This is a genomic window from Pedobacter sp. MC2016-05 (assembly GCF_026239735.1).
Classification (GTDB): Bacteria; Bacteroidota; Bacteroidia; order Sphingobacteriales; family Sphingobacteriaceae; genus Pedobacter.
In genome coordinates this window covers 57,672-115,342 of the sequence record NZ_JAPIVT010000007.1, presented here as the reverse complement: position 1 = coordinate 115,342, position 57,671 = coordinate 57,672, and the positions used below count along the sequence as shown (strand labels likewise).

The following is a 57,671-nucleotide window of genomic DNA, read 5'->3' as shown; positions in this document are numbered from 1 at the left end:
TCATGGAAGTAATTAGGATACGATCTAGATAATTGAGGAAGGCTACTATCCATAACAGACCTACAATTAGCCATGCATAACTAGATACTTTATGTGTTGAATTATTCATGAATTTTTGGATAGCAATGATTTATAATTTAAACTATTTATTGAGGTATCGCCATTAATACATTTGGTGTTCTTGTAGCCGGTCTTACTTCTCCCCCTGGTAAAATAACCTTACCATGCCAAACCGTTAAGGTAGTGGTTACTGGGGCCCATAAACTTCCATTTGGATTTTTAGTAGCATCATCTTTAATATCTGTTTTGATCTCCCCTATTTTATTCCAACTATTTGTTTTAGGATTATAGCTTAAAACTTCTTTAGAAAAACCAGGGTGTTTATCTTTTAACTCTGCCGCTTTTGAAGCTAGTTCACCATTATCTCCTCCAAAAATGAGGAGTTGCTTTTTACTAGAAAAGGCTGGCGTTGGTGCAGCGGCTACCGAACTTGGTAAATCAGCTAGTTTTTCCCATCCTTTATTTGGCGTGTAACGGTAAGCATCGTTCAAATACTTTCGTTCGCCGTTAATTAAAGTAACCCCACTAAAAATATAGACAGAATTTCCAAGAGCTCCAGCAACACTTAACATTCTTGGCTCACCCGGCCAACTTGGTAAAAGCTTCCAAACTTTGGTATCTGCAGCGAGATCGAGTGCCCAAAAATTATTGCCTGCAGTTTTTGCATCTGGCGTTTTTATACCTCCCATTACATAAATTACGTTTCCAGCTAAAACGCCGCAGGTATTGGCAATGGGTTCTGGTAAATTTGGTAAGTGATCAAATCTGATTTGACCATTTTCGTAATGAAGCTGCAAAACATCTTGGTGATGCCCTTCTTCGTTACTTCCACCTATAATTATTAAAGTATTTTTATAGTTTACCGATACACCATAGCCCATTTTTTGAGGCAGTTTGGCAAGTGATTTCCAGCTACCATCAGGTTTATCCAATACAAAAATTTCATCTGTCCATGCCTTTTTTGATCCTGTCCATGGGGCGCCACCATCTGGAAAATTAGCCCCTCCAGCTACAATTAATGCATCTCCAGCTACACCTGCAAATGAGCCTGCAAAACCTATTTTATTAGGGATGGCTGGTAATTGCTGCCAATCAAATTTCTGAACAGACTGCGCCTGCACCACACTTTCATTTAAAGTTGTAAGCATCATAAAGAAGACAAATAAATATTTAAGGTTAATCATTATAAATTTTTAAGTGCGGTAACTTCTGCTTGAGTAAGGGCTTTTTTGTAGATAATTAAATCGTCGATTAAGCCATTATATTGATTGCTATAACCAGCTGTTCCTTCTTGCATACCAACTTTAAACGTTCCATTGTTAGATGTAGTTTTAACAGCAGTAGCGGTTGCCTCTCTTATTTTAACACCATCTATATAAAAAGTTGTTGTAACACCTTGTCGAACCGTTACAAAGTGATGCCAAACCCCATCATTTGTGGTAGAAACAGCGCCATTTGATGCGGTGGTTAAATTGATGGTAGATCCGCCTGTAGCATCTTCCGTAGAAAATGAAGTTAGATTGGTTGCTGTACCCAAAATACGCACCCAGGTTTGGTTATCTCCACTCCCTTTTGCACCACTTTCCTGCCAAATCATTCCTCGTTGTTGAGTTGAGGTTTTCATCCAAACTGACACCGAATAATCTCCAGTTCCAAAGTTCATTGCCTCATTATCAGGCACGATGAAACCACCAGTAGTATTGAAAACTCCCGTTCTACCAGCAGCTGCAGTTCTATCGGCATCAAAAGTAACTGTACCTACACTTGTTGAAACCAATTTAGATGGTCCTGCATCATTAATGCTTCCATTGAGTGGATAAAATGCTGTTAGTGAGCCTCCAGGCACAACCAATACATAAGCTGTTTTCTCTATTGTTGATGTTTTTGCAGTGTTAGAGGCAACCAGTTTTACTTTATAACGACCAGCATTTGGGTAAGTAACCGTAGGATTTTGACTTGTTGAACTGGTAACCGAAGCACCTTCAAATGTCCATGCCCAAGAAGTAGCAGTCCCAATAGATTTATCGTTAAACTTAATGCTTCCTCCGGTGTAGGTAGCGGTTTGATCACTATCAAAATTTGCTTCAACAGAGGTGATATCTATAACCGTAAGCAAATTAGGCTTTGAAACGGTTTGCGATCCCTTTGGATTGGTAGCCGTTAACGTTACGGTATAAATCCCTGGAACAGGAAAAGTCATCGCAGGATTTTGTTCTGTTGAGGTTAATACTGTTGCACCAGATTTAAATTCCCATGCCCATTTTGTTGGCATACCTAAACTTTTATCTGTAAAAGTTACGCTTTCATTCTGCTTTACTGAAGTTGCACCAACAGTAAAATCAGCCGTAATGTCTCTGTAACTTACTGTGATGTAGCCAACCTTCTTCTCAACCGCAGTAGTTTCATTATTTTTAATTGTTAAAGTTACTGCGTAGGTGCCCGGCTGATTGTAAGTTACCGTAGGTCCAGAAAGTTCAGAAGTTGTCGGAGTACCACCTTCAAATTCCCAACTCCATGAAGATGGTTGCCCTTCAGAAATATCGGTAAAAACAACATTTTCTCCAGCCAAAATCTGTGTAGAAACCACACTAAAATCTGGAGTTAACTCCTTAAAAAGTTTATCTTTTTTTGCAGCCCAAAGCAAATATAATTAGGCCGATTAATGGTAAAAATTTAAATTTCATACAATTAGTATTTTAAAGTGGATGCCTCTTTAACTACATTAAAAAAATCAATTTCTTCCAGTGATTTTTTGAAATTATCTTCATCTTCTTTACTCAAAGCCACCAGCGGCAATCTGCAATTACCTAATTCGAAACCCTCCATTTTCATGATTGCTCTCTGAGCCGGAATTGGTGGATATTTTACCAGACAACGCACCATGTTTACCGAATTAAGTTGCATAGCTGCCGCTTCATCTGCTCTGCCTTGCTCATAAAGCTCCATCACCTTTAAATAGAGTGGTGCTGCAAAAGTATAAGTACTGCCGATGGCACCTTTTGCGCCAACAGCTAAAGCTGGAAGCAACATTTCATCAAAGCCAAAAAGTATATCATACTTTCCATTTTTATAGGCTAAACAAGCCTGATATTCATGTAGGGTTGAAGCTGTATATTTAATTCCAGCAAGGTTAGGTATAGCTGTTTCTGCTTGTTCTAAAAAATCTACCATATCCATTGCCACACCAGTTAAAGTAGGGATATTATAATAGTAAAATGGCGTATTTCGCGCTGCTGATGCTATCTCTGCAATACAAGCCACCAAGTTTTTAACAGAATTTGGTTTAAAGTAAAAAGCCGCAACAGACGATATAGCATCTGCGCCAATTTGTTCGGCATGGGCCGCTAATTTTCTGCATTCTGCAATAGAGCTATGGCCAACATGTACCAAAACTAAAATACGCTTATTTGCAGCTTTAACGTAAGCTTCAGCAATTTGCATTCTTTCGTCTATTGTCAGATTTGGTCCTTCACCATTGGTTCCGCAAATGAAAACGCCAGTTAATCCATCTTCGATCATTTTATCAACTATTGCTGGAATAATCGATAAATTAATACTTCCATCTATGTTGTAAGCTGCAAAAGTTGCAGCAATTAGTCCTTTTATCTTATTCATTTTTTTGATCTAAATCTATTATAGCAAATCTTTTAATTTAACTGTTTGAAAGACAAGATCTGCCTGACTGCTTTCATACAATACGCCAATTGTTTCTTCATCCACACTAGTGATACAAGAATATCCTCTACCCTTCCATTCATCAAAAAGCATTTTTCTTTCCCATGATTTGCCATCATCATTACTCATTTTGAGCGTGATGTAATTTCGGGCCACTTTAGAATCTGGATTGCAAAAGAGAAGTATTGATTTTTTAGTTTTACCAACCGTATAATCATGACGTAAAATACTTGCCATGCAGGTTGGTTCTTGTAAAGCTTTGTGTGATGTAGGATGTATTGTCCAGTTTTTACCCAAATCTTTTGTTACCGCTATTGCCCTTCCGTTATTTTCACTTGTATCTGTGCGATTGGAGTTTGCCCTCATGTTTAACATCACCGAACCATCTGCTAATTCTACCGCCATATTTTCTGTGGTCGATTCTTCTGTAGCTGCATTGCTGGTTTGCCATGTTACACCATGATCTTTACTGTAGGTGATATTTGAAAATGGCTTACCCGTAGCATCTCTTCCCTGCGTAGGAAACACCAACGTACCATCTTTTAAAGTTATCCCCGCACCTGGCGCAGGCGCCCAAAGCCACCATTCTTCCTTTTTGCACATTTTGGTAATGTTTATAGGCTTACTCCATGTTTTTCCATTGTCAGAACTTTTGGTAATCATAAACTGTGAGGTCTGTTTTACATCAAAACCTGGTTGCGATCCCCTATCTCGCCACTGATGGTTCCAATCTGTACTTTGCTCATTTAATCCTTCAACCCATTTACCATCTTTATTGATGACACCATACATCCAAAGTCCGGCAACGAAAATGTCACCCGTATTTTTATCTACCAGAATACAAGCATCAGAAACGCCATTAAATTTTTCTGGAAGACCACCCCATGCACCCATATCTAAAACAACTTGCATTGGAAGCCAAGTTTTGCCTTTGTCTACACTTCTTGATAAACCGATATCAATATCACCTTGCAAATCGCCGCCTTTTGTTCTTCGTGCATCGTAAACGGCTAACAAACTACCATCTTTTGCTGTCGCGATGCCCGGAATGCGATGAGTGTGAATGTTTTCTTGATTATGCTGACGTAAAGCGACAGCAACATATTGGCTAATCGTTTTACCTAATGGAGTAACCTTTACTTTTTTACCATCTAAAACTACCGCACCTATTGTTAAATTGATTTTATGCTGAAGATCTGCATTGCTTTTTAGCTTTAAAGTAAGCCAGAAAAAATGCTGCCCTGATTTTAAAGCTTTATTTAACTCAAGCGAAAGCACTTTTGAGCTATTCCCATTAACTGTAGCAATAGGTGATAATTTTTCTAGCTTGGCTGAAGTAATAAAAGTAGTATCCTGATCTAATGCAAAAAGCTGGACCTGATCTATATCTGCACCATTGGTAGGAACATTAATTTCAAGTTCATTTAGTGTTTTATCCTTGGAGATGTTAACGGCTAAACGTAATACCGGATTAAAATCTTTTCCAATTAAAAGAGGTAACTGATATTTCTGTTGCGTAATATTTTCTTGAGCATCTACTGATGTAAAAGCTAGCATCAAGCAGAATAATAGCGATATCTTAAGTTGATTGATCATATTATTTAATTTCTGATACATTTACATTTCTAAAGGCAATTCCATCTGAGAACCTAGCTGTTCCTGCCTCATACAATATTCCAACTTCATTGTTTTCGATCATCACAAGATCTGAATAAGCCGACATCCCCGTAAATACAGAATAAGCTTTGGGCCAAGTAACACCATTATCTGTACTCATTTTAATGGTCATATTTGTTCTGGTAATGCTTGATGGATTAGAAAACAGAAGCGTATGTTGCGTACCAACTGTGGTAGAAATTATGCTACCTTGGCAAACTGGATCTACCAATCCGAGGGCATCAACAGGTACCGACCAAGTTATTCCTCCGTCTGTACTTATACTTTTCATTCTTAAATTATTATTACCTGAAACCCTCATGTTTAGCATCAAACTTCCATCAGCAAGTTCGGCTACTGTGCTTTCGTTAGGATTTACAGCAATTGGTGGCGTTACACCTCCAAGTTTCCAAGTTTCGCCATTGTTATCTGAGTAGATTACATGTGAATAACCTTTTCTACCAGCACCTTTTTCTATGTTATCGCAAGGGATTACAAGCCTGCCTTTAAAAGTGCCTTTGTTAATTTGAATACCATGACAAGGACCAGTTGCATACCAACCCCATGCGGCCAATTTAACATCAGTAGTAATTTCCTGCGGTGAAGCCCAACTTACACCATCATCAACAGATGAGGTTTTATAAACTCTTCTGGTATCTTTACTGGTGCCATTATTTATGGTAGAAATATCATCAGTACCTAAATTCCAGGTCATTAGTAAATGTATCTTTCCAGTTACTTCATCTACTACAGGAGCTGGGTTACCACAAGTGTTTTCTCCATCAGTCCATACTACACTTAATGCGCTCCAAGTTTTACCTTTATCAGTAGAGCGTTTTACCACCATATCGATATCTCCTTCATCACCACAATTATTTTTGCGGGCTTCAGCAAATGCTAATAAAGTACCTTGTTTAGTTTTGATTATGGCTGGAATTCGGAAACAGTAATAACCACCTTCGTTTGATTTGTAGATATGGTTATAGCTGGTATTGCCTGTAGTTGGTGCAGGCGCTGGTTTAGGCTCCGCAATTGGCCCGGTTTCTTTACCACAGCTTTCCAGAATAGCTATCACAGCAAACAAGCAAATGATCAACTGATATTTATATTTTTGTTTAGTTAACATAACCTTCTGTTTGTTTTAAGTTCGGGTTTAAGAATATTTGTGTATTTGGAATTGGAGAAAACAACGGTATAGATTTCCCTAAAAGATTTGGCACTTCGTTATAAATATTAATGGTGCCACCAAAGTGAAATCTAACCAAATCTGGCCATCTTTTAAGTTCCATCCAAAACTCCCTTCCACGTTCGTTCAGTAATTCTTTTTCGAATGACAACTTATCCATCGCACCTGTATAAACTCCTATTCCTGCTCTCAAACGTACTTTATCTAACTCTGTTTTAGCCTCTGGAATTCTATTTAATGCTGCTAAAGCTTCTGCCTTAAATAAGATCATTTCTGCTGCTCTGTATAGTACAATCTCATTTTCATAATAACGGTCATCTGGATAAGCTGTACCTCTAAACTTATTATCGAAAACGCCAATCACATTATTTGCTGCATCAACCGCTGTTATAAAAGAATTTGCCTTTCTAACATCATTTGCCGCAAAAAGAATTTGAATTTTCGCACTTGGTGCATATACACTACGAGCACCGTTTTTTGAAAAAGGCAATTGCGCAACATTTGTAGCTGCAGCAACAAAAATATCTCGTGGTTTTAACCTGCTGCCATATTGGTCAGATTTTTCATCACGTAAGAAATAGAATGAAAATATGATTTCTGCATTTTTTCTCTTATCAGTTGCATGAATTTCACTAAAATTACTTAATAGCGAAGCGCCAGAAGCCAAAGCTAAATCAGCTGCTGTAATGGCTGCCTCGAGGTCGCTTGTGGTACCCGCCAACACTTTATTTTTCCATAGTAAAGCATCTGCTTTTAGCGCATAAACTGCAGGTTTAGAAACCCTATTTTTATTCACAAATCCATTTTCTGGGAAATTCTTAAGTGCCTCTTCGATATCAGAAAGAATTAAGGCCATTACTTCGTTTGCAGGTGCACGAGCCGGCAAATCTCTTTCTGCACTTTCTGTTGGCTGCAATACAATTGGAACATTACCCCAAGTTCTAATTAAAGAGAAATAGGTATGAGCCCTGATAAAATAAGCTTGCGCAAGCGCTCTATTGATATTTGCAGCTGTACCTGTTGTAATGGTTGGTGCATATTTGATCACCAAATTACAATGATGGATTAGGTTATAAAAGTTAATCCAATTTGGTGCATTTAGTGGCGTTAAATTTTGCGCCCAAGCCGTAGTTGTTGCGCCTTCTAATCCTAAAACAAATACATCACTTCGGTCTTCAAAGTATAGGGTTGTATTCATTAAGTTCCTAAAATCAGCATTGATACCTGTCATGTATCCGGTTACATCTCCCTCAGCTTTCCAATAAGATTCATTGGTTATGCTCGATACTGGAGGTGCATCTAGTATTTTTTTACAACTTGCAAAACTTACTAAACAGCAAATAGCGGTGTATATGTATAATTGCTTTCTCATTGTATATTTCTTTAACATCATGATTTAAAATGTAACTGTTGCACCAAAGTTGTACTGTCTTGGTCGTGGGTATGAACCCTCATCGTTACCAGTAAATATTTCTGGCATTAAACCATCGTATTTGGTGATGTAACCGATATTGTAAACGCCTGCGAATAGATTTATGCCAGCAATATGTGCTTTTCTTAAAAAATCTGCTTTTAACCTATAGCTTAATGAAACTTCTCTGAAGGCAAGAAAATCTCCTTTAGAATGGTAAGCTGAATTTGCAGTAATATAGCCTGATGAAGATGCCAATCCGTTACCACTTCTTAAATGGTTTCTGTAGTTATAATCGGCATCACTCTGTACAGTATATTTGGGTATGCTTGCATTGTCTCCTGGGTTTTTCCAAATTTTATCGCTCATTACATCACTCAAAGTCATGTTGTTATTCCTGGCACTACCAAGCGATCTTCCTCTAAAAGAATTATCAATTACATGACCCACTGCAAAATCGGCTACAACACGCATCGAAAGTCCTTTATAATTAAAAGTATTTACAATACCGCCCGTTCTATCAGGTCTGATATAACCCATAAAAACCATGTCTCTGCTGTCTATAATTCCATTTCCATCAACATCTTCCCAAATGGCATCACCCCCTTTTTTAACGCGGTTATTTGTTTCGCTATCTTTTGGTGCATTAGCTGCATCGGCATCAGTTGCGTAAACACCAATCATATGGTATGCCCATCTACCACCATATCTTTCCCCTTCGGCAGTTCCTCCTACTTTAACATAATCATTTAAGGTTTTGTCAAAGACGATGTTACCGCCAATTCTATTTTTTAGTTCTCCATTATTTGGTAGATCGATAATAATCGATTTATTAAAGGATAGGGTTAAGTTTACATCCCAAGAAAAGTTTTTGGTTTTTATGGCTTTTCCGGCAATTTCAAAATCAAAACCGGCAGATTGGATGGTGCCAAAATTACTTTTGATTGAAGAAAAACCCGACGTCGCATCCAAAGGTTTATCAAAAAGTCTATCGCTTGTTCTTTTGTTGTAATAATCAACCAATACTGTTACTCTATCTTTAAACAAACCAATATCTGCACCAACATCAAATGATGTTGTCGTTTCCCAAATCAAGTCTTTGTTGGCTAACTTGGTATTTAAAATACCTACTTCTCCTAAATAAGTATTTCCGATACTATATTGGCCTTGAGTGTCGAAAATTGACAACTCATTTTGCCCTGCTTGCCCCCAACTTGTACGCAATTTAAAAGTTGAAACATATTTTTTTATGGGATCAAAGAACTTTTCACTATGCACGTTCCACCCTGCAGATACACCTGGGAATATACCCCATTTATTAGATTCTGCAAATTTAGATGAACCATCGCCCCTTAAACTTGCTGAGAATAAATATTTGCGGTCATAATCATAATTTACACGACCGAAATAACTCATTATAATATCAGAGCTAATATCCGAACTACTTCTTTGTGTTAACAGCGCTGTTGCATTCACTGTTCTGATGTTATCTGTTGGCGCACCATAACCCGATGCATTTACACCATAATTATAATTGTTGATGTAACTGGTACCGAGCACAGAACTGGTGTGGTGTTTCGAACCAAAATCCTTTACATAATTGAATACTCCGTCAACCTGTGCCTGTCTGATAAAGGTATGCTCAGCTGCAGCATTCCTGTTGATATTTACTTCATTATATGCTTCGAAAGAGTTGGTTAAACCTTCTGTAGTAAACCAATACACTGCAGGTTTAAAGCTTAGCCCGGGTAAAATATCCCAGGTAGCACCTAAATTAAAAGTAGAACGATAAACCTTATTGTCGCTATACTGATCACGATAGTAAATTTCATGCTGTCTATTTCTAAATGAGGCAACACCTTCTCCGGGTGCAGGCAAACCATTCTCGTAAACATCCCGATAGGTAAAAGGCATTGTTACCGATCTTGAGAGCACATTTTGAATGTTGCCAATGCCATTACTTTGACGGAGCAGGTAATTTATATTCGTATTTAATGCCCATTTATCGCTTAATTTATAAGTAGCATTAATCAAGAAATTATAGTTTTTATAATCTGTTCCAGAAACGATACCTGTTTGATTAAGGTGACCTAAACTTACATAATAGGTAGATTTTTCTGTACCGCCGCTAACGTTGAAATCATATTCATTTCTTCTAGCGTTTTGAAAAGTTTCATTTTGATAATTGGTTTCCTTGAAGATTAACTTTTTGCCTGTAACCGGATCTGTCATGGTAGTCCAGCCTTGGTTATCAATTAAATTACTTACATAATCTTTACCATAATTTGCAATGTAAGTATCTAAAAATTCTAAGGTATTTTTACTATTTCTAGGATTTCCTGTAGACATGCCATAGGTACCATTAGCAAGGAATTGATTTGGATTACTAGTATTAAATTTTTGTGTATTTAACCTGCTCACATATATATAATCGGCAGCGCTGGTAAAATCATACTCATTGCCCTGCTGTTCAAAGCCACTGGTATATCTGAAATTAATACTTGGTTTGGTGTTGAGCTTTCCTGATTTGGTTTTGATGATAATTACACCATTTGCAGCTCTGGCTCCATAAATTGCAGTAGAAGCTGCATCTTTTAAAACTTGCATAGACTCGATATCGTCTGCATTAATATCGCTGATGTTTCTCATGCTTCCAACAATACCATCCACAATAAACAAGGGAGAATCGCCTTCTGGAGATGTAGATGCACCTCCTCTAATGAAAATCTGTGGATTTGCACCTGGTTGTCCACTTGAAACTTGCAACGAAAGGCCAGCAACTTTACCTTGCAATTGATTTAGCGGATTAGCAGCGGGAGCGTTTTCAAATTCTTTAGCGCTTACTCTAGTGATCGAATTGGTAACCGTAGCTCTAGATTGTTCTCCATATCCAACAACCACAACTTCGGTAAGGCTATTCACGTTATCCTCTAAAGTGACGTCGAGCACCGTCTTCCCATTAATAAACACTTCTTTGCTTTGACTACCAACATAAGAAAATGCGAGTGTGCCCTTGCCCTCTGGCACATTGATAGAGAATTTGCCATCCAAGTCAGTGGTTACAACCACATTTGTACCTTTTAGTTTAACACTTACCCCTGGCAGAGTTTCCTTTTGCATGCCCGATCTTACCACCCCAGAAACTAAAACAGATTTTTGCGCCCAGGTTTCAAGTGCAAAAAGACATAATATAGCCAGCAGCCAAATCGTAATTTTTTTGTTCATAACATTTTTTATATTTGGTAATTAGTCTTTATGTAGGACATATCAAATGTGAGAAGTATTCTTTATAATTCCAAATTGAATTAGTGTAACAAATTAATGATCAACCTGAATTAGCAAAAAAAAGCCCGTAAGTTAGGCTTACGGGCAATAAATTAATGCAATGATTAAACTAATTTTACTTGAGTCTATTAAAGTGGGGTTGCAAATGAGCTTGCATACCTTTTTTAAAATCATCAACTGAACCAGATTTTAAAATTTCTACAAGATCTAAATGGCTTACTAAGCCACGGGTTGGTTTCTGTTCAAGCGTTACTACATAATCAAAAATTGGCATCAGCATAATCTGAAATCTCTTCAGAGTATCGTTTCCCGACATCTCGTAAAGCTTTCCATGAAAAGCAATCTCATTTTTTATGCGAAATGAATGGTCGTGGTTGATCTCTTTTTTGGCAATAGTCTCTAGCTCCAATATATCCTTTGGCGTTTTTCGGATATATAAGAGGTCTGCTATTCCCATTTCCAATACCAAACGAAGTTCAAATATGTCCTGCAGGGTGCTGTTGTCGATAATTAGCGGGTCTAATACACGTTCAAAAGTCCCGAGTATGTCAGGTCTTGCCAGAACCATTCCCCGCTTCTTACGTGTTTCAATCATACCAAGCATTCTCAAACGGCTTAACGCTTCCCTGAGCACATTCCTGCTCACGCCTAATGCTTCTGCAAGTTCGAGCTCTTTGGGGAGTGCATCACCAGGCTTAAAGGATTTTCTTTTTAGATATTCCCTCAACTTCAATTCGACTACATCAGCCATGGTGTTTGAAATGATTGGCGGTAGATCCTTACTTAAATTACTTATATCCATAAACCTTTGCTAAGCCACAAAGCACAACATATGCCCTATTATGTAGTACAAATAAAATAATATTTAAATGAACCGCAAAACGGAATTTATTGCTGGCATGCTAATAACTTAAAATCTTAGCATTGACTGGGCTCCCAATTTTCGATAAAAAAGGCTGGCGTAGTACAATAGATTTAAACATAGCAATCTAAAAAGTCAATAGATTATCCGAGGCTTAAAATACTCACCAATGTCATCTTGAATTACGTTATAATATATAGCGTATCATTCACCGTCTTAAAATTATCAAATCAACAATATATTATTGAATTTACATTAAGATAAGATTAAGTACACTCCAAACGATCGGTTTACCCGATTATTTCAACAGAAAATCCATGCAGCAATCGGCCAACAGAAGGCTACCGCTTGATGAAAACAATAAAATCATTAGGTTTGCAAGAAAAAAAGGATCATGAAACAAGGACTTCTTATTGACATGGATGGGGTGATTTATAGTGGCGAAGCGCTGATTACGGGTGCGGACAAATTCATCAAACACCTTACTGAAGAAAACATCCCCTTCGCTTTCATGACCAATAACAGTCAGCGAACATCACTTGAAGTGGTAAGAAAACTTAAAGGGTTGGGCATCAAAGTTGAGGAAAGCCACGTGTATACCAGCGCAATGGCAACGGCAAAATTTCTTAGTGACCAAAGCCCTAAGGGCACCGCTTATGTACTTGGAGAAGGAGGCCTGCTGAGCAGCTTGCATGACCACGGCATCACCCTGGTGAACACAGATCCTGAGTTTGTGGTACTTGGAGAAGGTAGAAATTTTACATTGGAAATGGTTCAGCGGGCAGTTGACATGATTCTTGCTGGAGCTAAATTCATTACTACAAACAGAGATCCTTCGCCCAAAAAACCAGGTTGGAATAATTTAGGAATTGCGGCCACAACCGCCATGATTGAAGAGGCCACTGGAAGAAAAGCATTTGTTACTGGAAAACCAAGTCCGGTGATGATGCGTTCGGCAAGGAAATTTTTAGGTCTTGAAACCGGTGAAACCACAGTCATCGGCGATACTATGGAAACAGATATTCAAGGTGGGGTGCAAATGGGATACAAAACAATTCTGGTGCTATCGGGTATCTCAAGCAAAGACACCCTTGGACATTATGCTTTTAAACCTGATATGATTGCCAGCTCAGTAGATGAGATCAAATTTCCATTGTCCTGGTGGACATAGAAAATCATTAGTTTCTACGAAGCCTGATAACGTAATTGTGAAAAGCCGGCCAGATTTACGAATAACAAAAATAATGTTCATCACCTACTATGGCAACTTAAAAAACTTATCTTCACTATATGTACTGGTATGAAGATGAAGTCCGGCATCTCGAAGAGATCCCGCAAGGAGGTAGAGAAGCACATTCCATCCTGTTTTACGGGAGCTCCTCTCTCCGTTTGTGGCATTCTTTAAAGATGGATTTTCCAACCAAAACGCCCTGCAATCTGGCATTCGGAGGCTCTACTTTGGCCGCATGTGTCTGGTTTTTCGACAGGATCATGGTGGGTTACAGCCCTCAGGCTTTTGTTTTTTATGCAGGTGATAATGATCTGGGTGATGGCCGCAATCCGGAAGAGGTTTATATATTCTTTCTACAATTAATGGTTAAGGTAGAAGCACGCTTTGGCAATGTGCCCTGTTATTTTATTTCCCTTAAGCCGAGTCTTTCCAGATGGCACATGGCAGAGCAATTCAAATACACAAATATTTTGATAGAAAGTGAGATCATCAAAAGAAGTGGGAACTGGCATTTTATCGATATCTTTAAGAAAATGCTTGACAGATCGGGAAAACCAGATCCGACATATTATGACCAGGATGGATTGCATTTAAGCCCGAAAGGTTACCAGTTGTGGAAGCTGCTCATTCAGCAGAAATTAGGCTAAGCATGATGATTTGTTAACTTTCAACTAACACAAAAACCACTATCTTCCCTAAACATTCAAACATGCACAGGGAATACCATAAATGGCATAGCGATCATTTGGGTCGCGAAATGGAACTGTTGATTTTCGGAACAGGCGGAAGGGCAGTACTTTTGTTTCCGACCAGAATGGCGAGATTTTATGATTATGAAAACTGGGGAATCATTCATGCACTTTCCAGTCAGATTAACAATGGAGAAATTCAACTTTTCTGTGTGGACAGTATCGATGGCGAAAGTTTCTACAACCATTCGGTCTTTCCTTCAGTCCGCATCGATAGACACTTACAGTATGAAGCCTACTTGCTCAATGAGGTTATTCCGCTGATCCATCAAAAAAACGGGTCTACCCGGCTGCAATCTGTTGGCTTTAGTATGGGCGCATATCATGCGGCAAATATCGCCTTGAAACATCCCCATCTTTTTAATAAAATCGTCGGGATCAGTGGCAGATATGATCTTACTCAATACATCCACCCATTTGATGATCTGATGAGCGGATTCCGAAGTGACCAGGTTTACCACAATATGCCTATTCAATTTCTTCCGCATCTACACGACAGTGAGCAGCTCAACAACATGCATGCAATGGAAATTATTTTAGTTGTTGGCAAAGAGGACCCTTTTTTGGAAAGCAACAAATCCCTCAGTAATTTGCTTTGGGAAAAAGGGATAAACAATCAGTTCTATGTATGGAAAGAGAAAGCACATCGCCCCTATTATTGGCGAATGATGGCACCATTATACATTTGAAAGGTATAAAATCCTTCTAAATTAATCTCCCTTTATTTGGCTTTTATAAAAGCCTCCTTATCTAAGTCAGAACATTGTCCAAAAAATACCAAGAACAAAATAGAGTAACTAAATGCAGGTAGCAAAATAATTTTCATAATGATTGCATTTTTGGCAAAGAAAGATCAGCGATTTTAAGTAAAGATTAATAAAAAAATCAAACTACTAGAGCAAGAAAGTAAAAAGCGCCAAACCAATAAGGCTGCCCAAAATTAGACAGCCTTAAATGAAATGATAAACAATTCCGGTTAAGCCTTCCTCAAAGTTGTTTCATAAATATTTTTGCCTGTATGATCAATAATTTTCGCGTTTAATCGATTTTGATCAATAGAAAAATACATGAAACCATAATCTGAGGTTTCAAATTTACTATAAGATATTCCACTGGTTACCGGCGTAATCTCAGAACCTGCACCCGATATAAACTGATGCGTCATTCCCGGAGTGACTAAATGTTGCAGCGAATGATCGTGACCAGAGAGATAAACATCAACCTGATTTTGCTCGAATATATCTTCAAGAACCTTTCTTACTGCCAGGGTATCGTAATTTTTAATGCGGGGCCCTACGGTATAAATGGGATGATGCCCCATCACCATTTTCCATTTTACATCAGGACCGGCATTTTTCAACGTTTGATCCAGCCACTTCAACTGTTTTTCAGGCTGCTGATCCTGCACCCAGGGTTTGTACTGCTCATTCTGATGAAATTCAGGAATAAGCGGACAGGTATCAATATAAACCATCAGTACTTTTCCTCCACCTTTCATCGGCACTTCTTTTGAATAATAACGCGATGGCATTTTCCATCTCCGGCTAATTTTGCTGTACCTCACCTGTGCATCGGGATCAGAAATATAATCATGGTTGCCTAAAATCGGATACCAATCCCATTGCAGGGCAAAATCGGTATAAATATTTTCAAACGAATAATGCCAAAGTGGATCATGCTCGCTGGTTACGCCTTTTGGATAAAAATTATCGCCCAGAGAGATAATAAAATCATTGGGATTTTCAGTTGCCCACTTTCCCATTTGCCTGGCCACATGAACCTGATGATCAGCTCCGTTTCTGCCCCAATCCCCTACCGCCATAAAATGTACGGGATAATCATCTTTTAATTCGTTACGTGGCGCAACATCCTCACTTTCCAAATGTGTTGTCACGTTTCCTGCAAGCGACTGCAATGGCGCCAGCATACTTGCACCAATTGCACCAAGGGTAGTTCCCTTTACAAAATCTCTTCTTTTCATCTAATATCCCGGGTTTTGTTTGAGGTTTTTGTTCAAAACCAGTTCTGTTGCCGGAATTGGAAAAATATCCCGGTAAGCACCTTCGTTACCGGCTTTAAATCCCCACTTGCCCTGGTATTTTCCAAAACGGATCAAATCATTGCGGCGCCATCCTTCCCAAGCCAGTTCACGTCCGCGTTCCTCCAATATTCCATCCAAAGTAATGGTGGTTACTTCTGCTGCTTTCGCACGAACACGTACCCTGTTTACCAGTTTCACAGCTTCGGCCATTGATCCATTTGTTCTGAGCAAAGCCTCTGCTTTCAACAGGTAAACATCGGCCAACCTAAAAATTGGCATATCATTATTCTGAAACCTCGTGCTGCTATTAGTATTCGGGTCTGGAAAAAATTTAATCGAACGAACGCCCCTTGAAATACCATTTACTTCTGCACCCACATCCATGGTTTGATCATTGGTTAAAACGATCTCCGGCGTAAAATTTAATTGAGCCGAACCGTTCATGATCGGTGTAACTCCGTCTGCCAGAAATTGCCGGCCCGCAAGCCATGTTGCATTCCGCACATCACCAGGGAGATTGAAGGTATCATAAAACTCTTTCAAAGTACATTGAGCATTACTCGGACTAAATGGAAGGTTATATTTTGCCCTAAGGGTACTGTGCAGCGTATAACGTGTTATGGCATTTCCGGCAGAATAATTGGCATCATAAATCGCAGCGAAAATGGTCTCTGTGTTGGCACCATTAGTTGGCGAAAACAAGGTATTGTAATCACTTACCAACGTCATCGAGCTGCCATTGATGATTTTATCTCCGTAAGTAATCGACTCGGCATACATCGCTTTACCGATATATTGTTCTGCATTGATATAGAGTTTTTGTAAAAGTGCATAAGCCATCCATTTGGTTGGGCGACCATAAAACTCTGCAGTTAGGGTAGCCGGAGCTGATAAACCTTCAGAAACCGCCAGGAGTTCTTTTTCGATGAAAGCGAACACTTCTGCTTTGGTGGATTGTTTGGGAAGTTCTGCGGTTCCAAAACTGGTAATGGGCACATTTCCGAACATATCCATAATGTAGAAATAATACAATGCCCTCATGGTTCTGATTTCATTTAGAAACTGAGTTTTGGTTGGACTGTCTACAGACTTCTCCAACAGATTCAATACTCGGTTACAATCGCTGATTCCGGCATAACCCCACTGCCATGCAGCCTGAACAATTGGCTGATCGGGTAACCAGTTATGTTTATGTAAAGTCTGGTACCTGCCTTGATCATAATACCCACCATTACGGGCGGTAATAATAGCCTCTTCACTGGTCAGTTCATACATCCTCCAGATATCAACCCCGAAACCGGCATTAAATTTTTGATAGACAGTTCCTGTTGCCGCCACAAATGCATCTGGCGTCACCGGAAAATTTTCACTGGTCAACTGTGATTCCACAGCTACATCCAGTTTTGTACAGGCAGTTAAGCTCAAAGCCATCAATGCCGCAGCTGTAATATATTTTTTCATCTCGATATTTAGATTTTATAAGTTGAAGTTTAGTCCAAAAATAGCTGAACGGGTTTTTGGGTAAAAGTTGCGGTAATCAATTCCGGGTGTCTGTCCGGCCATATTAATTTCGGGGTCTACACCTTTGTATTTGGTAATGATAAATAAATTGTTCCCTGATGCATAAAGACGTAGGCTTCTGCTGCCTTTCATTTTGAAGGTATAACCTAAAGTGGCATTATCTAAACGCAGGTAAGAACCGCTTTCCAGGTAACGATCGGAAACAAACTGCGCTTTATCATCATTGATCGATTCACTAAGTGCTTCTTTGGCAATATTGGTTTGGAAAGCATAAATCGGAGCGGTCATGTCAGCTAATGTGGCATTCAGGATTTGATTGCCATAAACCCCACGGATGAAAAAATTGAAGTCGAACTGCTTATACCTGAATGTATTGTTCCAGCCATACAATAACTTTGGTTGTGCTGAACCGGTGACTTCAAAATTTTCAAAGCCGGTATTGGCTGTTGATGCATTTCCGGCCTTATCGTAAAACATCGATTTTCCAGCAGCATCTTTTCCTGCATATCTTAAAGTATAAAAAGAACCCAAAGGCAATCCTTCTCTGATGATCTGATAACCCAATGCACCCGATTGCCCGCGTCCGCCTACATTTGCCGTGTAGAATTCGCTTGCCTGAAAGAGATCATTGGATATGGAAGTGATTTCATTTTTGTTGTGTGACAGGTTGATGGCTGTGTTCCAACTGAAATTTTTGGTTTTAAAAGGCGTTGTATTTAGGGTAAATTCGATACCTTTGTTAGTCATTGCACCAACATTTGCTGTTAACACATTAAATGGATATTGCGTTGTTGATACGGAATACGGTGCAATCAGATCTGTTGTTTTCTTGTTATATACATCAACTGAACCATTTAACTTATTTTTGAAGAGACCAAAATCCAAACCAATGTTCAGGGTAGCGGTTCGCTCCCATTTTAAATTTGGATTATCATTTTGGGTTGGACCGATTGCTGTTAGCCACTTTCCATTGGAGTAAAAATAAGATCCACTTTGTGCCCCATATATCAGCCTCGCTGTATAAGCATCAAAACCTATTGAATTTCCGGAAACACCATAGCCCCCACGTAATTTCAGGTTATCAATAAAAGATACGTTTCCCATAAAGGCCTCCCGATCAATGTTCCATCCGGCAGAAACCGAAGGAAACATGCCCCATCTGTTATTGATACCAAATGCTGAAGATCCGTCTCTACGAATAGTAGCCTGCAATAAGTATTTTCCCTTGTAATCATATATCGCCCGACCATAAAAAGATATCAAACGAAGTGTTGAAATGTAATTATTTCCATAATTTACCACGGTTGAACCATTCCCATTGCTTAGCCCCAGGTTGTTCCATAACAGATCATCTGAAACGAAGTTTTGCCCGGAGGTTTGGAAACCATCGCCATTTCGGTTTTCCTGCCAGGAGTATCCTGCCAGCAATTTGAGATTGTGATCTCCAAAGCTTTTATCATAATTGAAATATCCCTCGAAAACTTTCTGAGTGTTTTTTACCGACGAACGTTCGGCATATCCATTGAAACCTTGTTTTAACATAGAAAACCTGTTATTGTAAAGGTTTTCGTTGAGCTGTTCACTTTGAACGGAAACCATGGCGTTGAAATCCAATCCGTTTAAAATATTGGCTTTAAGGTTTCCGTTGATCAGATAGAGATTGGTTTTGCCTTGAAAAGTATTGTTTTCCAATAAAGCCACCGGATTGTAGTATCCTCCAGTGCCGGTAGTTCGGCTGGGGTCTTCATAAAAGCTTCCGTCAGCTTTTCTTACCCCGACAGTGGGCAGATAGGTAAACATGTTGTTGTAAACCTGGCTCGCAATTCTATCATTTGTAGTATTGCTATTGGTTAAGTTTAAATTAATCTTCAGGCGGTTATCAAATAACCTCTGCTCCATATTTGCCCTGGCAATAAAACGTTCCATGGCTGAGGTTTTAATAATCCCCTGATTATCAAAATAATTTAAACTTGCGCCGTAAGAAGAATTCTCTCCGCCACCGTTGAAGTTTAAATTGTGATTCTGTGAAATGCCTGTTCTGGTTACTTCATCCAACCAGTGCGTATTGCTGCCGTCATCACTGATTTTATCCAGCACTTTTCCATTATCACGAAGATAGCTCCTGAGTTCATCGCCGCTGGCCATATCAATGCTATTCGAAATCGTTTCGCTGGCCGCATAAGCGCTGTAAGATAGCTTGCCAAGTCCTTTTCCTGAATTTCTGGTGTTCACCATAATCACACCATTTGCCGCTCTGGAACCATAAATCGCCGTTGCTGAAGCATCTTTTAAAACTTCCATACTGACGATATCATCTGGAGCGACCAAATCGATCGAAGCGCCCGGTACGCCATCTATTACATAAAAAGGTTCCTGTGCACCCTCTCTAAAACTCGAAGGGCCACGCAGGATAACAGCAGGCTTATCAGTTGGATTACCACTTCTGGTAATGTTCAGTCCTGCCACTTTTCCCTGCAGCAACTGCCCCGGAGAACTCACCACTCCACGGTTAAACTCATCAGGCTTGATAGAAGTTACCGCACCCGTTATCTCATTTCTTTTACTTTTTCCGTAACCGATTACTACTTCCTGCAGCTCGTTCGATGCCTCCTTGAGTTTTATACTTAAGGCGATTTGCTGCCCGCTGGCGAGCATATAACCTGAAAGCGTATCAGATTTAAAGCCGATCGAGCTGAAAATGAAACGATATGGCCCACCTGTAGCCAGGTTTGAAAAACTAAACAAACCTGTACCCGATGACGTGGTAACTGTAGATTTACGGGTTTTTTCATGTTCTGCTTTAATGGTTACCCCCGGAATACCCTGCCCGGATATATCCAGAACCATTCCTTTCACAGGCTGCTCCTGTGCTAAGAGGGGACTTGCCCAACCTATCATGCCCAGGCATAGCATACGTTTTAGCATTTTTAATTTTGTTGAGTACATCATAATTTGTCTGGATGCTTTTTGATTTTATTATTTGGATCTTTTGATAAAAAATTCTTCGTCAGAGATTTTACTGAATGTCATATTGTTGATCAGGCATATTACTTTAAGAATATCCTCTGGTTGGTCTTTAACCGTATCAACATTTCCCGTGAAGGTGATATTATTAATCTCATTCTGGTCTGTAGTGATGTTAATTCCATAGGCAACATGCAACTGATTGAAAACTTTTGATAGTGGAATATTTTTCATTATGATGAGATTGCCATCATGTTTAAGGATTTCTGGTGCTGTTTCAGCTATCTTTAAAGGCTTAATAATTTTTGTTGTCGCTGAAATCGGGTCATAGACCAGGGTGCTACCAGCATTGGAGAGATACATCAGTCGCGTTTTGGCTTCGCTATTGGCCACTACAATTTTCCCTGTATGTAGCCTCACTGAAATGCGGGATCCCAGCGTATTTATAGTAAATGAGGTTCCGAGCGCAGTGGTTTTCAAGGCTTCCGAATACACGCTGAATGGTCTGGCGATATCTCGTTTTACCTTAAATCTGGCTTTCCCATGGAGATAAACATTTCGAAATTTCTGATCAAATGCCCTTTTAAACTTTATTGTGGAGCGTGGATAGATGCTTACAAAGGAGTAATCTGGTAACTGATAGCTTAGAATCTTAGTGGATGGGTTGCTGATTGTCTTCCAGGTATCCGCCGATTTTATTGCGCTGGTTCCTGTTTGCTTAACTGGAAGATTAGCTGTTCGCTCATTGCTCACATTATTCAGACCCAAGTATAAACTGAAGCCTAATAAAATAGTTACGCAGGCTGCAGATGCATATCGCGTCGATTTGATCAGGCGGATTCGTTTAAGAGTTTTGTTGTATTGACTCGCTGAGATATGGCTCAACACTGAACGGTACATCTCTTCTGACTTGGCTGCCGGGATTTCTTCTTTTGAATCGAAAGACTGCCACTCCTGATCACTAAAATTTTCCTGGATAAAAGTCCTGATGTTTGGCTTTCGTTTTCTTCCCTTGGTTGGCTTCATACTATAATTACGCATGCCACCGGGTTATCCCTTACGGGTTAACAATAACTTAATATTGCTACATCAGAATGGTAAACATATAGTGCTTTAACCTGGAGAGTACTTTACCAATATGACTCTCTACAGTTTTTGTGGAGATACCGAGCATCTCCGCAATCTCCAGGTATGAGAGCCCGTTATCACGACTCAGTGTAAAAACCATCTTTCGCATGGGAGGCATGGCATCTATTTCCTTCTTAAAGTGTTTCAACATATCCTTGCTCTCGATCATCTTCATCAGATTATCGGTAAATGGATACTGACTGGATTGTGTATTGTATTTCAACCTGGTGGCCTCTTTACGAAGCTCATCAATCATTACTTGCCTGGCCATACCAAAAAGTTGTACGTTCAGCGAAACGACTTCACTTAAGGCACTTCTCTTTGCCCATAACCGGATAAAGCAAAGCTGAACAACCTCCGTTGCAATGTATTCTGATTGGGTTTTCTTAAAAACGAATTGATAAATCTGGCCATGATAGCGGGTGTAGGCCTCATTAAAAGCCGACAGCTCACCTGCCTTGATTTCGCATATCTTATCCTGGTCCATTGAAGGCACAAAACTAGGTGCTTAGACCTTATCGTATTTTAAGTTAATATTATCAATGTGTGAAGTATATGCCGAGACAGTTGTAGAAAATGATCTTAATCGGAAATAAACTTTTATCCAATGTCCCATCTGGAAGAGAATGAATATTTGCACACCCAGCGCATTCATCGCCCATGATCCTCCCCACAAGAACCAATTATAACCCATTAGAAATAACGTCTACCTTTATTTCAAAACATTTTTCAGGTTATAATTTGTCCTTAAAAGCATTATTAAGTTACTGGGCTCGTTTATTTCCGAGGACATACATGCTGATAAGCAACAAGAAAATGATCAGAGATTTAGCTTTTAATTAAAATATCAGTTAAAAGAAAATATTGTGAACCAAATCCGACCAAAGGGAAACTTTGGTCTCACAAAAAAACGCTCATCAACTATCTTAATTTAAGAGTAAAATTGGGATAATCATCTTTTGGATCAAAAGAGTTAACATTGATAAAGGAAAAATCAGAGAAAAAACTAGAGCGAAGCAAAAAGATCCTAAAAAATACGATTAAAGAGCGCTGAATAAAAATCGTAAAACCTAAAATCTGTAGACGAAAAGAAAAATCGTTAAAAGCCCATCTGTTTAAGAAATCGCATGTAAGCTATGCTTGAGCAGTCGGCATAGGTTAAAAACTCAGATTTCTCTTTTCAAGGCATTTATTGTTTCCAGCACATATCGGATAGCCGGATTATCCAGGTCGGGACCACGTAACACCTCGCGAAGTTGATCATTCCAGTCCATAAGTGCATCCTCAGGCGTCTCTCCTTTTCCGCATATGCCATTTTTCAGATCGGAACCTAAAACGGCAAAATATACCTCATCGTTTTTGAAAAGCAGCGGTTTAAACTCATTAACATACTGTGGTAAGCGAAAGCGACTAAATTCAAAACTCACTATTTGTTCCGGCTGAACATACATCTGTTCCATCATGATTGATTCATTTATGTAATTTAACACAATTAATCTTTGCTTGTTTTGTAAGAGACATTAAGAAAATATTAATTTTTATCTTTAGAAGCAGTACTGATTAAATTAATAAAATCCCCACCCTGTTATAACAGAACTATCAAACAATATAAACTGTATTGTTGTACTTGAAGCCGCAAGACTACTTGATGCTTTCCATAAAATGCTGTGACATTTCAGCAGTTTCAAGCATAAAGTTGTGCAGTTCATAATTTTTGACGAAAGGTTTTAGTTTCGTTGAGCCTGGGCCAAACATCGTCAGTTCTACATAATCACCGGAATGATTCATTCCTGCCCATTGCACATCCGTATATTTACCTAATATCCGCCCGTAGTCATAAAACGGAAGATTGGATTCATTGTAGAGCTGATTCGGACTGATGTCTTTAAAATGATTCAAAAGGAATTTTGCGTCCTCCGGTGTCATTATAAAACCCTGACTCTCTTTAATCAGGTCAATGATCTTCTGTTCGCCAAAAGACTGGTTCAGTTTTGACAATAACCAAGTGTTGCTATGTTTAAAATGTTGCAATCCATCAAATTTCTTATTATCGTCATCTGCATTGAACAAACCCGGATTAGAATTTCCGTGGTCAGTTGTGATGATGACCAAGGTATTGCCATCTTTTTCAGCAAATTCGATTGCTTTACCAACCGCCTCATCAAATGCAAGCTGATCGAATATCAAACCGCTTACATCATTTGAATGTGCTGCCCAATCCACCTTGCCACCTTCTACCTGTAATACAAAACCATTTTTATGATCCTTCATCAGTTCGATGGCCTTAACTGTCATTTCAGCCAAAGAAGGTGTGGACTTCATTAATTCCTCATCATGCCTGCGATCCACTTCATAAGGCAATCCATCAGCAGCGAACAAGCCCAAAACGGGTTTGGCGCCATTCAACTGCATCATTTCATCTCTGTTTTCAGCTAGCTGATAACCTTGAGTTAAATATTTCGGAAGCAGATTTCCACCTTTTCTTTTGTCTGCAAAATACTTGTGACCACCACCCATCATGACATCAAACTTCAGGCCCAGATACAGTTCTGCAATGATGTCCTGTCCGCTCCGGTTATCGATATTTACACAAAACCCTGCAGGCGTGGCGTGTGTAATAGGAACCGTCGTTACGCAACCAACTTTCTTTCCAGCTTCTTTAAACTTTTGAAGAATTGGTTGTGGCTTTTCTCCGCGTGGGCCAACGTTTAGCGCACCATTGTTAACCCTCATTCCACCACCCCATGATGAACTTGCTGCAGCAGAATCTGTTACCATGGAATTGGCAGATGCCGTATCCATTAAGGCCCTTATCGCTTTATTGTCGCGATATAAATCCAACCACTTGCTACCCACTCCGAGTATTCTTTTTGAATAAATGTCGGCCATATTCAATGTGCCGGTACTCATGCCATCACTCACCAGCATGATAATATTTTTAGCTTTTTCATCCGAAGAATTCTTCGTGCTTCCTGTAACATCTTTTAATCCAACGAATGGCAAACCAATTCCGGCAAGCAACCCTCCTTTTAGTAATGATCTTCTATTCATTTGTGTGTATTTTTTTTTGCTTTTCTCTTTGTAAATTCAGGCTAAACTAAATGCATGGAAAAAACCATCATGCTAAGCTTCATATAAAGACAGGTTTTTTGTTTATTTTTGAGCTTTGGAGTGCCTTAAAATAACATGATATCTACCTCATTCTCGCTATCATAACTTTTTGAAGATAGCGGCTGCCGCCATCTCAATTGCAGTTCCCTTTCAATTAACAAAAAAAGCAATATGGTCCATTTAATCACTCATCCTACAAATTTAACACTGGCAGATAAACAGAATTTTACCAGGTTGTTAAGTTATAAAACCAGCACTGTGATAAACTTAAAACCGTGAACCGATGGGACGCTGTTGGTTATTACCGTTTAAATAAGCTCCAAAGGATTATACTGATTTTCAACGCTTCCATCAGCGTAGAGCTTTAAGATTGCATAACCCGGTGCCGTTTCCTGATAATAATATTTGCCTGCCGATTCTTTATCGCCTTCACCCCACCAAAAACCGCTCAACGAACCATTGCAGAAGTAGGATATACCATTATAGCTTACTTCATCTGCCAAATGCTGATGCCCACTCAGGCAAACTTTTACTTTATCACTATGTTGAAAAAAAAGCGATTTTAACTCTTTGTAATCTCCGTGCTGGCCCCCACTCCAAGCACAAGTTGACGAAAGGATTGGATAATGAGACATGATCAGCACTGGCGTGTTGGGCTGTAGTTTAGCTAAATCATTTTTGAGCCAGTCCATTTGCTGAACACCCAACCTTGTTCCCTTCTGATTACCATCAAGAATAATAAAGTGCCAACCTTTTTTGTCAAAACTGTAATAACGGTGCGGCATTTTTAAGCGTTTCGCAGCGTAATCAAGTCCATACATCTCATCTGTTTTAGACGGCGCTTTCCACCAGGGATCATGGTTTCCGATACAGCTAAACACTTCCAAATCAGTTTCACCAATGAACTTATCCCAGACAGCCCACTGCTCGGCAACCATTTCGCGAGTAACATCGTCATAAGATGCATCAAAAATAGCATCACCACCATTTAAGATAAAGTCAACCTCATGAGCGGATAAAGCCTTTTTTAAATATCCGGCTGCTCTCTTAGGAATATTATCACTTGATTTAATATGAACGTCGGTAATGTGGGCGATTGTCAAAACCGGCTTTTGCTTTTCACCCTCTTTTATGCTGACTTTTGTTAACACGCTCCCAAAGCCAAGGGCTAGCGAGCTTTGAAGAAAATCTCTCCTTTCCATTATGAATCCGGTTTATGTTTTTTTATCTGATCATTATACATTCCATAACCTGCTATCATTGCCCAGGCAAGATTAACGAAAGTTGCAGGGTAGGATGCGTCGTAAAGAGTACTTGCACTTAATAAAACACCTCCAAGTATATTGCAGAGATGGAAAGCAAACGACGTAGCTGACCACCGTTTACTGATGAGCAGAAAGTAAGAAATCAGGAAAAGCAATGCACCAATCCATCCAAGGGTATCAAATATTGAATTCAAAACTAATTGGTGCATGGCGTTTAAGATTATTTGTTGTTAACGATCCAACGGTTTACCGTGTTGTGAGCCCCCTCAATTACCACTTTATAAATTTCGGATTTTGAGTATTGAGACAGATCGATATTAAAGCTACCCTTGTTTACTGGCACATCTGCCAAAAAAGTATAGCTATCGCCCTTTCCGATTTGCTTATAATTGTTGGTGCTAGCCAGTAATATCTTCACTTTTCCATTATCTTCTCCACTCACCCATTTTAAATTTACCATATCTCCCGTTCGTTTTGCTTCAACATTATAGAGCGAAACCTTTCCTATCAGACTCACACCATCCAATTCACGTTTTTGATCATTCGATAGCGATACGCCTAAATGTGTGGTCAAAGTTGGCAAAATATCCACCACACTAGCCTTTCCTTTTTGGGCATAAATATTTAAAGGTTTAGCATCCGTTGCAATCCATGAGGAACGCTCCCGATCAGACTGCCCACCGTGACCGCGACCGTTTTTTGGATCACGGCCATGATCAGTAGTCACTACAATGATCCAATCTTCATTAAAATGTTTTTCGCGTTCCCTTACAGCCGCCCAAATCTGCCCAATTCTTCGATCAGCAGCAACAACGGCATCATCATACTGTTTACTGTCGCCAAAAGCATGCCCCTTGCCCAACAGAGAAGGAGAAGACCCAAATGCGGAAAACGGAAATGATTTCCTGCAGGACATCTCAAGAATAAGTAGACTGATTAAACCCTATCATATTGTTGGGCTTTCCGAATATGATGAATATATCAATGCTTTCCAGGATTCTTTTGATCAGGAATTGTGGGCTTTGTTAAAATATGATCCATCTTCAACCGGCTGGGAAAAACTCCTAAAGAAAAAAATAAACTACCTAATCGATTCTAAAAGAAGTCTTCTTCAAAATATTGATTCGTTTCAGTACGATGTCGCCATAGTGACTGCGCTCCGCGAGCCCGAGCTGGAAGCCGTGTTGAACCTCAACGGGAACTGGGAACCTTTCAAACTGGACAACGATGCAACAGAGTACCATAAAGGGATTTTCCAGAAGGATGAAAAAAGGGTGTCTGTGGTCGCAGCCTCGGCCCCACAGATGGGCATGGTTGCAACCTCAGTATTGACCAATAAAATCATCACCAGTTTCCGCCCTAAATTCATCATCATGACCGGGATCGCCGGTGGCGTCAAGGATGCCGCAAATTTTGGGGATGTTTTAGTCACCGAGATTTCCTACGACAGCGGAAGTGGGAAAATTAAAACAGATGATCATGACAATTCTATCTTTGAGCCTGATTACAAATCTATTGAACTCGACGTGGACGTAAAGGAGTTGTTGCTCAGTTGCAAGACTAACAGAAATTATTTGGACGAAATCAAGAAAAAGTGGATGGGTAATAAGCCACTACATGAGCTGAACATTCGAATAGGTCCACTCGCCAGCGGAGCTGGAGTTATCCAGAACCAGAAGATAATTGATGAAATAAAAGGCCATAGCCGAAAGCTGATTGGCATAGACATGGAAACATATGGTGTTTTTTACACCGCTAAAAACTGTTCCAAACCTAGACCGCTTTCGGTAATGTCCTTTAAATCTTTATCAGATTTTGGCGATAAGCACAAAAGCGATGATTACCAAAAATATTGCGCCTACACCAGCGCTAATTTTGCCTACCACTTTATATTAAATGAACTGACAAGTCTCTAGCCGATTCAAAGCGTAATGCATGATTTATCCTTGATCCGCATCCTAAGTATCTTTTTAGCTTAGGTGTGACCAATCAACTTCAACTGTTGGCTTATTTCAGAAAGTGAATGCGAAAATAGGCTGGAAAACTGAAGCACGTCTAGGCATTAGCAGGTAACAGAGGGCAACGACTGGATAAACGATGTAGAGCGAGTTCCTTCCCCCATGTAGCGAGAGGGATACATGATTCTTAAAATCTTTTATGGAAATATAGTCTCTTGCCTGGAAATTTCAGCTTCATCGACCACGTGATTACGTAGCAGATTGACCAGTACAAAGTTGGACACGACTTATCTTTATAATGCTAATTATCAATCTATTGAAATGATCAGTTTAGACCGAAACACACTGATCCTGAATTCCGAAATGAGTTGATCACTCCTAGCGAAATCTCTACTTTATTGACATTTTGGGGTTCAAAGAAATGCTTGTAGAAAACATTGTAATCATGGGCGAATCCAATTAGGATAAAATAAAAGAGAGCATCGATGCACATAAAGCCATTAAGATAAGGCATTGTAGCAAAATACTTTTGGCAAAAAGGGGTCATTTGGATTCGGTTTATCTACTCTTTCCTTGGAGTTCTGATGCATTTGATTTAGGTACTTAACCCAATTGCTATACTTTAGTGTCATATCCGTTGAAATTAATATCAGTCTTTCAAAAGATCAGGTAAAGGATATATTATTTATGTAGTCGCCTTTTACTCGTGTCAAACTAGTAGGGTTTGATTCTCAAGGAAAGAGTGCTCAAATGTGATTGACCGATATTTTACCCGTACATATACGGCATTCCACTTTCCCAAATACTTACATATTTGTATCCATATTTTCTATTTCTTAAAAAAAATCAGTTATCTTGATAATAATTTCCTTCAGATTGATATACTTAATTATAGATACTTAAGCTCGTTTGAGCTAATGTCATTTTTAGAATGCAGTGAAACACTTAATTGCTTCACTTAAGGATTCACAACAATATCCAATTGCATGTATCTTTTACCATTTTTTTCAGGTACTGATTTACTCTCCCCGTCAATAATCATGACTTTTGGAATACTGCTTTGAAGGCCAAACCAACTGGGAAGACCTGCTCCATTGGGATTGCCCGTTTTGATAAAGTTGATTAGATAGGACTGAAAGAACTTTGAAGTTTCAAAATCTTCACTTTCCCATTTATAACTGTTGTTTAGCTTGAGATTTCCAAGGGCATATTCAATATCTGAAGCATGTACCGCCCCCAATATATCTGCATTATGAGATCCTTGTCCGATAAAAGCAGGACGTTTTCTGGAAAACAAATACCGATATACAGGATGACCGTTTGTTTTGCTGTGCACATCAATCCATTTCCAGGTAGAATAAGAAATAAAGCGATCGCTTGCGAGGTCAGTCGCCAACTGAGGCACCTGCTCATCTGTGTTCGCATAATACAGAGCAAATATTTCTTTGCTCTTTGAAGCAAAGACCCTATCCACTCCGGCTTTATAATTTTCAACAGTAGGTTTCTGATTAGACAGAATAGCATTCATACTTCGCTCTGCTGTATTCCATCCTGCCAGGAGCGGCACATCCATCTGACGACCATAGGTATAGGTAGTTAGTGGTTGTTCTACAAAAAAATAACCGTCTACTGTCAAGGGGAACCAGTAATCTTTTGATCTTTTTAATAACTCCTGCGTTGGGATTTTACGTAAGTCAGAGATGCTGTTTGCTCCGCAGGCTTTTACGAATTCGGCGCCTATTTTTTCTGCATTTGCCAGGCTAACAGGAGGTTCGAACCCAAGTATGGAGCCGCTTTGGCCGATCGCACCTTGAAACAATCCTTTTGAAAGCGGTGAACACAGCTGAGCAGAAACTGACATAGAACCCGCTGATTCCCCAGCAATGGTGATCTGATCCGGATTTCCCCCGAATGCTGAAATATTACGCTTGATCCAACGCAGCGCTTCATTCTGATCCTGCAACCCATAGTTACCAGAACTCCCCTGTTTACTTTCTTTGGAAAGATCATGATATGCTAAAAACCCAAAAACACTCAGCCGATAATTTATAGTAATAAAAATCACGCCTTTGCCGGCCATACTTTCTCCGTCGTACCTGGGTTCTGATCCATCCCCACTGGAAAATCCTCCTCCGTGAATGTAGACCACCACAGGTAAGGACTTACCATCCTTTATCTGAGGTTTCCAAATATTAAGATATAGGCAATCTTCACTTTCTTCAGCACTCCTGAAAACCATGTCATCATAAGTATTGCGCTGAGGCGATCGAGCACCAAAAGCCATAGCGTTTTTTATACCATTCCACTTCTTTTTGGGCATTGGTGATCGCCATCTGAGTTTACCCACCGGAGGCTCCGCATAAGGAATACCTTTAAATGCCAGCACACTGCTAGAGAGAACAGTTCCCCTGATTTTACCTTCCTTAAGCGTGACCAACGTTCCACCGTTCTTTGAAATATCATTCTGAGCGAATGAAAGGCTTGAAGAAAATAAGAGAAACAACAGAATTGGAAATTTTTTCATTTCTATCATAATGACCAGATATGGGTAAGCGACGACCCTTTATTTATAGTGTAAGTGAAAGACTGATTATTCTCAACGACTTTTACCAATTGGGGCTCTTCTGAATTATTGGAAATGATAAGCACCCGTTTTCCCTCCGGAGTTAAAAAGGCTACATTACTCACCTTTGTGGTAAGGCTGCTTTCAATTCTATACGATCCGACAGGGACAAATTTAGATGCGTGTGCAATGACATAATAGGCAAGATTGCGAACCACCTTATCTCCGTCTATGGTCACTGCTCCCTGGCATATTGAGCAGCCTCCATTGTCCGTATGAGGATTATAGCTGGGATCTGCCGCGAGATTCCACAAAATCACATTTTTACTCCAGTTCCGTAAGGCACCTATTAATATCCTTCCTACTGGATAGGCGGTATTGAAACCACCATCCTTGCTTACCGCCATCATTTCAGTAAAATAGAGGTTTTTCCCAGGGAAAGCATCATGAACCTTGCCCATGGCAGCCGTCTGACCGGCATATAAATGAAATCCTGAACCATCAATATAAGCTGCCGCTTTCTGATCTGCCAATATTGAGATGGGATATTCCGGAGCATCACAATTGTGGTCATAAAGAACGATTTTCGTTTTTATATTCTTACGTTTAAAGTTTGGGCCCAGATGATCACGGATGAAACGCAGCTCTTCTTTAGCCAAAAACTGCATGCTGGGTGTATTGCCATCATTAAAAGGTTCATTTTGAACAGTCACAGCATCAATAACAATCCCGTGCTTTTTCATGGCCTCTATATATTTCACAAAGTAGTCCGCATAAGTACTATAATATTCATCCTTTAATCTCCCACCCTGAACATTCTTGTTTGATTTCATCCATACCGGTGCGGACCATGGAGAACCCATAATTTTTATCTTTGGGGATATCGCTAAAATTTCCTTCAACACAGGCACCACATCTTTTTCATCCTGCGATAGGGAAAAATGCTTTAACCCAGGATCAGTTTCCCCTGCTTTCAGATCATCATAAGAAAATACATATTCATTCAGATCAGATGCGCCTATACTCACGCGGATATAACTGATCCCCACTTGGCCAGGCCTGTTTCCAAAAAGCTCATTCAGAAGTTTGCTTCTTTCCGTAGCAGACATCTTGGTAATATGCTGAGCGCTTCCGCCTGTCAGCGCAAAACCAAACCCATCAACAGATTGATATTGTTTGGATGCGTTGATGGTAATCACTTCCGCCTTATTATTTCCTGCCTCGGCAATATTCTTTTTTGATAAAAGCATCGTTTTGTCATTGCTGGTTTCCCAACTCTCCACCTTAAGTTGTGCCAGGAGCAGAAATGGAAATGCATTTAAGAACAAAATTAACAGGAATGCATTCTTGGACGGATAATTTGAAAGGGGATATCGTGGCATAAACTTATACTTGGTTTATACAAACTTAGGTGCAAGCCTTCCATTACTTTAATAGGATTTTAACATTTAATGATATTTTGTCTTTGATGAACATCCAAGTAATACCTGAGTGCCTGATCTGTATGGCTCATCAACGCATCATTTAATCTTTTTGCATATGCTTTAACCTCGAAATAATCTCCATACAGGCCCTGCTGTTATGGTAAGGACATTTCCATAGACCAGCCTTATCCTGATTTGCCATCACAGAACCATCCGCATTTCTCCCCCAAAACCACTCACCATTCTGGTGGTCAACTATCTGCTTCTTTGTATAATTCCATATTTTATCAAAAAGTTCAAAAAAAACTCGATTCTTTGATAATTCGAATGCATTTAAGAAACCAACCATGGCCTCCGCCTGTACCCACCAGTGCTTCTCATCATTCCTGTGATTATTTACCGGAGAATATTCATAGATAATGGCCTCCTTATCCATACCCTCTGCAGATGCTTCTGCAATTTTAACGGCCATGCTTTTAAAGTGTGAAATGAGCTCCTGGTGTTTAATCATTTCGGCCGCCTCCAGCAGTAGCCATGATGCTTCAATATCATGACCATAAGAAATTTCACTGGATTTCCTGTTCCATTTCTCATCAAAGAAAAGATTTAGGTGTCCCTCTGTATTTATAATGTATTTATCAAAAACACCTAACAGGCCAATGATCTGATTGCTTAAATGTTCATCAGGCCATATTTTGTAAAGCGTGGTATAGGCCTCCAAAATATGGAGATGCGTGTTCATTGTTTTTTTTTCGTTGGCATCTTTCTGACTCAACCTTAAATCCGGAACTTGATCCCAATTTTCTGCAAAAGCCTCAAAATAGCCGCCATCTATAGGATCGAAACTATGAGATTCGATATCTCGAAATAATACTATTGCCAGATCCAACGCCTCATTATCTCCTGTTGCCAGAAAATATTCAGAAAGGCCGTAAATGGTAAAAGCGATGGCATAAATCTGTTTTTTTCGATCCCTGGGCATTCCCGTATGATCAAGCGACCAGTAAACGCCTCCATATTGTTTATCAATGAAGTGTTCTTTGATATACTGGAAGCCATGTTGGGCTAAATATAAATCCTGCAAATCGCCATTGAAATTGTATGCCGCGGAAAGGCTCCATAAGATTCTTGCATTCAAAACCGATCCCTTTTCAGCATCAGGATTAATTAACTCACCTTCGGCTATCTGACCAACGAACCCTCCAAAATCTAGGTCTATGGTATTGGTCTTCCAGTAATTTAGTATGTTATCAAGTTCAGTTTTGAATTCTTGGGATAAATGCAATAGCTTATGGTCCATTAAAAATATATTTTAAACAAAAATAAATTTTCAAGTAGTTATGTGTTAATACTTTTTTAACATATAAACATTAAATAGCTACATACAGTATCAATACATTTTTATCAAAATCAAATATTTATTTAACATTAAATTTAGGCTTTAAACCCGATTATTGCACGTATTACCATTTAAACTATATTATAAGCCCCATTTACACTAGTATTTATTTACCAATATTCCTCCATTTTCTTAACATGTATATTTTATGATGACGGGATTTTGCTTAATTTAGCACTATACCAAATATAACATGTTAAATAATATGATAAGGGAAATCACACCTTTGACACAAAGTGACTGTTTTACAATTTTTTCACGTACTAAATCCGAATTCGATTTTCCGCTGCATAACCACGATGATATGGAGCTCAACCTTGTGCTCAATGCGCCAGGCGCAGAACGTATTGTTGGTGACCATATTGGCGAAATTAATGATATGGATTTAGTGCTGGTGGGATCCAACTTATCCCACGGATGGTTTACACATAAGTGCCGGAGTACTGAAATTAAAGAGGTAACGATTCAGTTCCACAAGGATCTGCTAGATGAAAAACTCCTGAAACGCAACCAACTTTCTTTTATCAGGAATATGTTTGAACAATCTAAAAGAGGGGTAGTGTTTTCAGCTGATACCATTAGTAAAATTGCACCAAGACTCCTGAATTTAAGTAACAAGAATGGATTCCATTCTATGCTTGAACTGTTATCGATCCTGCATGATCTTTCCATTTCTAAAGACAATAGAATGCTCTCCGATTCCACCTTTACAAAAGAGGATTTCAATTACAATAGCAGGCGTATCGAAAAGGTATTTGAGTATATGAACAATAATTTTGATAAGTTGCTTACCTTATCGGACGTGGCCAAAATCGCCAACATGCCAGAGGCTTCGTTCAGCCGGTTTATCAAAAAAAGGACAGGCTACACCTTTGTTGACAGCCTTAGTGAAATCAGATTGGGTCATATCAGCAGAATGCTTATTGACACCACCCAATCTGTAGCGGAGATTGCCTATAAATGTGGTTTTAACAATATGGCCAATTTTAACAGGACTTTTAAAACCAAAAAAGGTTGTACCCCAAAGGAATTCAGGGAAAATTATGGTGGAAAGCGTGTATTTATTTAAAATATCCTTTGCACAAACTCATGGAGTTGTTCACGCCAGAAGCGCCATTCATGACCGCCCGGGCTATCATGAAACTCATGAATTATACCTTTTTCCTTTAGGATATAATCCAGCGCCAGGTGCCCCTGATATCTTGAATCGTCTTTACCACAGGCGATCCACAATAATTTTATATTTTGATTAACTTCTTTTGGGTTCGAGAATACTGATGGCACTCTTTCATTTATGTCAAAGGCAGCATCACTCAGCAGCCCGGCACTGAACTCGCCGATGTAAGAAAACTTATCCAGATTTTTCAGCCCCATAATGTAAGCTTGACCCCCGCCCATGGAAAGCCCAGCAATGGCCCTCGACTTTCTATCCGCCATGACCCTGAAATTTTTCTCCATATAAGGTATAACATCAGCCAGCAATTCTTTTTCCAGTTGCTCAACGCCATCTTTTGAACTTCCACCGGCCCAGCTTCCATCTATAAGCCCATTGGTCATGACAATAATCATTGGTTTAGCTTTTTTTTCAGCGATTAGATTTTCCAGGATGACATCTGCTTTGCCTGCGGCCTGCGTCCAGCTTGTTTCATTATCCCCGCCTCCATGCCTTAAATATAACACGGGAAATTTCTGGTGTTGGTTTTGTTGATATTCTGCAGGAAGAAAAACCGTCATTCCCCTTAATTTCCGAAGTGAAGATGACTGGTATTTAATGTACTGCAAAAGACCATGAGGAACCTGCTGAACTTCATCAAACCTTGGCTCATCCCCCGGAACTTCGACAATACTGCCATAAAGTTCGGTACCTGATTTTACCACCGGATTTTTGGGATCCAAAATATTGATGCCATCAACCCAGAACTGATACGAATATACACCTGGCTGCTGAGCAGTCAGTTTAATTTCCCAATTACCGGCCGTATCTTTAGTCATTGCAGCAGGCTTCACTGCCCATTCCCCGAAAATCAGGTTTACCGCTGAAGCCTTCGGTGCCTTGAGACGGAAAGTTATACTCTTGTCGTTTGCAACCACTGGTGAGTAAGGTGGTGAAGCAGGCCCCCACCAGCCCTGTACGCTATAAGTATTTTGAGGCTTTTGTGCGTATGACTGGAATCCAGCCAACAGTATCAGCATAAACAAATATCTTTTCATCTTTCGGTTTACCAGCCTTTCATCTCATCAAGGGTGATGACATTTTCAGCATTTATTAAATTATTGATTTCTGCATTCGTGTTATGCTCAAACACCAATTCCGACCACCCCATAAAAAAAGTCCATTTTGGCTGTGTTTTGAGCTGCCCTGCACTCGGCAATTTTTGACATTCACCAATAGCAATTGGCTTGTTCCCTCCCGCTTTTACCATAATATCATACTTATCCTGACTAAAACCACTTTTATCATCATAGATATCCAGCGCCGCAATATCCCAATATTCGGGGCCTGGATTATAATCAACTGCATCTTTTGCCAAAGATTTAAAATCCTGTATATCCCATACCCAGATCAGGTTTGACAGTTTTTTGTTTTTGGTTAAATAGTCGTGCGTGAGCTGGTACAATTTTCGCGTACCGGATGCTCCCGGCCTTCCACCCCACCAGAAAACGCCCTGATTCATCTCATGCAACGGACGGAAAAGTACCTCAACATCTTTCTCCTTCAATTGTTGCAGATAAACTGCAATTTCATCCATCATTGCTTTCCAGCGTAAATTGATAACGGTTCCTTCGGTAAGCAGTTCCGTCCACTGTTGATCTGTTAATTTACTAAGTACACCTTTCTTGTCCCAACCACAAGGTTGCTCCAGTGCAGGATTACAGGCATGCCACATGACATTAACGACTGAACCCTTGCTCCACTGTTTGGCTGCTTCGTTGATCATCGTCTGTCGGTTGGAAATATTTTCCTGCTGAAAAAGAAAATCGCCGCTCCATAATCCCGGGTATCTTCCGGTCGTGACATTTATCTGAACAGTCCATTTCGCGGGTTCAGCATTCGGTTCCCGGTTATGGATGCCGGCAATGGTATATTTTCCTGAAATGGCATACAGATAATTCAGGCTTTTGAACCTGGTTGGTCCGATTGCTTTTTTCAATTTCGGAATCACTACCGTTTTCTGGGACTTAACCTGCCCGATCAAACTGAGGTTTACAATAAGACAAAGTGCGTATTTGAGTATTTTCATAATTTATTTCTTCTTTAAAATATAAACAGCATCGGTACCGGGATTTAAGACCACTGTAGAAATCTGAGCCTTATTATCAATAGATTTAATGTCATTTAATGCAGAGAATTTCCCACTTTCACAATCATATCTTTCTGCAGAATAGACTGCAGATATTAAAGGTATGTTGATTTTGGTTGTGAGTTTTTCTTTTTTAGGGTTATACAGATAGATATAATACTCATTTCCGCATTTGACGCTATATAGTTCCATGTCTGAATTAGATGACGAGACAGAAAAAATATCAAAATTACCTTTCCCAGCCATCATCATCCTGTCTTGTATGATCCTCACCTTACGAATGTAAGTATCAGTCCCCCTATTGTCGAAATATTCCCACCACCAGGACAGTGGCAAAACAGGTGTTGGAGAAAACAGGCCATACCAAAGTCCCCTTTTAAAGTCACTGTCCATCTCCTGGGCAAAAAGGTCAAAGTTTTTCGACCAGTCATATTCATAACCATACTCACCGATCACATATGGCTTACTGAATTCCTTTGTATAATTCACAATTGTCGTTGGGAGTGCCCTGTTGTTTTTATAGATATGCTTTTGATTAAAATCAATATCACTGATACTGTTTAAACCTTTTAGATCCCTATGGGATATACTGGTGGTAACCAAATGATTAAATGGATCAATTTTTTTCATGTATTCAGCCATTTCTTTGTGCCATTGCACAATATCTTCAGCTGGTATTGGATTGTTCTTATCTCGGAACTGGACATTGTCAATTTCATTAAAAAATTCCCATGCACCAATTGCAGCGCTGTATCCCCAGCGGGCAACAATAAAACGCAGTCGGTTATAGTACTGTTTTTTAGCTCTTGGATCCTTGAAAAACTCAGCGGTGGATACCTGATAGCGACCGTTCTTTGCATCATAAGAACCCGGACCCAAGGTGAGCATCATGTATAAACCTAGCGAATCTGAAAGGTTGACCAGCCTATCCATTTTTGCGATCGCACTGGGATTGAAATAAGCTGAAGAATTGGTGTAGCGTTTATTATTAATACCGCTCTTCCAGTCCAGCGGTAAATTCCAGGAACATATCCAGGTCCGAAAATAATTTCCACCATGCCTGGAGAGTGCCGGCAACATATATTCATAATTGTACTTAGGATTCTCATGGAGTGCCTTGAAGAATTTGGAATCATCATCATCTCTTGATTCCCAGCAAATATTTTCACCGATACCACGGAAAGCATCACCATTATCAAATCGAAATGCCCAGTTGCTTCCCGCATGTAAAATTCCTTTGTTTTTGGAACCTGTAATATTGAAAGTTTTAGTAGCCGTGGAGAAAACAAGTTTTTCGTTCTTTTTCAGATGAAACCTATAGGTATACTTTCCTTTTTCCTTCGCCATAAATCTTGCTTTCCAGGTCGATTTTTTGGTATCTCCAGATTCATAGTAACAGGGCAGGACCAATCGCTTTCCTGAAGGAGATTTTAATTCCATATCCATCGAGATGTCCTCCTGCAGATAAGGATTTTCAAAATCAGCAGTTAAATCAATTTTCCACTCTGCTTTTTCATATTGCTTCGCATTTCTGTTCTCTAAAACGAAAGCGATAATTTTGTTCTGCGCCTTCAAACTGATTACAGCGAGCATAAATCCTATAGTGCAAAAGCCTTTTATCATCTGTTCTTTAATCATTATAATTTATTTTGTTGGAGAGTTTTGCTTAGTAGCGGCTAAAGCTTGAGCACATTCACATCAATAATTACAATCACTTCATTATTTGCTGAGTTGAGGCGATATTTAATTGCATCATGTACAGCAAAAGCGAAGCACCATTCTTTTTCCGTTATAATTTGCTTTCAAAAAGCTAAATAATTGAAAGATAAAACGACGCCGCATATCAATAGCCATTGGTTTTCAAAATCCTGAGCATAGGTATGCATCTTATTATATTGCAAATTTTCAAGTGTTATAAACGTATAATGATAAATTCATATGGACAATATGATTTTGAAAATATGTCACAGGATTTTTATTTTGACATTTTAGTTTAATATTGCTGTAATAATTTGATAAGCTGAGGGCATCAAATCAACATTCTGCCCTTAAAGCCTGTAAGTATCTACCTTATATCTAAAAGACAACGATTTTAGATTTGATGATAGTAATTTACCCATAGCTTAATATCAATTGACTTGCGCTAAGTATAGAAATAAAATATTTTTTATAGTTAATGAGTATTCCACAAAATATATCAAATTATAAACTGTAGGTAATATACGTCTGTAATTTTGCTTTCCACATATTGAAAGCCCCTTTCAAAAAATCCTGATATTTATAACTATCATTTAGGGCGTAAGCTGAGGAAAATATCCAAAGGTTTCAGCATTTAACATTGAACCTCTGGATATTTCGTGAATGATACTTTATGACTTTTCACCAGTCAAACCGTTTATTATTTATTAGCGACAGGTCCTCTTAGTGATTAATAAATATTTTACAACTCCTATTCTATTACCTTTAGGAATACACTAATAGGTTAAACTTTTGTTGTTTTGCGTTTCTGCAAGAGCGGTTGCTTTATTTTTGTTAACAAGATTCACAATTGTGTCAACAGTTAACGAAGATTTCAAACCATCTTCTGGAGTATTGATTACATAATCACTAAGTTTTTCCAAAGTTGAAGTTGCAACATGCATACGTGTATCAGATGAGGCATAGTAAATAAAAACTTTCCCATCTTCATCCAAAATCCAACCATTACAAAACGCAACATTAGAAACATCGCCAACTCTTTCCTCACCCTCTGGAGCGATGAAATATCCTCCAGGTTTGTGAATCACTTTGGTAAGATCATTTAAGTCTGTCATAAACATGTACAAGACGTACCTTAAACCTGCGGCAGTATTTCTCACACCATGAGCTAAATGTAACCAACCTTTTTCGGTTTTTATTGGAGCTGGGCCCTGCCCGTTTTTGGCCTCGTAAACGGTATGGTATTCTTTTTTGAAAAGAATAAATTCGTGGTCGATTTCAGCATTCTCTATAGATTTTGATAAACCAAAACCAATTCCACCACCACTGCCTGCTTCTATAAAGCTGTCCTGTGGCCTTGTGTAAAAGGCATATTGGCCATCTACAAATTCTGGATGTAAAACCACGTTTCTTTGTTGCGGGGAGGGAGTTTTTAGATCTGCCAACCGATGCCAATTTTTTAAATCTTTAGTCCTGATTATACCACACTGTGCCATCGCTGAGGTTTGGTCTCCAACATGAGCAGACGGATCACGCTTCTCTGTGCAGAATAGACCATAAATCCAACCATCCTCATGTTCCACAATACGCATATCATAAACATTAGTATCCGCATTTTCGTAGGCATCGAAAACAATGGGATAGTCCCAGAACCTAAATCCATCTATACCATTATCACTTTCTGCAACAGCAAAAAATGACTTTCTATCAGATCCTTCCACGCGGGCAACCATAATGTATTTCCCTTTGTACTTTATCGCTCCGGCATTGAACACTGCATTGAAGCCAATGCGTTCCATAAAATATGGATTAGAAGTCGGATCGAAATCATACTTCCATGTTAATGGCACATGTGCCGCAGTAAGTACTGGATATTTGTATCTTTCGAATATTCCATTGCCCTCTTCTTCTTTCAGGTTTTCTTTGTTTATCAGTAAATCCTGTGCTTTTGCTAAAAGCGCTATACGATTCTTAAAAATGGATGTCATGCTCTTCTTATGTATTAATTTTATTTGTGATAGTATAATTCTATACACTCTACTATTATTCAATTAACTGGTTATCAAATTTTAAATAGATAACGAGTTGTTAATTTTCTTGCTCTATTTTATCTTTTGTTCTTCTCTGTTCCAGTTCTCCGGATATTGTATTCATTAATGAATCGTTTAATTTGTAAAAACCAATGAAAACTGCCGAGAGTGCTGCACCTGTTGCGGGTATAAAACTTAACATCATCCTGATGCCACTTTGTGTCTCTATTGTTTGAGAAACATTTGCTTCAAAACCATAAATCGCAAGCATCCAACCGGTCAGGGCTCCTCCAAGTGTCCAGCCCAACTTTTGCGACATGGAGGACGAGGAAAAAATCAGCCCAGTCGCGCGTCTTCCTGTTTTCCATTCAGAATAGTCAGCAATATCAGCGTACATGGACCATAGTAGTGGAAAAATACAGCCAGCACATATACTAATCAAAAATTGAAAAGTGAAAATTAACATTAGATCGTTTTCTTTGAAGAAATAGAACACACAGCTCAAAAGTGCAGCAATCAACATTGCATAGAGAAAGGTATTTTTCTTACCAATTTTATCCGAGATTGGTTTTGCCAAAACCACTCCAACAATGTTGGCCGCCTGTCCTAAAACCAAGTAAAGTGTGCTGTAGTTAATGGCTACTTTAAATATGGGTAACTCGAAGGCCTGTTGGCTTTGAAAATAATATTTGAAATAATAAATGACTGATCCATCTCTCAAGGAATTGAATATTAGTGTTGAAACCCCAGCTCCCAGCAGAATGAACCAAGGTTTGTTTTTAGCTAAATTTTTCAAATCATCTTTAAGAGATGACTTCTGTTCCTTTGGTGGACTTATTCTCTCTTTTGTCCATGCAAATGTGAAGTAAAAGAAAACAGCAGCAATGCAAGCATATAAAACCATCGTAAAGAACCACCCTCTTTGTGCATCTATTCCTGATGCTGTTTGGCTGAACCAACTTACCAAGGGCTCTGCCGTAGCCAACACCAGGATACTACCCGCAAAGGCGAAAACAAATCTATAGGTAGAAAGCGCAGTTCGGTCTTTGATGTTTGATGTCATAACCCCCATTAGAGAGGCATATGGCACATTGATTGCTGAATATACCATCATCATAAGGGTGTAAGTGACGTATGCATAAATTACTTTCCCGGTTAAACTTAGATTTGGCGTGGTGAAAGTAAGTACGCCGACTATCCCAAAAGGGATAGCTACCCACAATAGATAAGGTCTGAACTTGCCCCATTTTGTATTGGTCCTGTCAGCTATAATTCCAATAATTGGATCCAGGGCCGTATCCCATATTCTGGTGATCAGGAACATCGTACCAACTATAGCTGCTGATATTCCGAAAACATCCGTGTAGTAATACAGGAGATACACCGAAAAAATTTTCCAAAACATAGATGAGGCAAAATCCCCAAATCCGTAAGCAACTTTTTCTTTGAATTTTAATTTTTGATCCATTCTTTTTATTAAATTCTTTATGATTTATTCTTGACGATTTTCCTGGTCTGAATTGCTTAAAGTAAATAAATAACGCTGAATTTTATCTATTCCAACCCGGCATTTCGTCGAGTGTTACCACATTAACCGCGTTGTGTAATGCTTTAATCTGCGCCTGGGTATTGCTCTGTTCTTTAAATACCAGCTCCGACCATCCCATAAAGAAGGTCCATTTAGGCTGCTCCAATAACTGTTGGGGAGTAGGATATTTTTCGCACTCTCCAATTGCAATTGGCTTGCCCTTGGCGATATCAAGTATTGTTTTATACTTTGCTGCAGTGTAACCTGAACCATCAGAGAAATACATGTCCATTGACACCACATCGAAATAATTATCACCTGGATTATAAGTATTTACATCACTTGACAAACTACCAAAATCCTGTATGTTCCATACCCAAATCAAATTTGACAAACCTTTTGTTTTAGTCATATAATCATGTGTAAGCTGATAAAGTTTTCGAGTACCATTGGCTCCAGGCCTTCCCCCCCACCAAAATTTCCCTTGGTTCATCTCGTGCAAGGGACGCCATAAAACTTCCACACCCTTATCCTCTAATTGCTGAAGATAAATACAAACCTCATCCATCATCTGTTTCCACTTGGTATTTATCGCAGTGCCATCCGTAATTAGTTGTGTGAACTGCTCATCACTTAGTGAACTCATTACACCTTTCCCATCATCCCAGCCACAAGGCTGAGAATTGGCTGGATTGCAAGCGTGCCACATGATATTGATAATTGCTCCCTTTTTCCATTGGTTAACAGCTTGGTCGATCATAATCTGACGATTATTAATATTATCTGCCTGAAAAAGAAAATCTCCACTCCAAAGTGCAGGATATTTGTCGGTCACCGTTTTTACTTCCTCGGTCCACCTGGTTGGATCTGAATTCGGTTCGCGGTTGTGCATGCCTGCCACCGTTTTATTTCCAGAAATCTCGTTGAGGTAATTAATTGTTTTGAAAGGAGAAATTGATACCCCAACTGGTGGTTTGACACCGTCAATACTTGGCTCTGGATTTATATCCTCACCACCTTTACACGAAGTAAAAATGAGTATGGCTAGAAACATTAATCCGTTAATAATCTGTTTTCTCATAATTTTTTAATTCTAAAGATATATTTTTCGTCCAGCGGATCTAGATGATACTTAACCTTGACCCGTTACTTATAGCTTTTTCACATCGACCCAAAATCTTCTCGGCTTTCTGACAACCTTGTCGTAATCGGAGTATATCTTACTGTAGTCATCCACCCCTTCCAATGGAAAGTCAAAAGAACTATCTGTTATAGTTTTATTGTTATTGTTTCCAAGAGACAAGCTACCGGCACCTCTGAAAGTTGCGACTGAAACGATGCCGGTCGATGAAGTAAATTTCACAACGTTAGTTGTATAATCTCGTTCCCACTTACCTTCGCCAATAGGGATTTTTCTATAAAAATTGTTTACGTCTGTTTGAGGATTTCCTATGAATACGTAATCGGCATACTTTCCGTCTGCACCTGCACTATTGGTAACCTTACCATAGGTTTTTCCTTCAGCAGTAACGCCTTGGAACTCAAAAGTGAGCCTGTTATCCAATTCCAATGAAGGACCTGTAGTCGCTGACCATAACCAAGGCTTAGCTGAAAAATCTATAACTTCACCACCGCCATATTCAGGCCCGGTGCCTCCATAAACAACCTGTTTTTGAATTGTATAAGTTCCAAGGAGTGTTTCTGTAAATGGAATAAGTTCAACCGTCCATTCTCTTGATTTTCCAGATTCTGAGGTGATGGTATATTTATATTTATTATTGTTGGCTGCAAAATTTACTTTTTCACCAGATAAAGGTTTTATTTCAGATTTATAAGATGTTTGAATCTGGGCTGACACAGCTGAAAGATTTGTGTTTGCCTGAACCAGTACTTTAACTGCTACGGTCCCCGCCTGTCTATCTACGACTGCAGGTCCGATTTGTGCCAACCCATCTCCTAGGGTCACAGCTTCGATGGAGCGCTCATTGCTTACAACATCATCATAGGGGTCTTTTTGGCAAGCACTAAATAAAATTGTTGTAATCATTAATATTACAACCACGAGTTTATTGTTCCTTTTCATTGTAGAATATTTATGGTTTCATTAACGGATTAGTATCTAATTCTCTCTGCGGTATAGGAAAGAAATATGCTCCACTGGTAATTGTTTTACCGTAATCCTGCGCCATTTTTTCCATACCATTTGTACGGCGTAGGTCAAATAAACGATTACCCTCAAATGCAAGCTCCCAAGCCCTTTCCAGCACTACAGCATCACGAAATGCTTTCACACTTAAAGACGGCGGCAAGTCACCAAGTCCAGCCCTAGCCCTTATCCGATTTACTGCTGAATATCCTTCACTTGGACCAGCAGCCTCCGCATAAATAAGAAGTATGTCAGAGTAGCGAATAATAGGAGAATTTGCATTCATTTTATCGGCATCACGTCCTGGGTCTATAAATTTTCTGGAAAATGGCCTTGAAGCAGAATTGATGTCGAGGTTGTAAACAGTACCAGAATTAGTATAGGAAGACACAATAAGATCTGTTTTTCTCCTGTCAGTGTTTGCATAACTATTGTAATGACCGGCTTCTGTCCTAAAGTGATTCCAGCCTTGTCCAATATTAATTATCGGACTAGTTGCGTTACTTGGGTTATAGGGAATAGACATGGGGCGATCAGAACCGAGAAACATGTTTGGTAACTTGGTATATTCACCCTCTCTTACACCCAACCGATCAACAGCAGCATCAAAGATATGCTCGTTAACACTTCCAGCTGTCTTATATAGAGCTGTATTCCAAATGTCAACCAGTGTATTGGTGAACCCAAAAACAGACTGGTCATTAATCACTTTAGCAGCATAAGTCTTTGCATCTGTATACTTTTTTTCTGCATCATCTACAAAAGCATATCCAGGGGAATTATAACTTTTAGAAGAGGCTAAATGCAAGTATACTTTGGCTAGCAAAGCCTGAGCAGCAACCTTGTTCGCTCTACCTTCTTTATTTTTAGCAATACTCATTAAACTTTCTGCGTTCTTTAGATCACTTTCTATGAGATTGTATATCTCACTGAGAGATGATTTAGCCATCGGAACCTGCTCTGCATCAGCAATAACCCCTGTTCTTAACGGAACTGCTCCAAACATCCGCACTAAATTAAAATTGTGCAAAGCTCTCAAAAAATACCCTTCCCCAATAATTTGGTTTTTGTTAGCTGGGGTGATACCTTCGACATTTGGGACATTTGCGATCACTGAATTGGCTCTCGCAATACCTCGGTATAAATACGTCCACAAATTATCTAAATCCGCATTTGTCGGTGTCGTCCTGATCTCATCCAATTCAAAATTAGAGACTCCTGCATCACCTTTTTGCGTTAAGTTCTCTGTAGGAAGTTCAGTAATAATGTAATAACCCCGGGAATAATAACCAACCTCGGGAAGTATTGCATAAGCATAAGCTAATGCTGAATTTGCGTCTGCTTCTGTTTTATAAAAAGAGCTGGTATTTACTAAACCATATGGCTTTTCTTCTAATTTCTGACAGCTTGATAAAACCGTTGCAAAAACAAATGCACTGTATATATATTTTTTTATGTTCATGATTATAAAATTAAAAGCCAATATTTAACCCTAGTGAAATTGCTCTTGGTCTTGGATACGCACCCTCATTAACACCATTTTCTCCAAGTTCCGCATCAAAGCCTGGATTAAACTTGGTGAAGGTGTAAAGATTATTACCAGAAAAGAATACCCTTAAACTTTTTATCCCCTTTACAGGGTTAGCCTTAAAATTATATCCCAGGGTGACGTTTTGAATACGCAAGAAAGAGCCATCCGTGATGAAGAAATCAGAAGCTAGGAAACCTCTTGTATTATTTGCTCTTGGAATCTCATTACTAGGATTATCCGGTGTCCAACGCATGATCTGCCTGCTTGGTGTCAGCTTTCTAAAATCAAATACATCATTACCGTAAATCCCGTAAAACTGAGCAGAAAGGTCAAATCTTTTGTATTTTAAGTTTGTATTAAAACTATATAAAAAGTCCGGGGTTGGATTTCCGATAATGGTTCTATCATTGCCATCAATAACTCCATCAGGAGTTCCATTTGGTCCAGATATATCAAGATATTTTATTTCACCTGGTTGCGCAGCAGCTCCGGTTAAGCCAGCAGCAATACCCTCCTGAACTGTTTGTATTATCCCATTAGATTTATAACCATAATAAGCAAACATCGGCTGACCTACCGTGTAGGTTAGAATTCTTTGTCTAACCAACTCATAGAGAGTTCCCACATCAACCCTATTTTTTTCCCCCATGCTAATCACCTTATTCCGATTGCGCGTGAAGTTAACTCCAACATTCCAAGAAAATTCACTCTTTCTAATGATATCCGCATTAAGCCCAATCTCAATACCTTTGTTGTTAATCTCACCATCGTTGATCCATTGTTCATCAAAGCCTGATGAAGGAGCAATAGTTCTCAACCTTAGAAGATCATCGGTATTTTTGTTATAATAATCAATAGTCAATCTAAACCTTTGATCCATAAAGCCAATATCCACACCTAAGTCTAATGAGGTTGTAGTTTCCCATTTTAAGCTGTTATTCCCTAGACCTCCGACAATTGTTAAACCCTGTTCATTGTTTGCACCTGATAAACCTGGACCAAACCCTGTCTGAAAACCATCACCTGTAAAGTATCTTGCCGTTCCAAACCTGTCCAATGTTTGATACGGGCTAATACCCTGATTTCCCGTAAGCCCATAGCTCACTCTGAATTTAAGTTCTGAGAAAACATTAAGTGATTTGATGAATTCTTCTTCGTTGGCTTTCCATGCCACTGCACCAGATGGAAAATATCCCCACTTGTTATTGGAACCGAATTTACTTGAACCATCAGCTCTTGCTGTTAAAGTGAAAAGATATCGATCTTTGAATACATAATTAGCTCTTCCAAACCATGATGCAAGTTCTGATCTTGAGAGTCCATTAGCAATAATCCTGTTTGCTGCTGTGCTTAAGTTTTCGTTTTGAATGTTATCGTTTACAAAACCATTTCCTATCAAGTCACTCGTTCTTGTATTAAATTTTTGGAAAGAGTAACCCGCGACAAAGTTAATGCTGTGGTCTTTCCCGAAGGTTTTATTTGCGGTCAGATAATTTTCAGTCAGCAATTCAGTGGTGTTGAAATTATTAATTGCACCATAGCCATTGCTTTCAAATCCTCTAAAAGTTACAATTGACGGCTCATATACATCTCCTATTGAATTACCATATTTTGAGCTTAGTTGCGTTCTGAACTGTAACCATTTGGTTATTTTGGCGTTGGCATAAACTGTTCCCAGTACATCAATTGTCTTACTAGTGTTCAATACCTCATTGGCATTTGCCAATGGGTGTCCAAAATCTGTGGGACTTGTTCTGAAATAATTTCCCTTATCATCATAAACTGGAAAAACCCTTGTGCGATCTGCATTAACCTGTACACCGTTGTTCTTCGTATAGGTAAGAATTACGTTAGTACCCACATTAATTGCATCGGTAAGTTTTTGGTCTAAGTCTAACCTAGTAGCGAAGCGATCATAAAAATTTTTAATGACCAAACCTTCTTCCTTATAATAGTTTCCTGAAATCGCATATTTAGTCTTTTCACTACCACCATCTGCAGTGAGTGTATAACTTTGAGAGAATGGTTTACGATACACCAAATCAACCCAATCGGTATTGTGTGGCCACTTTGGCTTTGAAGGGTCAAGGCCTCGTAATTCTGCTATGGAAGGAAAATATACTCCTCCACGTATCTCACCAAGATATGGCAGTTGGTTTGCTGGGGTACCTCCTGTTAAAGCTGCTTCATTAGCAAAAGTTGCCTCATCAATAGCATCTCTCCAAAGGTCAGGCTTGGCAGACATAGCAGATACCGTATTAAGTGTACTTAATGAAATGTTAGACTGCCCGAGCTTACCTTTTTTTGTTGTAATCAGGATGACACCATTTGCACCTCGCGAGCCATATATAGCTGCAGATGAAGCATCTTTCAACACCTCAATCGATTCAATATCATCAGGATTTATTTGCTTCAAATTACCCGCATCACCCCAAGGAAAACCATCTACAACCATCAAAGGACTATTTGAGCCGTTTAGTGAGCTTGTTCCCCGAATACGTATAGTGGCTCCTGCACCTGGTCGACCTGAACCGGATATAACTTGCACCCCAGGTATTTTACCCTGCAAAAGTTGATCTACTGAAGCCGAAGGCGTGCGATTTAGATCACTTCCTTTTAAAGTCGAAACAGAACCTGTGAGGTCACTCTTTCTAACCGTGCCATAACCTACAACGACAACTTCCTCCAGATTTTTAAGATCCGGTAGCAGGCTAGTTCTAATAGTGTTTTCAGTGGGTAGAACCGCAATTTCTTTGGTTATCATGCCCACCATTTTAAAAACTAGTATATTACTTTTTCCAGAAAGTGTTATCGTATAATTTCCATTATTATCAGAAGAGGTTTGTATGTTTTCTCCTTTGACAGAAATTATAACGCCAGGCAAGGGCTTGGCAATTTCGTCTACTACATTTCCTCTTATTGTTCTTTGTTGCGCAGACACTGTATCAGCGCTTATTAACACAAAGAGAAAGCAAGTTAATGCGATGTAAAAAATTCTACTCATAAAGTTTAATTTGGTTAATAAATATTTGTCCAATTAATTAGTAATTGATAAATCAAAACTAACCCTTATTGAATTATCCTATTAATACTATTTTAACATTTGATAGTATTAATAATTGATGAGCGAGTACGTTACGATAGGCTTACTTACAATGAAGTCTTCCAGCTTAGCAATTTTAGATATTTGAATTTTATTTTACCCTTTTCCTCAATAATACATTTCATCGAAATTCCCAAACACTTGTAAAACTTTTGGTAAAATTCTGAAACTTATTTTAGTCCATATATCAGCGAAAAATTTGAAAATTGAGCATCTTCTGCGGTATCACCTTTATAGTGTAACCCTGGCCTCGGGCTCCTGTCCCATTGTTCAAGGGACATTCCATTTAAGTTCATATCCAAAGCTATTTCTTTCCAATCCATATCACCCTGTTTGTAAAATTAAGTTTTTAATGCCAGGCTATTCAGCAGACTATCTATCAGTCAAGGGCGGCGTTAGCCGTTTATATACCCTTGACTGATTGAAAAAGGTCTGCTATAGCTTTGCATTAGAAAAAACTTAAGGCTATGAAAATGCCATTGCGACTCAATGACAGCATGAAACTTATACAGATATTGACATCAGAGCAGAATTCAACTGGCGAAAAAACTGTGGTTATCCTGTTGAAGATTACCAATCTATTCCAGATAAATCCAGGACTCTTGTAAAAAGGCAAGAATATGGACTATTATAAATTCCTAGAAAAAAGATCAATGAAGCCCGAAAGGCTTGTTAAAATACTTAGCAGTCATGGTACAGTAGTTAGTGTAGAAATAGCTGAAAAAGTGCTGGATCTTGTATATAAATTGAGTAACTTGTCAATGACCGAAACGCTCAAAAATCCACCCGAGCGATACATTACCGCTAATCGAAAGCGCCTTGTAAGACACGAAAAAAAAGCAAAAAACCATGAAAATAGCTGATCTATATGTTAGAGTGAGTACAGACGAACAGGCTGAAAAAGGATATTCTTTAAGGAGCCAAGAAGAAGTTCTAAAAAAATATTGTGAGCTTAATGGCATAAAAGTAAGACAGATTGTAATTGAGGACTTTTCAGCGAAAACTTTCAATCGCCCGGCATGGAAGAAACTGGTTATACATTTGAAAAAACATAAGGGTAAAACAGACCTTTTGCTATTTACAAAATGGGACAGATTCAGTCGAAATACCAGTGATGCCTACCAAACTATTGCAATGCTCAACAAATTGGGCGTTGAACCACAGGCAATCGAACAACCATTGGACTTGAATGTCCCGGAGAACAAGATGATGCTGGCTGTTTATCTCACAACTCCGGAAATTGAGAATGACCGCCGTGGACTGAATACAAAAGCCGGAATAAGACAGGCAAAAAAAGAAGGCAGATGGACAGGGAAAGCCCCTCTTGGATATATTAACAGGACTACTGAGACCGGAAAAAAATATATAGCACTAAAGCAGCCTGAAGCATCAATAATGAAATGGATTTTTGAACAATTGGCGGAAGGAACATATTCTGGAGAACAAATCTTACACTCTGCCAGAGAAAAAGGTTTAACATGCAGCAAAAATAACTTTTATACGATCATAAGGAACCCTATTTATTGTGGAAAGGTCATTGTGCCCAAGTACAAAAATGAAGACGCATTCCTAGCCCAGGGATTGCACGAAGCGATAATATCGGAAACGACTTTTTTTAATGTACAAGAGATCCTTGATGGCAGAAAAAAAGAACTTGGCCAGCCAATAGCTACGCCAGAATCATTGGTATTGCGAGGATTTTTAAAATGTCCTAAATGCCACCGTTCGCTTAGCGGAAGCTCTTCGAAAGGAAAAAGACGACACTTCACCTATTATCACTGCACCTCTGCCTGTGGAATAAGATTTCGTTCGGAACAGGTAAACGAATCATTTATTATAGAATTGCTGAGCTATCTGCCAAAAAACGGCTATCATGAAATATTTGCAGAAACGATAGAGGACGCCTATCAGAATCAGGTGGGTTCTATTTTGGATGAACGAAAACTATACATAAAGCAAATCCAAGAGTTAAATAAGAGGCTGGAAAGGGCGAGGGATTTATTATTGGACAACGAGATAGAAGCTGTAGACTTTAGGGCAATCAAAATCGAATGCAATGAAAAAATAGCAATATTGGAAGCCAAGCTTACCGAAATAAACAGCAAGAATAAGGCAGTCCTTAATATCAGGCCTATTGCAGAGAAAGCAATCGATAACCTGATGAACTTGGATCTATTCTACGAAAATTCGAGTGTTGAAGGCAAAAGATACCTGATTAGTTGTCTTTTTCCTGGAAAAATGGAATACAATGGAGACCGATATCGAACACCTCAGCTAAATGAAATCGCTGAACATATCTACTTGAAAAACAAGGAGTTAGAAGCAAAAAAAATGGGACGAAAATCTTCTGAAAAGACCTCGTCCCACTGGGGGTGGCTGATGGGGCTCGAACCCACGACCCTCGGCACCACAAACCAATACTCTAACCAACTGAGCTACAGCCACCGTGTTTTTTAGTGTCACAAAAGTACGACTTTTAATATTCCTTGCAAATATTTTTTTCAAAGATTTAACAACAAATTTTTAATTAGTTATTATTCAATTATTTGAAACGAAATATTTTTTTCAATCTTGAACTAAACAGCACTTTTCAAAACCAAAAACATAACTTTACAGTCTTTATGATCGAAATTTATACAGACGGAGCAGCAAGTGGAAACCCAGGACCTGGGGGTTACGGCACCATATTACGGGCAGGCAAACATTATAAGGAGTTAAGTGGTGGTTACCGCATGACTACAAATAACCGCATGGAATTACTTGCCGTTATTAAGGGCTTAGAAGCGTTAAAAAGCCTTAACCAGGAAGTGACCGTTTACTCCGATTCGAAATATGTGGTGGATGCAGTGGAAAAAAAATGGGTTTTTGGCTGGGTAACTAAAAACTTCAAAGACAAAAAAAACAAAGATCTGTGGATTCGATTTCTCGAATTATACAAACTTCATAAAGTAAAATTCATTTGGATAAAAGGCCACAACGATCATCCAGAAAATGAACGCTGTGACAGATTAGCGGTTTTTGCTTCTCAAGACAAACAAAACTTAGCCATTGATACTTTTTTCGAAGCAGAACGAAAGAAAGCAACGCTTCTCTAAACAGCACACGGAAAAATTAATCTATTCCACCTACAACACCCATATCCTCCAATTTGGCTTCCACCTGTGTATGAGGAGTTGTAGTTTTATCGGCATAAATTAACATCATTTCCTCTGCTTTCTCTACCATTTTTACCGATCCGATAAATACCGGCACACGTTGGTGCACTTCTGTAGGCTGTATATCCAGTATTCGCTCAAAACCGGTACTCGCCTTTCCCCCAGCCTGCTCGATAATAAAGGCCATTGGGTTACATTCGTAAAGTAAGCGCAACTTCCCTTCCGGTGAACGAGCTGTTGTTGGATAAATGTAAATCCCTCCGTTTATTAAACTTCTGTGGATGTCTCCAACCATAGAACCAATATATCTTGAAGTATACGGACGATCAGAAGCTTCATCTTCTACCTGACAATATTTAATGTATTTTTTTACCCCTTCAGGAAAGTGAACATAATTTCCTTCATTAATGGAATAAGTTACACCAGTTTCCGGAATTTTCATATCCGGATGTGACAAACAAAACTCTCCAATCGATGGATCTAATGTAAAACCATTAACCCCCTTACCCGTGGTGTAAACCAACATAGTAGATGATCCATAAATAATGTATCCGGCTGCTACCTGCTCAGTACCCTTTTGTAAAACATCATCAATACCAGCTCTTCCTTCTAAAGATTTCCTGCGATAAATAGAAAAAACGGTTCCTACCGCAACATTAACATCCGTATTTGACGAACCGTCCATTGGATCGATACAAACAATATACTTTGCATTTTGTGAAACGGGAGATTCGATATGAATGATTTCCTCTTCTTCTTCACTGGCGATAATACAACACTCACCTCCACTGGTTAGTGCAGCAATAAATTGTTGATCAGCATAAACATCAAGCTTTTTTTGCTTTTCGCCCTGAATGTTTGTTGTTCCTACGTGACCGATCATGTCAACCAAACCAGCTTTGTTAATCTCTCGATTTACAATTTTTGCAGCAATCGCAATGTCCCTTAATAACCTCGAAAGTTCACCTTTGGCATAAGGGAAATCTGCTTGTTTTTCTATAATAAATTGTCCTAATGTTTTCACGCCGCAAACCATACTTAGTGTAAATTTTACATTATCTACCTGATAACTCTATAACCTCTAAGGTATGAATATTTTCGTCAGTTATGCAAAAACGAACCAATGTTCTCACTTTATGCCAACCGTGCTTTCCCGCTGCACCTGGGTTAATATGCAAACATTTGATCTTTCCATCTAACATCACTTTTAATATATGTGAGTGGCCGGTAATAAATAATTTTGGCGGGTTAGTGTATATCTCTGGCTTAACAAAGGTAGAGTAACGTCCGGGATAACCGCCGATATGTGTCATCCACACATCTACCTGTTCGCACTGAAACCTATTATGTTCCGGAAATTCATTCCGGATCACAGCATCATCTATATTGCCAAATACACCACGAAGCGGTTTAAACGAAGACAGTTCTGTTGCGACATGAGAACCAAAATCGCCAGCATGCCATATTTCATCCACCTGATCAAAGTGCTTAAATACCGCGTCATCTAAAAATCCATGTGTATCAGAAATTAAACCGATCTTTTTCATTATATAAAGTAAATTGTAAAGCAGTGTGTAAACTTTTGCTCATATCTATTGAAGATTTTTAAAAATTCAGCCTAAATTTTATTTCCGCAATCTATTAAACAACAAATTTGAATTTTATTTTTTGACACAGATATCTCTCGTCATCGACTTATTTCTTTTGTACGATATTATCATTAAATGACATCAAAATGCCAGGAAAAAATCTTTAAGTAATCTCTGATATTCCAGGGTGTGACTTCCTCGCGATTCGTAAATGTAAAAATTGCTTTCATGAAGCAAATCGCCTTCCTTACTTAAACATATGATTTGCCTAAATGGCAATTTGTCTCTATCAGAGCAAATATTAATTCGGGTTTTGAGTTTCATCTGGTATTTCATGGCCTCAACGATCACCTCTTCTGCCTGTTTCAAAGGAAGAATTAACCACAGAGAGCCCTTGGCATCTAAAAGCTGACTTGATTTTTCGACCAATAACCTAAAAAAATTATCGCTTGCGTGTCTTGCCATTCCTTTCCTTACCTCCTCATTTTTCAAATCATTAACAAAAAAGGGTGGATTAGACACAATCAGGTCGAATTTTTCGCTACTTTGATATTCTTCAATGGCTACATGATCAAGATACAATCGACTGTTAAATATGGAGTTTTTAAAATTTTTTTCAGCGGTTTCAGCAGCTTGCAAATCGATTTCTACAGCATAAACATCAGCTTCTGTGAAGCGCTGAGCTAGCATCATCGCGATCACACCTGTGCCTGCTCCTATATCTAATATTTTTTCTGGCCTGTTATGATTAGCCTTCGCAGCAACCAGAACCCCATCGGTATTGATTCGCATAGCACAGCCCGTTTGATCTACTTCGAATTGTTTGAATTTAAAAATGCTCATGGTAGAATATTACTCCTTTAGCGATTGACCCCTACAAAAAAATAAACAATGAGGTGCTTCTAGTTAAGCCTCGTACAATTCTAAAGGCAAGCCATCTGGATCCGCAAAAAAGGTAAATCTTTTACCCGTAAATTCATCAATCCGGATAGCTTCGCTAACAATACCTTGATCACTCAATCTTCCAGTTTCTAGTTTAATATTATCCACTTCAAAAGCCAGGTGCCGTAAACCTTGAGCTTCTGGTCCGGAAGGACGAGCGGGCGGATTTTCAAAAGAAAAAAGCTCAATTTGATAAAAGCCGTTTACCGCTAGATCTAATTTGTAAGATTTTCGTTCCGCCCGATAAACCTCAGCCAGAATGGTAAAACCCAGTTTGTTTACATAAAAGTCTTTTGATTTTTCGTAATCAGAACAAATAATAGCAATGTGATGAATTCGGTTGAACATTTGAAGTGGTGTAGAATGAGTGAATTTTGAATGACAGAATGTAGCAAAGTTGCAGAAAATGATTGAAATTTAAATAGCTCAGGCGCTCTAAATGATTCGCAGTTTTAGCAACTATAATTATTTTACATTTAACCGTCCAAAATTCTCTCATTCAACCCTTCATTCCTTCACTCATTAAATTTAAAAAAGCTATTTTTGCACTTTCAAAAAAAAAGCATGATTCATTTCTTCCTTAGTCAATCGCAAGCGATTTTTGTACTTCAAACAGATAAAGCGCTTTCCCCAGATGATATTACTAAACTTGAATGGTTATTTGGCGGCGCCAAAATTTCGCAAGATGCAGCTTTAAGCGGCTTTTTCGTTGGACCAAGAGCTGCAATGATTACACCTTGGAGTACCAATGCTGTTGAGATTACTCAAAATATGGATATTCAAGGCATCATCCGTATAGAAGAATTTAAAGCAGTTGCTGAAGATTTTTCTGATTACGACCCCATGCTTTCCCAGAAATACGACAAACTTGATCAAAACATTTATACCATCAATATCAAACCTGAACCTATTTTAGAAATCACTGATATTGCTGCTTACAACAAACAAGAAGGTTTATCATTAAGTGATGAGGAAGTTGAATACCTAAATAATCTGGCAAAAAACCTGGAACGACCACTTACTGATTCAGAGGTTTTCGGTTTCTCGCAGGTGAATTCGGAACATTGCCGCCACAAAATTTTCAACGGTAAATTTGTAATTGATGGTGTAGAACAACCAACTTCACTTTTTAAGTTGATTCGCAAAACTTCGGAAGAAAATCCTAACGATATTGTTTCTGCATATAAAGATAACGTGGCTTTTATCAAAGGGCCGAGAGTGCAACAATTTGCACCTAAACGTGCTGATGTCCCTGATTATTACGCTACAAGTAATTTTGATTCGGTAATATCTCTAAAAGCCGAAACGCACAATTTCCCTACAACTGTAGAGCCTTTTAATGGTGCTGCAACAGGTTCTGGTGGCGAAATCAGAGATCGTTTAGCTGGCGGACAAGGCTCATTACCTCTAGCCGGAACTGCGGTTTACATGACAGCGCTTTCGCGTTTGGAAGCAAATCGTCCCTGGGAAAATGGTGTTGAAGAAAGACAGTGGCTGTATCAAACGCCGATGGACATTCTGATCAAAGCATCAAATGGTGCGACAGATTTTGGAAACAAATTCGGTCAGCCACTTATTACTGGCTCGGTTTTAACTTTCGAGCATGAAGAAGATTCACGCAAATTAGGTTTCGATAAAGTAATCATGCTTGCCGGTGGTATCGGTTATGGCAAGGCTAGTCAGGCACAAAAACAAAAACCACAGGAAGGAGATAACATTGTTGTTCTCGGTGGTGAAAATTATAGAATTGGAATGGGTGGTGCAGCCGTATCATCAGCTGATACCGGCCAGCATGGATCAGGCATCGAATTAAACGCCATTCAACGTTCCAACCCGGAAATGCAAAAACGTGCTGCAAACGCTGTACGTGGCATGGTAGAAAGCGAAGAGAATTTCATTGTTTCTATTCACGATCACGGTGCAGGCGGACACTTAAACTGTTTATCAGAATTGGTGGAAGAAACAGGTGGTTTGATCAATCTTGATAAATTACCTGTTGGCGACCCTACCCTATCTGCTAAAGAAATTATCGGCAACGAATCTCAGGAAAGAATGGGATTGGTAATCGGCAACGAACATATTGAAACTTTACAGAAAATTGCCGATCGCGAACGCTCTCCAATGTACAACGTTGGAAAAGTAACTGGCGATCATCGCTTTACTTTTAAATCGGAAACCACAGGTGCTAAACCAATGGATTTTAAGCTTAAGGATATGTTTGGCAGCTCCCCGAAAATTGTAATGGAAGATCAAACGATCGACCGTAAATATGAATATCTAAGTTATCAAAAAGCGGAACTGAACACTTATTTAGAGCAAGTTTTACAATTGGAGGCTGTGGCATCGAAAGATTGGTTAACCAACAAAGTTGACCGTTGTGTGGGTGGCCGCGTAGCAAAACAACAAACTGCAGGTCCATTACAATTGCCTTTAAACAACTGCGGGGTAATGGCATTGGATTTTCAGGGCAAGGAAGGAATTGCAACTTCGGTTGGTCATGCTCCACTTTCGGCTTTAATTGATCCGGCTGCTGGTAGTCGCAATGCGATCGCAGAATCACTATCAAACATCGTTTGGGCTCCATTAAAAGATGGTTTAAAAAGCGTTTCGCTTTCTGCCAACTGGATGTGGGCCTGTAAAAATGAAGGTGAGGATGCCCGTTTATATGCTGCCGTTAAGGCATGTTCGGAATTTGCTATTGATTTAGGAATCAACATCCCGACAGGGAAAGATTCACTTTCAATGAAACAGAAATACAAGGATGGTGATGTAATTGCACCAGGAACAGTAATTATTTCTGCAGGCGCAAACTGCGATGATATTACTAAAGTGGTGGAGCCAGTACTTCAAAAAGATGGCGGTTCAATTTATTATATCAACCTTTCTAATGATACCTATAAACTTGGTGGGTCATCCTTCGCACAGATATTAAACAAAATCGGCACTGAAACACCAGATATCAAAGATGCGGGTCAATTCTCAAAAGCATTTAACGCCATTCAACAGCTAATTAAAGAATGTAAAGTGCAATCCGGACATGATATTGGCAGCGGTGGTTTAATTACTACCTTACTGGAAATGTGTTTTGCAGATCGCGATTTAGGTGCATCAATTGATTTAACTGCCTTAAACGAGCAAGATATTATCAAGTTACTATT

43 protein-coding genes, 1 tRNA gene and 1 pseudogene (2 of these 45 cut by a window edge) are annotated in these 57,671 nt (G+C 39.1%); 8 read left to right on the top strand and 37 right to left on the bottom strand.

Going from position 1 to position 57,671, the window contains the following annotated elements:
* From OQZ33_RS11505 to OQZ33_RS11465, 9 genes are all read right to left on the bottom strand, one after another.
* Positions 1-109: the beginning of an MFS transporter gene (locus OQZ33_RS11505; RefSeq protein WP_265799172.1), read on the bottom strand. Its footprint begins 1,121 nt before the window's first position; 109 of the gene's 1,230 nt are visible here — the first part of the coding sequence; it begins with the start codon at positions 107-109; the stop codon falls past the left edge of the window.
* 37 nt (positions 110-146) lie between these two features.
* On the bottom strand, positions 147-1,244 hold the full coding sequence (locus OQZ33_RS11500) for a galactose oxidase (protein ID WP_265799171.1): 1,098 nt from the start codon (positions 1,242-1,244) through the stop codon (positions 147-149).
* Positions 1,244-2,704, bottom strand: coding sequence for a LamG domain-containing protein (locus tag OQZ33_RS11495; RefSeq protein ID WP_265799170.1), 1,461 nt, complete (start codon positions 2,702-2,704; stop codon positions 1,244-1,246). The genes OQZ33_RS11500 and OQZ33_RS11495 overlap by 1 nt, the downstream gene beginning before the upstream one ends.
* A 44-nt stretch (positions 2,705-2,748) precedes the next feature.
* Entirely contained in the window at positions 2,749-3,675 is a 927-nt protein-coding gene (locus OQZ33_RS11490) for a dihydrodipicolinate synthase family protein (protein ID WP_265799169.1), read from the bottom strand.
* Positions 3,676-3,693: 18 nt separating this feature from the next.
* On the bottom strand, positions 3,694-5,331 hold the full coding sequence (locus OQZ33_RS11485) for a sialidase family protein (protein WP_265799168.1): 1,638 nt from the start codon (positions 5,329-5,331) through the stop codon (positions 3,694-3,696).
* Between the two features lies 1 nt (position 5,332).
* On the bottom strand, positions 5,333-6,517 hold the full coding sequence (locus tag OQZ33_RS11480) for a sialidase family protein (protein WP_265799167.1): 1,185 nt from the start codon (positions 6,515-6,517) through the stop codon (positions 5,333-5,335).
* On the bottom strand, positions 6,507-7,949 hold the full coding sequence (locus OQZ33_RS11475; RefSeq protein ID WP_265799166.1) for a RagB/SusD family nutrient uptake outer membrane protein: 1,443 nt from the start codon (positions 7,947-7,949) through the stop codon (positions 6,507-6,509). The genes OQZ33_RS11480 and OQZ33_RS11475 overlap by 11 nt, the downstream gene beginning before the upstream one ends.
* 24 nt (positions 7,950-7,973) lie before the next feature.
* Positions 7,974-11,213: a SusC/RagA family TonB-linked outer membrane protein gene (locus OQZ33_RS11470; RefSeq protein ID WP_265799165.1), complete on the bottom strand. Its 3,240-nt coding sequence runs from the start codon at positions 11,211-11,213 to the stop codon at positions 7,974-7,976.
* Between the two features lie 175 nt (positions 11,214-11,388).
* Positions 11,389-12,075: a FadR/GntR family transcriptional regulator gene (locus OQZ33_RS11465; protein WP_265799164.1), complete on the bottom strand. Its 687-nt coding sequence runs from the start codon at positions 12,073-12,075 to the stop codon at positions 11,389-11,391.
* Positions 12,076-12,529: 454 nt separating this feature from the next.
* Here OQZ33_RS11465 and OQZ33_RS11460 point away from each other — a divergent pair, with 454 nt between their 5' ends.
* From OQZ33_RS11460 to OQZ33_RS11450, 3 genes are all read left to right on the top strand, one after another.
* On the top strand, positions 12,530-13,306 hold the full coding sequence (locus tag OQZ33_RS11460; RefSeq protein ID WP_265799163.1) for an HAD-IIA family hydrolase: 777 nt from the start codon (positions 12,530-12,532) through the stop codon (positions 13,304-13,306).
* Positions 13,307-13,425: 119 nt separating this feature from the next.
* The gene (locus OQZ33_RS11455) at positions 13,426-14,013 is read left to right on the top strand and encodes a GDSL-type esterase/lipase family protein (protein WP_265799162.1); all 588 of its coding nucleotides are present in this window, start codon (positions 13,426-13,428) and stop codon (positions 14,011-14,013) included.
* Between the two features lie 62 nt (positions 14,014-14,075).
* Positions 14,076-14,804, top strand: a complete 729-nt coding sequence (locus OQZ33_RS11450) for an esterase family protein (RefSeq protein WP_265799161.1) — start codon at positions 14,076-14,078, stop codon at positions 14,802-14,804.
* A 287-nt stretch (positions 14,805-15,091) separates the two neighbouring features.
* On the opposite strand, the gene OQZ33_RS11445 is transcribed toward OQZ33_RS11450, so the two are convergent.
* From OQZ33_RS11445 to OQZ33_RS11400, 10 genes are all read right to left on the bottom strand, one after another.
* Positions 15,092-16,096: a metallophosphoesterase gene (locus tag OQZ33_RS11445; protein ID WP_265799160.1), complete on the bottom strand. Its 1,005-nt coding sequence runs from the start codon at positions 16,094-16,096 to the stop codon at positions 15,092-15,094.
* On the bottom strand, positions 16,097-17,617 hold the full coding sequence (locus OQZ33_RS11440) for a RagB/SusD family nutrient uptake outer membrane protein (RefSeq protein WP_265799159.1): 1,521 nt from the start codon (positions 17,615-17,617) through the stop codon (positions 16,097-16,099).
* Between the two features lie 15 nt (positions 17,618-17,632).
* Positions 17,633-20,626 (bottom strand): SusC/RagA family TonB-linked outer membrane protein, encoded by a 2,994-nt coding sequence (locus tag OQZ33_RS11435; RefSeq protein WP_265799158.1) that lies wholly within the window; start codon positions 20,624-20,626, stop codon positions 17,633-17,635.
* A 27-nt stretch (positions 20,627-20,653) separates the two neighbouring features.
* Positions 20,654-21,682: a FecR family protein gene (locus OQZ33_RS11430; protein WP_265799157.1), complete on the bottom strand. Its 1,029-nt coding sequence runs from the start codon at positions 21,680-21,682 to the stop codon at positions 20,654-20,656.
* A gap of 43 nt (positions 21,683-21,725) precedes the next feature.
* Positions 21,726-22,256, bottom strand: a complete 531-nt coding sequence (locus OQZ33_RS11425) for an RNA polymerase sigma factor (RefSeq protein WP_265799156.1) — start codon at positions 22,254-22,256, stop codon at positions 21,726-21,728.
* 679 nt (positions 22,257-22,935) lie between these two features.
* Complete coding sequence (locus OQZ33_RS11420) at positions 22,936-23,232, bottom strand: hypothetical protein (protein ID WP_265799155.1); 297 nt, start codon at positions 23,230-23,232, stop codon at positions 22,936-22,938.
* A 178-nt stretch (positions 23,233-23,410) separates the two neighbouring features.
* Positions 23,411-24,820: an alkaline phosphatase gene (locus tag OQZ33_RS11415; RefSeq protein ID WP_265799154.1), complete on the bottom strand. Its 1,410-nt coding sequence runs from the start codon at positions 24,818-24,820 to the stop codon at positions 23,411-23,413.
* A 368-nt stretch (positions 24,821-25,188) separates the two neighbouring features.
* A complete protein-coding gene (locus tag OQZ33_RS11410; protein ID WP_265799153.1) occupies positions 25,189-26,082 on the bottom strand; it encodes a metallophosphoesterase family protein in 894 nt (297 codons plus the stop codon).
* Positions 26,082-26,354 (bottom strand): CBU_0592 family membrane protein, encoded by a 273-nt coding sequence (locus tag OQZ33_RS11405; RefSeq protein ID WP_265799152.1) that lies wholly within the window; start codon positions 26,352-26,354, stop codon positions 26,082-26,084. Before OQZ33_RS11405 ends, OQZ33_RS11410 begins: the two co-directional genes overlap by 1 nt.
* Before the next feature lie 11 nt (positions 26,355-26,365).
* Entirely contained in the window at positions 26,366-27,007 is a 642-nt protein-coding gene (locus tag OQZ33_RS11400) for an alkaline phosphatase family protein (RefSeq protein WP_265799151.1), read from the bottom strand.
* Here OQZ33_RS11400 and OQZ33_RS11395 point away from each other — a divergent pair.
* Positions 27,000-28,061: a hypothetical protein gene (locus OQZ33_RS11395; protein WP_265799150.1), complete on the top strand. Its 1,062-nt coding sequence runs from the start codon at positions 27,000-27,002 to the stop codon at positions 28,059-28,061. The two genes, OQZ33_RS11400 and OQZ33_RS11395, sit on opposite strands and share 8 nt — an antisense overlap.
* Before the next feature lie 1,000 nt (positions 28,062-29,061).
* Here the strand turns inward: OQZ33_RS11395 and OQZ33_RS11390 are convergent.
* The 3 genes from OQZ33_RS11390 to OQZ33_RS11380 form a co-directional block, all read right to left on the bottom strand.
* Positions 29,062-30,627 carry a carboxylesterase/lipase family protein gene (locus OQZ33_RS11390; protein WP_265799149.1) on the bottom strand — a complete coding sequence of 522 codons (1,566 nt, stop codon included), beginning with the start codon at positions 30,625-30,627 and terminating at the stop codon, positions 29,062-29,064.
* Between the two features lie 5 nt (positions 30,628-30,632).
* Positions 30,633-32,048 carry a glycoside hydrolase family 30 protein gene (locus OQZ33_RS11385; RefSeq protein WP_265799148.1) on the bottom strand — a complete coding sequence of 472 codons (1,416 nt, stop codon included), beginning with the start codon at positions 32,046-32,048 and terminating at the stop codon, positions 30,633-30,635.
* Between the two features lie 142 nt (positions 32,049-32,190).
* A complete protein-coding gene (locus tag OQZ33_RS11380; protein WP_265799147.1) occupies positions 32,191-33,390 on the bottom strand; it encodes an AGE family epimerase/isomerase in 1,200 nt (399 codons plus the stop codon).
* 403 nt (positions 33,391-33,793) lie between these two features.
* Here OQZ33_RS11380 and OQZ33_RS11375 point away from each other — a divergent pair, with 403 nt between their 5' ends.
* Complete coding sequence (locus OQZ33_RS11375) at positions 33,794-34,558, top strand: AraC family transcriptional regulator (RefSeq protein ID WP_265799146.1); 765 nt, start codon at positions 33,794-33,796, stop codon at positions 34,556-34,558.
* Here OQZ33_RS11375 and OQZ33_RS11370 read toward each other — a convergent pair.
* From OQZ33_RS11370 to OQZ33_RS11325, 10 genes are all read right to left on the bottom strand, one after another.
* A complete protein-coding gene (locus OQZ33_RS11370) occupies positions 34,555-35,700 on the bottom strand; it encodes an esterase (protein ID WP_265799145.1) in 1,146 nt (381 codons plus the stop codon). The two genes, OQZ33_RS11375 and OQZ33_RS11370, sit on opposite strands and share 4 nt — an antisense overlap.
* 8 nt (positions 35,701-35,708) lie before the next feature.
* Complete coding sequence (locus OQZ33_RS11365; protein WP_265799144.1) at positions 35,709-36,731, bottom strand: glycoside hydrolase family 26 protein; 1,023 nt, start codon at positions 36,729-36,731, stop codon at positions 35,709-35,711.
* A 3-nt stretch (positions 36,732-36,734) separates the two neighbouring features.
* A complete protein-coding gene (locus tag OQZ33_RS11360) occupies positions 36,735-38,429 on the bottom strand; it encodes a DUF5060 domain-containing protein (RefSeq protein ID WP_265799143.1) in 1,695 nt (564 codons plus the stop codon).
* An 836-nt stretch (positions 38,430-39,265) separates the two neighbouring features.
* Positions 39,266-40,477: a glycosidase gene (locus tag OQZ33_RS11355; RefSeq protein ID WP_265799142.1), complete on the bottom strand. Its 1,212-nt coding sequence runs from the start codon at positions 40,475-40,477 to the stop codon at positions 39,266-39,268.
* A 100-nt stretch (positions 40,478-40,577) separates the two neighbouring features.
* Positions 40,578-41,987: an MFS transporter gene (locus OQZ33_RS11350; protein WP_265799141.1), complete on the bottom strand. Its 1,410-nt coding sequence runs from the start codon at positions 41,985-41,987 to the stop codon at positions 40,578-40,580.
* Between the two features lie 82 nt (positions 41,988-42,069).
* On the bottom strand, positions 42,070-43,128 hold the full coding sequence (locus tag OQZ33_RS11345; RefSeq protein WP_265799140.1) for a glycosyl hydrolase: 1,059 nt from the start codon (positions 43,126-43,128) through the stop codon (positions 42,070-42,072).
* A 69-nt stretch (positions 43,129-43,197) separates the two neighbouring features.
* Complete coding sequence (locus OQZ33_RS11340) at positions 43,198-44,130, bottom strand: hypothetical protein (protein WP_265799139.1); 933 nt, start codon at positions 44,128-44,130, stop codon at positions 43,198-43,200.
* A 10-nt stretch (positions 44,131-44,140) separates the two neighbouring features.
* Positions 44,141-45,655, bottom strand: a complete 1,515-nt coding sequence (locus tag OQZ33_RS11335) for a RagB/SusD family nutrient uptake outer membrane protein (protein WP_265799138.1) — start codon at positions 45,653-45,655, stop codon at positions 44,141-44,143.
* Between the two features lie 10 nt (positions 45,656-45,665).
* Positions 45,666-48,728, bottom strand: coding sequence for a SusC/RagA family TonB-linked outer membrane protein (locus tag OQZ33_RS11330; protein WP_265799137.1), 3,063 nt, complete (start codon positions 48,726-48,728; stop codon positions 45,666-45,668).
* A gap of 269 nt (positions 48,729-48,997) precedes the next feature.
* Complete coding sequence (locus OQZ33_RS11325) at positions 48,998-49,150, bottom strand: hypothetical protein (RefSeq protein WP_265799136.1); 153 nt, start codon at positions 49,148-49,150, stop codon at positions 48,998-49,000.
* A 526-nt stretch (positions 49,151-49,676) separates the two neighbouring features.
* Here OQZ33_RS11325 and OQZ33_RS24305 point away from each other — a divergent pair.
* A pseudogene (locus tag OQZ33_RS24305) lies at positions 49,677-50,630 on the top strand (recombinase family protein); the annotation flags it as partial.
* 568 nt (positions 50,631-51,198) lie between these two features.
* Here OQZ33_RS24305 and OQZ33_RS11315 read toward each other — a convergent pair.
* Positions 51,199-51,272: transfer RNA gene (locus OQZ33_RS11315), tRNA-His, on the bottom strand.
* A gap of 176 nt (positions 51,273-51,448) precedes the next feature.
* Between OQZ33_RS11315 and rnhA the strand changes: the two genes are divergently transcribed.
* Entirely contained in the window at positions 51,449-51,922 is a 474-nt protein-coding gene (gene rnhA / locus OQZ33_RS11310; protein WP_265799135.1) for a ribonuclease HI, read from the top strand.
* Between the two features lie 16 nt (positions 51,923-51,938).
* Here rnhA and fbp read toward each other — a convergent pair whose 3' ends face one another.
* The 4 genes from fbp to OQZ33_RS11290 all read right to left on the bottom strand — a co-directional run bounded on the left by fbp (position 51,939) and on the right by OQZ33_RS11290 (position 54,861).
* Complete coding sequence (gene fbp, locus OQZ33_RS11305) at positions 51,939-53,018, bottom strand: class 1 fructose-bisphosphatase (protein ID WP_265799134.1); 1,080 nt, start codon at positions 53,016-53,018, stop codon at positions 51,939-51,941.
* A 19-nt stretch (positions 53,019-53,037) separates the two neighbouring features.
* A complete protein-coding gene (locus OQZ33_RS11300) occupies positions 53,038-53,529 on the bottom strand; it encodes a metallophosphoesterase family protein (RefSeq protein WP_265799133.1) in 492 nt (163 codons plus the stop codon).
* A 183-nt stretch (positions 53,530-53,712) separates the two neighbouring features.
* Positions 53,713-54,414, bottom strand: a complete 702-nt coding sequence (locus OQZ33_RS11295) for a tRNA1(Val) (adenine(37)-N6)-methyltransferase (RefSeq protein ID WP_265799132.1) — start codon at positions 54,412-54,414, stop codon at positions 53,713-53,715.
* Between the two features lie 63 nt (positions 54,415-54,477).
* Complete coding sequence (locus tag OQZ33_RS11290) at positions 54,478-54,861, bottom strand: VOC family protein (RefSeq protein ID WP_265799131.1); 384 nt, start codon at positions 54,859-54,861, stop codon at positions 54,478-54,480.
* Between the two features lie 141 nt (positions 54,862-55,002).
* Here OQZ33_RS11290 and purL point away from each other — a divergent pair, with 141 nt between their 5' ends.
* On the top strand, positions 55,003-57,671 hold the 5' portion of the coding sequence (gene purL, locus OQZ33_RS11285; protein ID WP_265799290.1) for a phosphoribosylformylglycinamidine synthase. 1,069 nt of this gene lie beyond the right edge of the window; 2,669 of the gene's 3,738 nt are visible here — the first part of the coding sequence; it begins with the start codon at positions 55,003-55,005; its stop codon lies off the right edge, out of view.

Coding starts and splice junctions, on each gene's coding strand:
- OQZ33_RS11500 (WP_265799171.1), bottom strand. CDS start 1,244: ATGATTAACCTTAAATATTTATTTGTCTTCTTTATGATGCTTACAACT.
- OQZ33_RS11410 (WP_265799153.1), bottom strand. CDS start 26,082: ATGGAAAGGAGAGATTTTCTTCAAAGCTCGCTAGCCCTTGGCTTTGGG.
- OQZ33_RS11295 (WP_265799132.1), bottom strand. CDS start 54,414: ATGAGCATTTTTAAATTCAAACAATTCGAAGTAGATCAAACGGGCTGT.
- OQZ33_RS11405 (WP_265799152.1), bottom strand. CDS start 26,354: ATGCACCAATTAGTTTTGAATTCAATATTTGATACCCTTGGATGGATT.
- OQZ33_RS11480 (WP_265799167.1), bottom strand. CDS start 6,517: ATGTTAACTAAACAAAAATATAAATATCAGTTGATCATTTGCTTGTTT.
- OQZ33_RS11490 (WP_265799169.1), bottom strand. CDS start 3,675: ATGAATAAGATAAAAGGACTAATTGCTGCAACTTTTGCAGCTTACAAC.
- OQZ33_RS11335 (WP_265799138.1), bottom strand. CDS start 45,655: ATGAACATAAAAAAATATATATACAGTGCATTTGTTTTTGCAACGGTT.
- OQZ33_RS11460 (WP_265799163.1), top strand. CDS start 12,530: ATGAAACAAGGACTTCTTATTGACATGGATGGGGTGATTTATAGTGGC.
- OQZ33_RS11355 (WP_265799142.1), bottom strand. CDS start 40,477: ATGACATCCATTTTTAAGAATCGTATAGCGCTTTTAGCAAAAGCACAG.
- OQZ33_RS11465 (WP_265799164.1), bottom strand. CDS start 12,075: ATGGATATAAGTAATTTAAGTAAGGATCTACCGCCAATCATTTCAAAC.
- OQZ33_RS11440 (WP_265799159.1), bottom strand. CDS start 17,617: ATGAAAAAATATATTACAGCTGCGGCATTGATGGCTTTGAGCTTAACT.
- OQZ33_RS11360 (WP_265799143.1), bottom strand. CDS start 38,429: ATGATTAAAGAACAGATGATAAAAGGCTTTTGCACTATAGGATTTATG.
- OQZ33_RS11345 (WP_265799140.1), bottom strand. CDS start 43,128: ATGAGAAAACAGATTATTAACGGATTAATGTTTCTAGCCATACTCATT.
- OQZ33_RS11385 (WP_265799148.1), bottom strand. CDS start 32,048: ATGCCACGATATCCCCTTTCAAATTATCCGTCCAAGAATGCATTCCTG.
- OQZ33_RS11340 (WP_265799139.1), bottom strand. CDS start 44,130: ATGAAAAGGAACAATAAACTCGTGGTTGTAATATTAATGATTACAACA.
- OQZ33_RS11470 (WP_265799165.1), bottom strand. CDS start 11,213: ATGAACAAAAAAATTACGATTTGGCTGCTGGCTATATTATGTCTTTTT.
- OQZ33_RS11365 (WP_265799144.1), bottom strand. CDS start 36,731: ATGAAAATACTCAAATACGCACTTTGTCTTATTGTAAACCTCAGTTTG.
- OQZ33_RS11375 (WP_265799146.1), top strand. CDS start 33,794: ATGGAGCTCAACCTTGTGCTCAATGCGCCAGGCGCAGAACGTATTGTT.
- OQZ33_RS11300 (WP_265799133.1), bottom strand. CDS start 53,529: ATGAAAAAGATCGGTTTAATTTCTGATACACATGGATTTTTAGATGAC.
- OQZ33_RS11430 (WP_265799157.1), bottom strand. CDS start 21,682: ATGCGTAATTATAGTATGAAGCCAACCAAGGGAAGAAAACGAAAGCCA.
- OQZ33_RS11290 (WP_265799131.1), bottom strand. CDS start 54,861: ATGTTCAACCGAATTCATCACATTGCTATTATTTGTTCTGATTACGAA.
- OQZ33_RS11425 (WP_265799156.1), bottom strand. CDS start 22,256: ATGGACCAGGATAAGATATGCGAAATCAAGGCAGGTGAGCTGTCGGCT.
- rnhA (WP_265799135.1), top strand. CDS start 51,449: ATGATCGAAATTTATACAGACGGAGCAGCAAGTGGAAACCCAGGACCT.
- OQZ33_RS11380 (WP_265799147.1), bottom strand. CDS start 33,390: ATGGACCATAAGCTATTGCATTTATCCCAAGAATTCAAAACTGAACTT.
- OQZ33_RS11415 (WP_265799154.1), bottom strand. CDS start 24,820: ATGAATAGAAGATCATTACTAAAAGGAGGGTTGCTTGCCGGAATTGGT.
- OQZ33_RS11370 (WP_265799145.1), bottom strand. CDS start 35,700: ATGAAAAGATATTTGTTTATGCTGATACTGTTGGCTGGATTCCAGTCA.
- OQZ33_RS11455 (WP_265799162.1), top strand. CDS start 13,426: ATGTACTGGTATGAAGATGAAGTCCGGCATCTCGAAGAGATCCCGCAA.
- OQZ33_RS11325 (WP_265799136.1), bottom strand. CDS start 49,150: ATGGATTGGAAAGAAATAGCTTTGGATATGAACTTAAATGGAATGTCC.
- OQZ33_RS11450 (WP_265799161.1), top strand. CDS start 14,076: ATGCACAGGGAATACCATAAATGGCATAGCGATCATTTGGGTCGCGAA.
- OQZ33_RS11485 (WP_265799168.1), bottom strand. CDS start 5,331: ATGATCAATCAACTTAAGATATCGCTATTATTCTGCTTGATGCTAGCT.
- OQZ33_RS11435 (WP_265799158.1), bottom strand. CDS start 20,626: ATGATGTACTCAACAAAATTAAAAATGCTAAAACGTATGCTATGCCTG.
- OQZ33_RS11390 (WP_265799149.1), bottom strand. CDS start 30,627: ATGAAAAAATTTCCAATTCTGTTGTTTCTCTTATTTTCTTCAAGCCTT.
- OQZ33_RS11445 (WP_265799160.1), bottom strand. CDS start 16,096: ATGAAAAGAAGAGATTTTGTAAAGGGAACTACCCTTGGTGCAATTGGT.
- fbp (WP_265799134.1), bottom strand. CDS start 53,018: ATGGTTTGCGGCGTGAAAACATTAGGACAATTTATTATAGAAAAACAA.
- OQZ33_RS11350 (WP_265799141.1), bottom strand. CDS start 41,987: ATGGATCAAAAATTAAAATTCAAAGAAAAAGTTGCTTACGGATTTGGG.
- OQZ33_RS11475 (WP_265799166.1), bottom strand. CDS start 7,949: ATGAGAAAGCAATTATACATATACACCGCTATTTGCTGTTTAGTAAGT.
- OQZ33_RS11330 (WP_265799137.1), bottom strand. CDS start 48,728: ATGAGTAGAATTTTTTACATCGCATTAACTTGCTTTCTCTTTGTGTTA.
- OQZ33_RS11420 (WP_265799155.1), bottom strand. CDS start 23,232: ATGATGGAACAGATGTATGTTCAGCCGGAACAAATAGTGAGTTTTGAA.